This is a genomic window from Candidatus Enterococcus wittei, assembly GCF_002140175.1.
GTDB classification, from domain to species: Bacteria; Bacillota; Bacilli; order Lactobacillales; family Enterococcaceae; genus Enterococcus_B; species Enterococcus_B wittei.
In genome coordinates, this window is record NZ_NGMO01000003.1 from 589,641 (window position 1) to 633,369 (window position 43,729).

A 43,729-nucleotide genomic window follows, 5' to 3' on the forward strand; every position below is an offset into this window, starting at 1 on the left:
ACTACTTAAAAGAATAAAAGAGTCCTTTTAATCCAAGAACCCTTTTATTAAATAGTCTATTATTTATATCGAATATTTTAAGATGTTCCGTTATTTACTCTTTCTAATAGCTATATATTCCATAAATATTCTATTTTTTACCTTTTAGGAATATTCAAATACCAACGTCTATCATGAAAATCTTGTGCTCCGCCTTTTATGTTACCAGTTGGATCGTTTGTGGCACGCATCATGACATATACTTTTTTATTAGAGAAATTACGCATGTTGAATGATATGTGATAGCCAACATTTCCATAAGTTTTATAAATTTGGTTCACATCATCACGAGAAATACCATTTGCTTTTACTCGTGCTAATTCTTTACCAGTATTGTAATCCATAATAAACAGATATTCATATTTGTAATTAGCGATATGCCAACCTGCAACATGTAAGTTAGCATTTTCAATTTCTCCAAACTGATCAATATGAGCGTAATTTGTACCATCTTTAAGAGTAGGATTTACAGAGCCTGCTCTAGTTGGATCAATAACTGGTTGATTGTCTGATATTGTTGGATTATCATCAGTAAAGCCATGTGCTAAATCATAAGCTAGTTTTTCTTTACTTACCCCCATTTCAGAAAGATAACCATACGGATCTGTGTGGTTCCCCCAAATATTTTGTGTTACCCATAAATGTGACTTGATTCCTGATTGATTGTAAGGAGAATCCAATGTTAGTGGAATACTAAATTTTGTTGCAGAATCACGTGCTAATTCAACGTAGGCTTTATAGTTCTTCTCAAAAATTGCTTTATCATGAGTATGTTGTAACTCAATTTGTACAGGACTATTTGCATTAGCATAGGAACCAGCGCCGTATTGCACATACCCTGGTTGTCCGACTTGATAAACAATTCCACCATCTCCCACGATATAAGCAGTATATGCACTATTCCATGAACGTTGCATATATTGCGCTTCATTTCGCCCTGTTGCCGTTTCATTTGCTGTTTCATGTAATAAAATATATTTCCTGTTTGCTATTAGAGAGCTACCTTCATTTCTCTCTAAGTTAAACTCATGATTAATCGTATAAGCAGACGCATTCACAGGCAACAAAAAAAGAGCCGCAACGGCTCCTACTAAAATTTTCTTTTTCATGTTTTTCCTCCTATTTTTTTAAATTAGTTTGCGTATAGATACCGCTAGCAATCGCACCTGCAACAATTCCAGACATAGCTAGTTGTTGCCAAGATCCTAAGTCTGGATAAGTTAAAGAAAGTACGATAGCAAACAAAATCCCCACAAAACAAGCTGATGGTGCTAGCCATTTTGAAGGGATTAGTTTAGGCTTTTTCATTACTTCAACCAGTATAATAACGATTGGACTAATGATGATACCCGTTCCTAAAATTTCGTTCATTGCTTTTTCCAAATCATTACCTCCTTCCTAAATTTTAAATAGAACCTTTACAATATAAGCGATAAAAAGACCAGCTACCGATCGCCATAGCCACATTTGATTATCTTGCATTTTTTTAATGTCTTGCTGGTTAGTTTCAGAAATATTTAGAGCTTTCGTAGCTGTATCTTTGACAGTATTTAACCCCTCGGTATTTCCTTCAATTCTCGCTAACCGTTGAAGAATTTCACGTATTAACTGTTCATCTTTATCCATAATTCACCATCTTTTCGTCGTGCTTAAAAAACAGGAGTGATTGTCAATACAACAACGCCGAAACCTGTAAAACTTACAGATGCATTTGTTTCAGTAACCACGCTTATCGTTGCGTTTTCTGGGACAGTAGCAATAACTCTTCCAAAAAAGTCATTTCTGTTTTTCACCGTGTTCGCTCCTAAACCGCCAATCCGAGGATTGACCGGACGACTCCCGTTGATTTTTAAGTTTAGGTAAAAGTAACCGTTAAATTCGACTGATGGCTGTACAAAATTCGCACTCTCAAAGAGATATGTTCCAGCTTTCAAGCACAATAGATTGCCATCTCCGCCTACTGTAAAAAAAGGTGGAATTGAAGGGTGAGTGCTTTTTTCACTCCCTTCCTTGAACGGGAGAACTGTTTCAGATGTACCTGCGCCTGTCAAAGGTCGCCCTTCCACAATGGTGGTTTGCAAAGCTAACCCAGTTTCAATCTCTTTAAAATTCGCGTTTAGATCATCCTGTGCATTTAACTGACCACGTTCAAAATTCGTTTTCATTTTATCTATTCTCCTTTATTTTGATTTGTAAACTTTTATTTCCTTCTACTAGTAAGAACATATCTGGCTTAATTTCTGTAACTTTAGGAAGTGACATTTTCCAATTATTCGGAACTTTTACAGTCACTGCATTTTTAGAAGGATAACCAATTTTTGTTGGTATTGTTTCTGGAACATCTCCTAGCCAATTTTCTTCGCCTAAAGCAGTTATACCAAATCCATTTGTTAAAGCTAAAACTTCAATTTTTGGATATTCAAAAGGCAGATCATTCTTGGAAAAAACTAACTGATCTGCTCTTAAATTCATGATTTGATTTTGAAGGTTTAAAGTTATATCTTCATTCATTGCAGTAGAAATAGTTTCAAGAAATGTTTGCCAATCTATTTGCGCCTGATTGATATAATCATTGCCTAACGCAATAACATTTTTCATATCTGATTCAAACCTTACTTTTTCATCTGATACATATTGATTTACATTAGCAAACGTAGCTTCTAACATTGACGTATACTGTTCTTCTAACCCTGATACATTTATTTTTTCGTAAGGACTTGTATAACCACACGCATTATCATCTGCCCTAAAATCTTTAATGTTTGCATTTGTAACTCCAGAAGCGTTACGTACTACTAAGATTTCAGCTAGTTTTAATTCATAAACTTGTTCCGTTCGTTCTAAATCCGTTGTGCCTTGTTTATACACAGCACTCATTACACGATTATTTAGATCTAAACGAACAACTACACAATCTTTTCTATCTTGTGTAGTAGAAGCAACTGGTACATCTATCGCTAAATCTTCCGTATTAAAATATTGGCGCCCTTCAACCACAGCCACACCGCTAGAAACAATAATTCGCATACCTTTATTAGGTGCTTCTTTAACCTTCAAGGCGTTGGCAATGGTTATTGCTACCCCATTTCTAAAAATATTTTTATAAAATAGCGAAAAATCAGAATCACTATAAGTTCTATCATTATTTACTGATAGAAAAGGAAAAGCCCATTGTGCCATTTTTTACCTCCTTCCTAAATAATCAAGTATGGTTTTACTTTCTTTCCCTAATTGAGGTGTAATATGATAACCTTTTTTGTCCCACGTTTCGGTGATCCCTAAAAGTCTTGTGGTATATGATAAATGGTAAATAGCACTTCTCACTTTCACAATGTCGCCTATTTGATAATCTTTCTCTAAAATAAATAGCACTGAATGGCTATTTATATCGCCTTTCAGTACTAATATCTTTTCATCTTCATTAAGCTTTTGTTTCCCTCGTGTAGTCAGTGCTTCTTTGTATTGTGCATCTGTCAAAGTTTTATCATCTGTCGTTTGCTGTAGGTCACGAGCATCAACATAGACTTCTTTTCTAGCAAAATCAGTTAAATTGTCATTGATTACTACATTCTTCCTAGATGTGCCCTCACCTTCACCAAATACATAGGCTACACTTGATTCTGAATAGTTGTTCATCTCGTATTGTTCATTCATTATATTTTCCATACTTGTAGAAAATTCAATATTTTTAGATTTATCAATACCTGAATAAATAACTAGGTTTACTTTAGGCTCTTTTTTACTTGCTATAATTTCTTTTATACCTAGTTCATATTCATCCAACAAACTGGAAATCTCTTCTAAAACGTTCCCGTAACTATTTTGATAAGCGATCTTACTACTTTTAGTGTCTTGATTGATTATTGAATTAAACACACTTATTTTTCTTTTCGCATCTGTATCAATGGCATTATTATTAATTAAATCAAAAATAATCTTACTAACCATTGTTGCTTGGGTATCATAAATCTTTTGGTTAATCCTATATTTAACTAATCCTAACAAACTCTTACCTTCAATTGATAATTTTTTCCCATCATCACTCTTAACACTATCCACAAATAACCAATATTTATTATTGATTAATAAAAAGGTATCATTGTCTGCTGTATACGTTTTGAGGTTATTCTCATTTACAGAAAGAATAAGCGTAAAAGTATCTTCTTTTGAATAGTTTCTTTCTAAACTAAAGTTTTTAAAGGTATCAAGTACTTCTACACTTTTATATCCGTTATCTAATCTTTTAAATACTTCAATTACTATTTCATTAGCCATAAAAAAATTAAACCCCCATCACTAAAGGAGTAAAAGTTAAATCGACTATAACACCATCTACACCTGAATCAGCTTGTACTTGTAAATAGTTGCTACCTTTTTCTAAAGAAAGGAAGGTTGAATTTTCAAGACGTTCACTCATTGCATTTTCTTCTGTGCCGTTCACCATTTTTATTACTTTTTTCTTTCCTCTACGTGTATCAATAAGAAATTCTGTTCCAGCTTCATAGGTTCCTTCAAAACCAAAAAATGCTTGAGTAAGAACGTTATAAATTCTTGGATTTTCGCAAATGGTAAAAGTTTTAATTGAAAACACACCCCCTGTTGCAACATCTCCATCATTATTAACTTGGATAATATCACCTGATTTTACCGTAGCAAATATAAAATCTTTAGTAATACCTAATGGAAATTGGAACATATTGACTACTTTTGATAGTGGAATTAACGAATCATAAAAGCTTACATCTCGCCAGTATGGGTCTAATGCTTTAAATTGAAAACTAAAGTCTAATAAATCTGGGTGAGATTCTACAGGCTTAAATGATGGTGAAACCACCGCTAGCACATCAATTTCATATTTCTTTGTATTGGTTTCCACTATAAATGTAACAGATTTTTTAGGGTTACCAACCTCGATTAATCCCCTACGTAACTCTTCCACATCGCTTTCATGATTCCCAATAATGCGCCCTTCTACTCGTAAATCTCTTACACCTAATTTCTGGCTAACAAAAACTGCGCCATCTAGATTATATTGTTCATCTGTTTCTATAGTATTTTCTACGGTTTCTATTCCTTCAATTGAACTTAAAATAAAAGGGTAGCTGTTGCCAACAGTAACAGCTACCCCATCGTTATTTTTTATTGTAATTATCATGCTGGCTTGAACCCCCTCACTAAGTCTGTTAGTTGTCGTTTTGCTTCTTGCTGTAGCTCTCGTTCAGTCATTTGTGGCGCTTGTTCTAAATACTGATTAACAGTTATTGGTTCAGATTTAGTTACTAACATCACCATTAATTGTATTAATTTATCCAATTTATCTTCAATGCTAGTGTTACTTCCAGTTGTACTTATACCTAAATAATTTGCTGTTTTATTTAATAGCTGAACGGCTCTACTTCGTTTTGCTTGTGCCAATGGAATAATTGCTTCTGCTCCATTTTCGGCAATAGAAGCAAATTGAGGGAATGATACAATACCGCCGTTTTCGTAGCCATGACCATGTCCGATCACTTGAAGCATGCCTTCTTTACCATATCTGCTTATGGCGTAACGCATACCAGCTAAAAGGTTATCTAATCCATTCATACGATTATTATGACCGGGCATTTTAAACGCTTCAAAAGTTGCACCAATTACCTGAACTAACCCTTTCGCTAAATCACCAGTGATAGTATTAATATCGGTATAACCCCCTTGGACTGCTTTTTCATTCCCGCCTGATTCTGTTTGAATCTGACTTAACCAAGCATTGGTATAAGCATCATTTGCTGGCAATCCAACCATCCCTAAAGCTTTCTTAACGGTTCCTCTCCAACGCTCTACACCTGTACCAGCTGGGGTAGAACTGTTCTTTTCATCTTCGGCAAAGAGATTTTTAACCCACCCAAACATTGTATTTTTAGCCGTACTTACTAAACCTTTTCCCATATCTAAGAAAATTCCACTTAATCCGCCAAAATTTACAAACTTATCTACTACAGTACTAACTAATTTTGCCGGATTTTTAGCATAATCAAAAATATCTAATGCAAAATCTTTAACATTACTGGCTGTTTGTTTCACTCCATTCCAAATTCCGCCAAAGAAGTCACCGATACCATTTTTATAAGCAAAAGTTGGTGCTGTATATCCCATAACTTGTGCTGTTTGTTCCGCTGGTAAAACTTTCATTCCTTTAGGAGCATTAGGAATGAATACATTTTTCCCTTGAGGTAAATACATGCGACCATCTGGCATTTGGATTAACTCAGCCCCTGCGCCATCATTTACAAGCGCATGTCCGCCTTTGTGTTCGTCTGTTCCTTTTGCATATGGGTGCCATTCTTCAATTTTATTCTTACTACCAAATTTCCCTAAGATCCAGTTGGCTCCGCCAATGACCATGTTTACAGAGACTGAAATAGCTTTAACTGCACCTTCCCACATGCCAACTAATGCTTTTTTCAAAGCATCGCCACCATTTCTAATACCATCACCCATCATTTTAGGTAATCCTTTTACTTTATCAACAATACCAGTAACACCATCGCTAAAGAAATTTTTAATACCTGACCACATACCTTTTACAACATTTTTAGCACTTGTACCCATGTTTCCCAAATGTGAACCGATATTTTTAATAAAGTTTAGTGTGCTACTTACCGCACTGCCAATACCACCAGTGAAAAAACCTTTAATTCCTAACCACATATTTTTTATGATAGCTTTAATACCTGTACCAAACCCACCAATACCTTTGGTTATTCGACCAATGAAAGAAATATTAATCCAATTCCAAAGTGTCTCAATTGCACCAAAGAACATCTGTTTAATGCCTTCCCACATTTTTTTAAAGTCACCAGTAAACATCCCTGTAAAAACTTTAATTGCTCCTTGAATAATATTTAAAACACCGTGGATAAACCCAATTACCGAATCAACAAAGGAACTAAGAATATCAACTACTATTTTTAAAACTGGTTGAATAAAGACAAGGAAGTTTTTAAATGCTTCTATGAATTGTTTTCCATTCTCGTTCCAAAAGCTCTTGATTTCACCAAATATTTCTGAAATAGCCGAACCTATTTTTTTAATGATTGGCATCAACATAGGAATAAGTGTTTTTACTAGGCTATTAAAAATAGGCGATAAACTTTTAAAAGTTGCTGAAATGGCATTCTTAACTACGTCCATTCCTTGTTTCACTTTTCCTATAGCACTTTCAACTTTTTTTACGCTTGTTTCTGGCATTAATTTAGCTAAGATATCATGTCCTTGTTTTTTTCGATCATCATTACCAGCAATTTCAAAAATAATTCCTTTAATCCCATCCATGGTTGGTTTTAGCTTTGTCTTTAGGCTTTGAGCACCTTTTAAAATATTTTCTCCTAGTTTGTTCCCAAGCGGTGCAATAGCAACACCAATATCCGTAAATGCAGTTGTTGTATTACGTTTCAATATTTCCCATGGTGAAATATCTTTAACATTGTCTGCCACATTTTTTGCAGTATCATTTACATTATCATATTGTTTATTTACATCATTTAAACTTTCAACAACTTGTAAGGCGTTATCTTCTCCTAGTGCACTCCAAATATTAGAAGCAAGCGTTGCTTCATCTTGTTTATTTTTCATATTCTCAAGATCGCCAATTAACGACATCATGACATCTTTTGAAGTAGCTTTCCCCTTTCTATATTGAACAAAAAGTTCCTGTGTGCCTTTAGAGAAAGACCCTAAATTTTCTTCAATGCGCCCATCATTTAGACTAATACCAAATTCTTTTACAAAATCATTTACTTTATCAAGGTTAAAAGCGCCATTTTGTAACCCATTATTTAATACGCTCATTGTATCTTTAGCTGTAAACCCCATTTGTCCCAAGACTTGAGAATATTCTGTCATATTGTCAGCTAATTCACCTGATACATTTAACCCTGTTTGGGCACCTTTATTTAAATAGTTAAATGCTTCTGTCCCTGAAATTTTGAAGTTTTTAACCATATTAATAGCGCCACGAAGACTTTCATTTAAATCTGAACCTGTAGCTTTAGAAAATGCTAGTGCATCTGTAGCCATTTGTTTTAAACTACCGTCATCAATATCTGGTAATAACTGCTTAACAGTCACTAATGATTCTTGAACATCGTCTAATGATTCACCAAATCCTTCTGAATAAATAGTTGTTGCGATATTTACTAAATCCCCTGTCGCCTTATCTGCTAAACCTAATTGTGCTTTTAAATCTCTGAAACTTTGGCTTGCATCACTGATACCTTTAACAATATCTACAATTTCATTTTTTACCGCTTGGATCCCTGCTAAATAGAAACCGCCTTTCAGTATGCCTTTCAGTCCACCAAATCCTTCTGATAAGGCACCTAGCCCTTTTTCAGTTGGCTTCATACTTTCACTCATATCTAATTTCTTAGAATTATCACCTGCATCTTCAACGCTATTACCCAGTGCCTTAAATTCTTGTTTAGAACTATCTGCTTGGCGTTCTAATTTAGCAAGAGCATTTTTGGCATCTAATGTTTCAGCTGAACTTTCCCCAAACTCTTTACTTAATCGTTCAACTACTTTTCTTTGTTCTTCTACCGCTTGTTTAGATAAAGAAACTTGACGGGATAAACCTTTTTGCTTCACTTCCATAGCGCCTGCTTCATCACCAGCACGTTTTAAAGCTGATACTTGGCTATTTGTTTCTTTTTCGTTATCTTTCATTTCTTGAGATAACTTATTAACTTCTGTCGAAGCATACGCCATTTCTTTTTTTGTATTATTTAATTGACGTTCATATAAAGTATATTTTTCTGTCGCTTTATTTACTTGGACAGCTAAATTTTGTGCTTGTTTAGAATTTTCACCATATTTTTCAGAAGCTTCTTTATGTCGTTTAGTCAGCTCCTCGACTTTCTTGCGCTGTCCTTCCATTACTACTTCTAAATCTTTCGCATGCTGAGAAAGACCATCATAGCTTTTACCAGCATCTCCCAATATTTTCATATTGGTTTTCATTGCTGATTCTGCTAGCTTAATTCCTCTTGTGATTTCGTCTAGTGTATTACCAAATTGAGTGCCATCAAGCGTTAGAACACCACCAATACTCCCTATTGGTTTACCTTTCTTTGCCATACATTGCACCTCCTTTTAATCCTTAATAGCAAAAAAAGATAGCTAAATAGCTATCTTTTTAGATCATATTAAAGAAGTCTTCTGCATTCATAACCTCTTGATTTGTTTTTTCTTCGTAGAGACTTAACAATAAATTTATATCGCATTCTTCTATATCATTTAACGTCCAGCCATTTTCTAATAGCTGACGGTATAAGTCATCTAAACTTTCTAAAGCTTTTTCAATAGTTACTGTTCCGCTACTGGCTTTTTTTCTTCTTTACCCATTGCCTGATTTAGCACATCACGTAATGTTTCAGCCATTTTTGAAGCTTCAATTCCATCCCAAATAGTATCGAAAGTAACCAAGTCATTATCAAATAAATTAGCAACAGTATTCACTAGTTCATCTAACATTTCTAGCTCGTCTACATTTTCTTTTTCTACTTTTTTGAAGAAAACTAGCATGTTACGCAGTTTTCGACCACTAACAAATTCTTGAGTAAATATTTTTGTTTCTCCATCTTGTTGTTTCAATGCTAATTTAATCATTTAGATTCTCCTTCTGGTACTGTAATTATTGTTGGTTCACTCCATGCTGAACCCAGTTTATTATTATTTAAGTAGGAAGCTTTTTCTATGTCATTTGCGCCTTCACCTAATTCGTTAAAGGTTTGTACATAGAAATAAAGTTTATCTCCTGTAGTATTCGCTGGTAAGTCTTCTTTGGATAATATCCATGTGTTAGTTTCCGTATATCCCATAAAAATTGCTTTTTTCGGATCAGATTCATTAGCATTACCATAATGGATCACATATGATTTAGCCCCTGCCACTGCATCAAATAAAATAGTTACTGAACCGTCTTCATTCAATGTACTTTGTGGATTTTGGGGCGCATTAGGGTGTATTCTGTTCTTCTGCATTATTAAATACAAAAGCTTTAAATTCTTCTAACGCTTGATCATTCTTCCCTGCTTCTCCTTTTGCTTTAACATAAGCATATCCATCTAATCCACGATTTACAAAGTTCCCTTCTATGCTGTCTGTTTGCAATTCTGCCCCTTTATCTTCCGACGTTTTCAACTCTTCATCTGGCGCACCAAATTTTCCTTTCGTTAATGCAATATATAGTTCATTTCCATCTTTATCATGAGAAATAAAAATAATTGATACATATGGTGGACGTGTATTCTTACCTAACGCTGTATATCCTTGTGGCGTTTTTTCTGCTCCCGTAATTGCGTCATATAATTCTGGATATAAATCCGCAACTTGTAAAGCACATTTTGGAGAACCAGAACCAACTGCCGACACATGGAAAGCACCATCAGAAGCAAACGTTGTATTACTAGCAGCTGCTAAACCTGTAATCTTTGCATCAATGGTACCGCCCTGTTGTGAGTTGATTTCAAATTCTTGTGTTACTTTTTCTGAATCGGTATTTTTTTCATGCACACCGACAATTGCACGTTCAAACCCTACTGTTGCCATATTCTAATCTCTCCTAACTAATTAATTTTAATTCTTTGTATTGTGTAATATCGTTTGATAATCCTAGGACATTTTTCTAAATCTACATCTGTCGTTAATTCTGAATAAGCGCATTGCCAGTTGTTTTTTCTCATTAATTTATCTATTAAAAAATAGTATTTATTCGCTTCTTGTAAAGAAGAAAACCATAAATCCACTTGAATGCAAAACTCTAAAGAAAGTGGGTCATTAGAAGCATAGTCTATATAAGTTGTATCTATTTCTACTAAGCGACCTAATGGTAATTTTTCTAATAGCTGTTCTGCTTCTGGAATGTAATTCAAGTGAAAATTGATTGTTTTCAATTCTTCTTGTTCACTTAGAATATCAAATACTTGTTTAATAGGAATGTTCAACTTAAGCCTAGCTCCTTTCTTATCACTTCCGCCATCAAGTCAATAACAGTTTCTTCCATCTCCCGCATGGTTCTTTGGACAATTGCTTTAGGTACCTGCTTTATCGTTCCAAATTCTAAAAAGTGCATACGCCAAGCAACTTCTTTGTCATAGCCTATAAAACTTTCTCCATTTTTTGGTTGAGAATATACGACATTATTTCTTGCGTGTTGGTGTCCGTTTTTACTTTTAGGCGTTCTTTCTGCCAATTCATCCGCTATCAATTCCGCAGCTTTTCCCACTGCCAAATTTTCTATTTTTTCTCTTTTGACACCAAGTATTTGTAAACTTTCTGCCAAATCACTTTTAACAGTAAAGGACATTACTCTATCGCCTTCGCAATGATTGTTGTAAATCGGCGCTTACGTGGATCGGGATTAATTTTTTCAATTTCATATTCTTGTTCACGCCATTTGATACGCATCGTACGAGTAATTTTTTCTCTCTGTTGATAACGAATAATAAAGGTTGTTGTATCTTCTAACACGGTTCCAATTGTACTTTTAACATCGCTTAAAAACTGCTCTTGTACACACGCATAACATTCATGAATAGTTTCTTCTAATACGATATTCTCACCAAAATCATCTTTGCTATTTTCTTTTTTGATAAAAACTATACGTTCGTTTAAATCACCTGTATTAACAAATCTACCCATGGGACAACCCCCTTAATTGCTGGATTAAACTTTCAACTCCAAATGGAATTGCATTTAAATTTAAATCTGTGGTTGATTCTCTGTTAGCTAGCCAATGACCAACTAACAGAGCTACAGCATGTTTAAAGCGAACATCTTCCGTTTCTTTTACTTCAATAGCACCTAAAACATAACTTTCCGCTACGCTTTTTAAATGTACTAAAATAGTATCTTCGGTATCATAATCAATTCTAAGAAACGTCTTTAATTCACTTAGTTCCATTTAAGCTACCACCTTATTTAGTTTGTGGTGTCTCTTCACCTTCAACAACTGGTTTCAAATTAACAACAAATCCTGCTTCTGGGTCTACTTGTTTGTAATCCGAACGAACACCAACGGCTAAACCTTTACTGTAAGAATCGAATTTTTCCCATTCCGCAGTAATTTCTTTTCGTTTAAATAAAATACAAGCTTCTTCTAAATCACCAATAAAGATAAATCCAACGGTATCTTTTGGTGTAGGTGCTACTTTGTTGCTTACTACAATCACATCATGTCCTGCAAATTGTTTGCCACTTGGCGCACTTAAGCTTGGTTGCAATAAATAGCGACCTTCAATATCCTTTAAAGTATCTAAATAATTATAGGCATCTTGATTAACCAACAATTTAATATCTAATTCTGGATCTAATTGCACATTAATAACATTTTTCAATCCATCGGTATCAGTTGCAACAGTCGCTGTAAATTTTGATAAAATAGCTAAAATATTTTTATTATTGGTATTTTTAACCATACGTTTCATTTGTTTTTTAGAATAATCAACAACATTTACTGCTGCATCTTCGATTAATTCATTAGAAAACATGATTTTACCAATACGGGTTTCTACTTTATAATCAACTTCAATAAATAGTGGCTCATCGACATCAGCAATTTCAGCTAATTCTTCTTTGGTTGCTAATACAGAAGTAGCTCGTTTTGCCACTGGGAACTTACCAGAACCCGTACCAACTTCTTGCACAGTAATGTATTGTGATAAGTCATCTAAGTTATCTTTTAGTTCTAATACATCTGTAGAAATATCTGTTGGCACTACTACAGATGTGTTGCTTGTATTTAAGCCACGTTTTTCAACACCTTCTGTACGAATGAAATTTTCAAAGGCTTGTAATTGATTATCTTCCAAATTCTCAACTTCTCGTAAGGTACGCTTTTCTACTTTACGGCTTCGGCTCCGCTTTTCTACTGGTTTAATGGCATCAAGTTCTGCTTGCATTTTTTCTTTATCTTCTGTAGTACGTGTTTCTTCTTCTGCCTTGCTTGCTTCTGTCGTTAATTCTTTGATTTTATCCATTAATTCACGGGCTTTTTCTAATTCTCCACTGTCAATTGCTTCTTGTGCTTGTTTTTTTAATTCTTCAATATCCATAATATTCCTCCTAAATTTTAGATATAAAAAAAGCCTTTAACGTAACGTTAAAAGCTCTAATTCCAAACTGATTTTTTCTTTTTCATATTTTTCTTTTGCTTCATCTAGCGAACGTTTCGCCACCTCTACCGAAGTATCATTATAAGCTGGCTCTGGTACAATACTGATTTCAGTAAGTTCTGCAATCTCATAAATGTATCGTGTAAATGTTCCATCAGAATTTCTAACAATTTTTTGCGCATTGGTATTTTTCTTGTCCACTAAAAAACCGAAAGAACATTCATTAACATCCCCCCTTTTTATTGATTCGTAAAGGTCTTTTGCATATGTTGTATTAGGTAACATACACTTAAACATTAATCCTTTATTATCAATAATTAATTCTAAAGTTTTAGCTTTTGTTCTACCTAAAACGGCGCTAGAATCATGATTGAAGTAACATTTTACATCACTTAAATCTGTTTTACTTAACGCCTTTGAATCAATAACTTCATAATAATTACCAAGCAATTTACTTTTTTCATCAAATTTAATGGCATAACCTGAAATAGTCATATCATCTAAAGGCTTAACATCTTCTACACTACGTGTTTCAATTGATTTTTGTTCCATTCTTGTTCTTCCTTTCTTAACTCAATAATTTTTCAATGGGAATTGAAGCGGAATTTTTGTATATTTCATCTCCACCTTGCACTGGTTCTTTTCCGTAAAATTCCCGCACTTCGTTAATAGTTAAAACGCCTTCACCATTATTTTTTTCAATCATTTTTGTAAACATGGTGTTTCTATCTCTGCCTTTCAGTGTGGAAAAATCCATATCAAATAAAATAAATTGTTCACCTTCAAAAATGCCTAGTTTCCAATCTAACTCTTGGCACATCATTTTTTTATAGCCATTTAGTGTGGAAGAAATATAAGCATCATTTGCTTCTGTCTCCGAGGTGTTCACCATTTCCATACCAAAACGGCTTAAGGGAATACCAAACGTTTTAGCAATTTGTTTTGTACTATAAACGTTATTTTGAATCATCTCTAAAACTTTAGTGTCAATTTCAATTCGTTTAAATTCCTGTGTTTCATCTAAAACAATTACACCGCCAGCATTTTGAGCACCTGCGTTGACTTCTTCAAAATCCTTTCTAATTTGCTTCTTGGTTTCATTATTTAGAGTAGATTTTTTTAAAGTTAAAATACCGCCTGCTTGTACTCCTTTCTTGAAGAAAGAAGCAAGTAAATGATTACCGTTTTTAAGCATGTTTAATTCTGGCTTTAAGGAATATAAAGGACTAATTCCTTTCTTCCCGTTGGTGGTCATTGCTTTAAAATGGATAATCTCATTTTCATTGCATAAGATTGTTTTAGTATTTTGTAGCATCACACTATAAAAAATTTCTTCTGTCTCTTCATCTTCTTGTACTGTAACCTGCGATGGTTTTAAAAACGTTAATTGATCACCATTCACTAACGCATAAGCATTACCTGTTAATAATAAATTAGCAATCATTGCATATTTAAAGCTAAAAGCAGTCATATGGTCATTAGGCTTATTGTTTAACATTCGCAAAACTTCATCATCTTTACCCTTTGATAAAACTATTTCAGAACTTGCAATATCTGAAGCAATAATTCTAACTGCTGTGAAAATGTCACTCTGTAATAACGCCGTTTCACCTTGAACACTAGCCAACGCACTAACATCAGACATAGAAATATAATCAACGGCTTGTGCTATGTTTGAAATACTACGTTGTTCGGTTCGCATAAAAATGCCCATCTACTCACCTACTTTCTTTTTATTGGTACATTTTGATATTCTCGGCTTAAAACAAAACAGGATACCAAAAAAGCTACACCCGCAATTACAAAACCGAAAATAAAGTTAAATAAAAATGCTCCCACAATGAAGGAGAGCATACCTAAAATATAAAGAATAGTTGTTATTATATAAATTTTCTCCATTTTTTCCCTCCTAGTACCCAAAACCGTATTCCCCATTTTCTACCAATTCATCTACAGTAATCGCATTAAAATCAAAGTACATAATTCTTGTATAGGCGTTTAATAACGCAGCCAATGGGTCTATTTTATTGCGGTTCATTTTTTTATCAATCATCCACGCATCATTTTGTTCTACAACTATTGCATTATTTATTGCTCGTGTAAGAAGTGGATTTTCTCCATGGATCGCCACTTTATTTAAAATATCTTCCTTAAAACGTTTAATTGCTGGTGATAAGGTAATATAACCTTGTCGCACTTCTATTAACTTATTTCCCCAACGCTCTTCTAATAAAGGAATCAATTGATTAAAGTTATACGGGTCATAGCAAATAGCTTCTACAATCAATTCATTAGATTCAATAAAATCTTCTAACCATATCAGCATGTCTTTATGGTCTACTAATCCAGATTCGAGTGTAGTTATTTCACAATATCCAGCTTTTGCATATTGTCGGTAAGGTGTTTTATCTTCTTTTTCTTTGGCTTCAATCCCAGCTTTATTACCAATGAAAGAATGGCTATCAATATAAATTTTCTCTAACTCTTCAATTGGAATTGCCCAGCTTATAGAAGTAATATCCCCAACCCTAGACAAATCCAGTCCAATAAATATTTTTCGTCCTTTTAAACTTGAATTTTCAATAACTTTCTTGGCTTTGTTCCATTCATCAGCAGACATAAAACTTTCTTTTGAAGCTTGAACCCATAAATTAAAATGCTTGGTCAAAACATTCGATACAGTACCTTTAGCAAGACCTTCTTTATACAGTTTTCTAATACGTTTTATTGTACGTGTGACAACTTTTTCATTCTTAGATTCAAGTAAAGGATTGGATTTAATCCATAGTTTTTCATCAGTAATTTCTTTTACATTATCTTGTTCCCAACAAAGTGCCAAATACTCATCATCTTCCACTTCTCCGCTTAATATTTTTTTGACATACTTATATTCAATATCGTACATTGGATAATTTAGTTTGTTGCTGGCAGTACTGATAATAATTACTAATGGTTCATCTTGCTGGCTCATAGAAGTTTCGATTACGTCCATCATTTCAGTAGTTTTAGAATAAGAATATTCATCAAAAATGCCTAATAACGTATCTAAACCATCTAATGTATCAGCATCACTAGATAAAGGTTGCATAAAGCTTTCATCTTTGGTAATAATTTCTTTTTGAAGTATTTTCGTACGTTTCTTCACTTCTTCACTGCTACCTCTTAAGGCTTTCAGTTGTGACTTAACCATATTAAAAACAATTCTTGCTTGATCTTTTTTATTAGCTGTAGCGTAAATTTGCCTTGCACTTTTTGGGTTACGTTCATACAACAAACAATATAAAGCAATCCCTGAAACCAATAATGATTTACCATTTTTGCGGGCTAATGATATATAAGCTTTTGTAAATCTTCGGCAATTTGTCTTTTTATGTCGCCACCCCCAAAGCAAGCAAAGGATAAAATTTTGAAATTTCGCAATTTCATTTGGTTCTCTTGTTTTAGGGTCTGGAAGCATTCCAATAAAAGCTATAATCATTTCTGCTTGCTCTGGTTTATAAACATATTCAAAATTCGTATCGTTTTCCATTCGCCATAAATCTCTTCTATGCCTATCAATAGCCTTTTGTATCTTTTTACCTACTATGATTTCGCCAGATTCTACGGCATCAATATAAATTTGAACATAATCTTTAACCACCATTTTCTTCAACCCTTCGGAACATTTCAGCGAAAGGGTCTACTTTTTGGGGTTCGATTTCAGAAGGATTTGCTATTTTCATACGTGCATTAATGGTTAATCCTAGTGAATTAGTTAATGTTTTCAATTCTTTACTAGCTCCGTTAATCGTATCTATTAAAGGATTACGCTTATCAAAAACTATAATAGGTTCTTCGTTCAATTGATTACCAGCCTCTTCAATTAAGGCAACATAGTAACAATATAGCTCTACTGATTTTCTATCTAATTCTGAAATTGGTAGTTCAGTCAGATATATACCAATTCTTTTCCATTCCTTTTTAGCTGTCTTATTTAACCACTTGGGAATCTTTGAAAAATCGAGGGGGGTATAGTTATATAATACTTCCTCCTCTTTCATCTTTTTTTCTTTTTCTTCTTTCGTCAAATGCTTCTTCGTTACATCCAATAATTTTTTATCTCGCCCCAAAATTTCCCCTCCTTTTTGCCAAAAAATTGATAAAAAAATGATTTTAGAAAGTAATTTCGATTTATTTTTTTAAAAGTCACTTTCCTTATAAGTAGTGTGTTTATTGATTTTTGTTTCATTTTTTCACCTACTATTTTTTGAAAACTTCAAAAAGGGAATTTTTTTCCTTCGAAAGGGGGACTTCGATTTACAGAAATTTAAAAGGGTACGGGGGTAAAAAACACCCCCTCTAAAATAGATTTATTTTGTTTTTTTATTCTGTCTATTTTTCTTATCAATTTTATTGTGACAAATCGTGTTTACCGATTCTAAATTTTCTTCATCAAGTCTTTTTTCCCAATTGTCTTTTAGTTCATCTTTGTGGTGCACCATATTCGCTTCATGAATCAAACCTTTTTCTTCTAAGCATGGTTGGCAAATGTAGTTATCTCTAATTAGTATCTGCTTCCGTTTATTCTTCCACTCTCTTGAGTTATAGAAGTCTGCATACTGCTTATTTTTCTCTGAATATCTAACTGTATTGTTATAATGCTTGTTTCGTACATAAGCTTGTTCTTGTTTTATTTGTTTATGTTTCATGCAATACATTTCGCTGTAATCAATCAGTACATTACATGATGCTACAGCACATTTCCGTTTAGGTTTACTCATTGCTTCATCTTCTTTCTGTTATTGTATTCAATGGTCAACTGGCTTTTTCTCTTCATTTGGCATTGGCTCGTTTGTTTACTTGAATGAAAGAAGCGTTGCTTTTCTATTGTGTAACGTTTGTAATTTGGTTCATAACAAAAGCTAATACCATTCATACGATCACAAGCAAGTAATGGTTTCCCACAAACTTTGCATAGTTTGAACCGCTTCTTATTTAACTTTTTAAAGTCAGAAATATCTAAAGCTAAATCTGTATAGCATTTTTCACAAAAGTATTGAAGAACTGGTTCATATAAGTTAGATTCTTTAAATCGTTGAAAATCATTCTGTAGTTGTTCTTGATGGTTATAAATATCTTTGGCAAACACTTTTAGTAAATAGCGCTGTAAATTCAAATAAAAATTAATTTGCTCTGCTTTCTCTAACTGATTTACTTTATTGATAAATCCAACCATAAAACCACCTCTAAATTTCTCTTGTTGAATAAACAACATTGTTTTGTTTATCTTGATTATAAAAATAGTCATTGCCAGCATTTTTCTTACCACTTGATTCTTTATGAAATGGGTATTGTTCTTCTAGCGGTCTACTGTCCTCTTCTCTATCAAAACCATTTACCAGTTGTAAAAGCCCGTCACAGGCTACAATATCGCCAAATCTTTCGGCAAGTAACATTAACAAATCACGTTGTACCGCTAAATTAATATCAAAAATGTTTATTTTTCCGTCTACTAATTCACTGAAATATTGCCAAAGAGTTCTAGCTTCTGATTTTTTTATTTTTAACATAGGTTGCTTACAGCCATTCATAACAGCTTCAATTGCTTCACTGGCTTCTTCTAATTCTTTCTGCAACTCCATAAATCCGAAATTGAATAAAGTTACTACTTGTTCAATATTTAGACGTAGCCCGAATAGACAGCCAATAATTAAACGTTGCTTGCCAGTTAAAACAACGCTATTTATTGCTCGTTCAAAATCTATTCTTTCCTCAACAAAACAATTCGTATTTAGTTCAATTGTTTCTTCTAACATGCTTTGAATAAATAATGGTGTATATAATTCTTCTTCCAAATACTCTCCCTCCAAAATAAAAAACAGAAAGCACACAAACAAAATTGTTTGCATACCCTCCGTTTTTCGGTCAGATATATTTTATATAATTTACTTTTGCCATTTTTCCCGCTCATTATTCACAATATAAATAATTTCGCCATTTCGTATTTCTAGAGTGATTTCACCATACATTGGTAAAACTATTTCTTTTTCTTTATCCTCGCATCTAATCGTTATTTTCTTTTCCACCAAAACACTTCCAGTCAAAGTTTCATGTTTAAATTAAATGAATGATTACAAAGCCTAATAGTAAAAATAATAAAGCTTTTGCTATTGTTGATACAAACACTTCATAATTTGAACGTTTGTCTTCGCCTTTATTCCCTCCATATGTTAGATAACTAACAAAAATATCCAATCCCAGTGCTTGCCAAAAATTCAATATATTCAATCCAAAAGTTTTACTTATAATTCCATTCCATAAATACATTGTTATGCAACCACTCAAAATCAACGCAAACGGAATAATTATCCATGTAACAAAACATCTAGTTAGCTCTTCCTTAATTTCTTTATTTTTCATTTTAATCCCTCCTACCTTTAATTCCTAAAACGACATAACCATCTTTCTGAGCATAATCAGTGATATAAGTAATCTCTGCTTTGTATGAATTTCCTGTATAATTAAGCATCGATTGCTTTCGTCCGCTAAAAAGTTCTTGTCGAATATATTCTTTATATTCACGTAAAACAAGTTGATCACCAACTTTAAAACCACGATCATTCTTTCTAACCTCAAACTGCTTCCGTCCACTTGTAACGGCTTCAAAATATTCGTGTAAAATTTTTAACTCATGAATCATTTTTTCCTCCTTTTTGTCCGATTTTCGGGACAATTTTTTGTTTTTTATTCTTTAGTGTAAAAAATGCTTGATTTGTCATTTATTACATCGGATTCATTTATCTCTGTTTTCATTCCGTTGCGTAACTCTCTATTAAAAACCATTTCCCCTTTAATGATTGGCACCATAATTTCCCATCATTTCCCATTTTCATCAAAAAATTTCCTTTCTTTCCAAATACACGAATAATCATTTTTCTTTCACCATTTTCCTTAATTGGGTATGCACCTTCAAAAATAAGGTGATTTCTTTCAAAATACTTTTCTAAAATGATTTTTAACCTTTCCTCATTTAACAAGCTTCTACCTCCTCTTTTTCCTCCACATTCTTAAATAAAAATGCCATCCTGTATCCTCATAATAAATTGGTTGAACTTCGGTAATATCATAATTTTTATAAATACGTGTTAGGCGTTCTTCTCCGTAATCATTTGATAAAGCCATTTTTTCTATTTGCTTTGGTGTATATTTATAGTCATTTGTAATAAGTGTTGGTCTTTTTAGGTTACGTGAACTTGACCACTTCTTTTTACCTCGTTTGCCAAATCGTGGCTTCATCACGTAATTAGCAATACCTGCAATACCGTTATTATCAAATTGTAAACGGCGACAATTTGCCCGCCCGATCATTTCTTTATTTTTGCCACGACCTTTTGACCAGCAACCTTCTATCTCTTCACGATCTAAAACACCATTAACTATTAAATGATGATGGAAGTTTTTTACTTGGTTCCCTTCTTCATCTACTTCATATTCCGTCACTAAAATATATTTCAATTCTTTCTTTATTTTTCTACAACGGTAACTTAAACGTTCTAAATATCTTTTTATTTCTTTTTCTGCTTCTTCTAGTGTTTTAGGTAAAAACTTAGGTTGATAAGTTAATGTTAACCAATAATCTTCATAATTTTTAAAATTCCCATTTGCTAATTGTGTAATACTTCTTGCTGAATTTTTATGATTTACTTTTTCTTGTGCTGGTCGTGATAACTTTTTCTTTTTTGCTCGAACACCTCTTACTGCTCTTTCTGCATGTGCAGTTCTAGGAATCAAATCCACTTCTACATAATCTCCACAAGCCAATACTTTTTCTCTTATAAACATATTTTGCTTACCCCTTATCACCTTTGATATTTTTCACTTTATAGTTTCCCGTGAATGTTAATACCCTATACAAGGACGTTAAACGCCTTGAAGTCTGGCGTTAACTCTTGTTGCAAAAGCAAAATTATGTTATAGTTTTCTTGTCGAGAGAACTATAGACTTGGATTTGCTTTTGTAAATCTCGGTCTTTTTATTTTCAGCAAAACCAAAGCCCGAACACTTTTTCGGGCAATGGTTTTGCTATTTTTATTTGTCAATTTATGCAATTATTTTTATGAATCCATCTTCAATTTCTTCTTTTAACGCTGTTGCTAAATATTCTTTAATATTGTTCATAGCTTCGTACTTCCATAAACCACCATCCGCATCAAATAAAGCACAATCTGCACGATCATTAACCCTAAAAATAAACGGACTTTCTGGTTGTTCTACTTCTAAAAATGTTCTGTATGGTCTTAAAATTGCTGGGCTTGGTACTTTCGCTTGCTGGACTGTAGCCCCTTGTTTAACTGCTACTACTTGAGAAGTCCCATCATCTTTAATATCTGCTCCCCCTTCAATTCTTAAAGAACTTGCACAAGCTCTAATTGCTTCTGCATCATCTGTTCTATCAAACAATGACATGATATTAATAATGAAGCTTTCGGAATCCATGAAACGACTGAATGGAAATTTATCTAAAATTGCTTTGGCATAAACTAAACATTCCCGCTTTCGATCTTCGTTAAGTGGACTTAAAACTTTAACTAATATTGGGGATTCTACATGTAAAATAAGTGGTGAAAATAAACAATCTGGGCGTGATTTTAAGTAATCAACTAACCCTGTTAGCGAATTAACTTCTAATGAATTAGCATATGGAATTGGGTATAGTTCTTTTAAGCTAGCTTTATTTGCATCATAAAATGTTTTTCCATTCGGCTGTTCATGAATAACCTTTTGTCCTTCTGCTAAATTTACTGCATACTGTAAAGCTGATTTAATATTTTCTTCTGACATGTTCATTCTCCTTTATATAATTAATTTGTTTTTCTAAAATCAATAACGGTTGGTTCTACTTGTTCTTTGATAGTTTCCTGTTTTTCTACCTCACTAACTGGTTGCCCAGTATCTATTGCTGGCTCTCCTTTTTGGAAATCCATGTAAGTTTGTCCTTTTACATTGCTTAAAAGTTCGTTTGCTTCTGGATATCCCGTTTCAAAACTTCTGTTAACAATCATTCGGGCGGATACTTGTGTACGTGGTACTAGTTTTTCTTTAGTTTGCATTTCAATATTTGTAACTTCCCGATATTCATCTGGCATAAAATCTAGCTGAATAGTTATAGAACGTTTCTTTGTTGCTTCTGTATTCAGATCAAGAATGTTTTCAATTACTTTTTCCATTGAAGCAATAAAACGCTCTTGTAATGCGCCTTCTCCAATCGTTGATAAATCTAAATTGATATTTTCCACTTGCGTTACAGTCCTTTCATGCTATAATTTAAACAACTTAACTTTTTGTTTGCTGTGTAGTTTTCCCTGCACAGTTTTTTCTTTGTTCTTTTTTCCATAAGAATCAACTAACTTTCTAAATAAGCATGTACTACTTTGTCATGCTCAAAATTTGGTGCGATATAATATTTAACATCGCCAACTTCAACTAAACGCCCTTCTACTAATCTAAGCAATTTGGAAACGACACCTTCACATATATTAAAGAAAAACTCTGTAGCACTAATTGTTGAAATACCATTTTCGGGATCTTCAACAATAATATTTTCAATTGTGTTTAATGTATTTACTTTAGCCATTCTTTCTACCTCTTTTTTTCATTTCTTCAAGTAATGACTTATATATTCTATTTACTTTCTTTACTTCAACTTCATTCAATACTTGGGTAGGCTTTTTGAAATAGCCTTTTTGTTTTTTCTTTACCATGCGTTACAACTCCATTTCTCAATTGGCATTTTCTGCCCAAACATCTCCATTACTGCTTCATCAATTCCACATAGTGAACAAATAAAAATATCTTTCACATATCTTGATTTAGCATTCCCTCTTGGATCTTTTGTTAAGTAATTAATCCCACAACGTGGACACAAACATTTTTCATCACTTTCTAAAACTATTTCATTGTATATTTTTACGTCCATTTCCTTCTCCTTCTGATAATAGTGCGATAGCAAATAAAGCAATCACCATTATAATTCCTGCAATTGTATTGATCGTTGTTAAATAAATGATTACCAGCAATAAAATAAGATCTGGTAACGCTCGTTTTATTTTTTGTTTCATATATTTATCTCTCCATCCTTTTTTCTTTCCATACGCTGGCGAGCGTTTTTATATTTTTCTACTATTTAAAAACATTTTTAATTCTTCTTTATCAATTCGATAATCATTGGATGAAAATTTTACTAAGCGTAAGCCTTCTTTAAACCATTGATTTAACTTATCTTCCCCTATATGAAGGATTTTTTTCACTTCTGCTTTCTTTGCATATGGTGGTAAATCTTCTAATCCCTGTGCTGTTTGGCTAAATACATTTAAAGCTAAATTTTTAATATCTTCTTTTAGTTCATCTTTAAATGAATCTGGTAATTGTATAGGTAACATTACTTCCATATTGTCACTTCCCTTCTTTCATTAATTTGTATTGTATTTTCCATCTCATTTATTGCTATAATTAATACGAAAGTGAGGTGAATGTTATGGGACAGCAATTTCAAAAAGTTTGTATTAATGGACATCAAATTAGCGTTGTGTCCACCGATCCAAAAGCCCCCGAAGAATTTTGCCAAAAATGTGGAAAAAAAGTTATTTCCACCTGCCAAGAATGTCATTATCCAATTGAGGGTTACTATAAAGTAGAAGGTATAGTTGACTTACGTGCACGTACAGCTGAATTACCTTATTACTGTAAAAAATGTGCTAATCCGTATCCTTGGACACAGTTAATAATGGAAAGTGCAACTGAATTACTCGCTCTTGATGATGAAATTTCTGACACTGACAAAGAGCTAATCAAAACAGCAATTCCAGATTTACTAGTTGATACACCTAAAACAAAGCTTGCTGAAGCTAAATTTAAAAAAGGTTTTTCTAAAGCTTCTGCTTTGGTTAAAGATTCCCTATATAATTTGCTGGTAGATGTTCTTTCTGAATCAGTTAAAAAAACTATTTTCCCAAATTAGATTTTCCACACCACTGGCAATAATTGGAATTTTTCTTAATTGCACGATTGCACCAATAACAGTTGGTATAATCGTGTTTTCTTTTTAGATATTTAAAATATAGATTTTTATAGAGCATCTTCTTTGCTTTTTTCTTTACCTTTCTTTGCATCTTCATATACCTTTCTATCTGATACCTTATTTAAACTAAAAGGGTCTTCTATTAAATCGTTTATTTTCTCTTCTAACTCATTAAACATCTTTACTTGTTCTTGTCTTAATTCACGGTTAACCTTAGTGTCTTCCGCAATGATATTAAGGCTTTTTGCAATACTTTCTAAAGCTCTCGCTATACGTTTTGTATCAAGTTTATTCATCTTCTCACCGCCTTTCTGTATATTTATTTTTTACTTCCATAGATGTATAATCTTTATGAAAGTGAGGTGATACTATGAATATAGAAATTCCTAAAGAATCAGAATACGTTTTAACAGCCATGTATAAAGAGTTCTTAATTCGTTTCAATAACGGTGTCCCTAGAGATAAAGCTAAAATTTTCGGACATCAATCAAACATAGCTGAACTAGTACCAGAAATTTGGGAAGAAGATGTAAAGGGTTTACTTGACGAATTAAAGCAGCTCGACTTAATTACTGGAACTGTCGGTTCCGATATCTATCAATATGTTTCTTTAACAACAAAAGGTATTAACTATATGGAACACAGAACTGGAAATAAAATTGAAGATGTTCTTAAATCTCTAGCTTCTTTAAAATCCTTACTACCTTCTAAAAATTAATAGGTACCCCAATCATCTGCTTGTAAATCCTCCGCTGTAGGTTGCCATCCTAAAAGAAGTTTTTGTTCTATAGGTTCTGCATTACTAAGCAAAATCATACAAGCAGATGTATTTGTAGGAATCACCCATAACATTCTTTCTTCTTTCTGCCATTTTTTTCTACTGATTGCTGTTCCTTTAGGTAAAGCAATATCAATAGCTTCTTTAATATTCATCTTCCCACCACCTTTCTCAATTATTTTCAAAAAAAATATTTTTACAGTGATATACTTGATTTATAGAATGGAGGTGAATTACATGTTAAATATTTATTTAAAAAGTGGATCTTCAATTACTGTAAATGATTTTACAGAAGTATCTTTTTATTCATCTGGTAACCTAGTAACTGTTACGAAAGATACTATTGATAAATTTTTTATTTCTCCTAGTATTACTTACAAATTTAAAGGTACAAACACTATTGTATTGAATGGCGATGAAATTCGTTTCTTAGAACTTAACTAGCACTTTCAATAGCTCTGAAATGGCTACAACCATTTTAGGGCTTTTCGTTTGTGTTTCATCTTTAAAGTAACTATCAATGTATCCATAAATAGTTTTGATTACTTTTTTTCTTTCTTCCATCTATCTTCCCACCACCTTTCCAATCTTAAAGTTAAAATATTTGAACTTTTTCTTTAAAAAAATATTTATGAATATCCGTCATATCTAAATCTAATAGTTTACTAGCCTTCATAATTTCATTGTCTTTCCATGGAACTTTATCATTTAATTTCAAAGAAATACTTCTTTCAGATAAACCCATAGCAATCGCAAAATTAAATTGAGTCCCGTATTTCTCTACAATTTTTCCAAGAAGTGATGAGTAATCATAACACATAAGTTTTCCTCCTCTCCTAAAGTTAAAATATTTGAACTCCATGAATACATGATACAATAATAGAAAATCTCCGTCAAGATAAAAAGTTCAATCTTTTTAACTTTTTATCTTGAACTTAAGTTCATGGTTCTGTATACTTAGCGATAGAAAGGGGGATATTCAATGGAACGAGTTAGTCCCGCAAATCGTCTTAAACAACTAATGTCGGAAAGAAACTTAAAACAAGTAGATATATTAAATATGTCTATCCCTTATCAAAAATCACTCGGTATAAAAATGTCTAAAAGTCATCTATCCCAATATGTTAATGGAAAATCTAACCCAGATCAGAATAAGTTATATTTATTAGGTAAAACTTTAAATGTTAATGAAGCTTGGTTGATGGGCTTTGATGTTCCAAAAGATAGAGTACCTGATGAAAAGAGAAATGATGAAAACGACACACAAGAAATTAATATTACTCCCATTTTTAACCAACTAAATAAAGAAAACCAACAAGACATATATAACTACGCTGAACAAAAACTTGCTTCTCAAGATAGCAAGATAACTCATATTCCTAAAAAGGATAAAGAAGAAGTAATTGATTTAGCCGCCCATTCTGAAATTGATGGACGTGTTTATTCTAAAGAAGAAATAAAAGGGATTATGAATTATTTAGATCAATTTATTGATAAATGATGAAGTAAGTGTAGGTGTTGTTGTATGAATGATTATGAACTGTTGGTGGATAAGTTTAACAAAGAACTACCGATAAAAGAAGTTAGCCTTATCGAAAATACAAAAGATACAGGCTACTTCTATAGAGGTACTATTTTTATTGAAAAGTCTTTGAATACTATTGATAAAAAAGAACGACTTTATGAAGAGTATGCCCATTATAAAACAAGCGCTGGAATTATTCTTTCACAAAATATTATTGAAAATAGAAAACAAGAAACCTTAGCAAGAAATTATGGTACTGAACTTGCAATAAGCTTTGATGATTTAATTGATTCTTGGAAACTTGGACACACTTATTATTGGGAATGCGCTGAATTTTTAGGGTTCACTCCTGAATATGTTTATAAAGCGATTAAGCATATTAGAGAAAGATATGGCACTACTTTTATTTATAAAAATTTTTCATTTACATTTATAACTGATTCTTGTATTAACATTCAAGAATTTTAATTTCACAAAAAAAGAACATACATTCCCTACACATTTCTTTCTATACGCTGGCGAGCATTGAAAGTAAAGAAAGTAGGTTAAATGAAATGGTTCAAAAGTACAGTAAATCAATAAAAGAGTATACAAAAAAAGATGGTACAAAAAATTATATGTTTCGAGTATATTTAGGTACCGATCCATTAACGGGAAAACAAAAATTTACTACAAGACGAGGATTTAAAACAAAGAAAGAAGCTGATCTTGCTCTTTCACGTTTGAAAATTGAAGTGGCTGAAAAAGGAATATCAAATAGGGATTTAAAAATTAAATATACTTTTGAAGATGTGTATAAACTGTGGAAAGAATCGTACGAAAGAACAGTAACACCAAATACTTTTATACGAGTAAAAAGCTTGTTCAAAAAGCAGATACTTCCCGTTTTCGGCGCTCTCCGCATCGAACATATTAAACCCGCATATTGCCAAAAAGTTGTAAATGATTGGTACGAAAAGTACGCAACTTTTGGTGCATTAAAAGCATATACTACTAAAGTATTTAATTATGCACAGAAATTAGAGATAGTCTCCGATAATCCTATGAAAATTATTGATACACCTAGAAAAAAGGTTGCTGAGGATCGTATTAAATTCTATGAAAAAGATACATTAATAAAATTTCTTGAAACTGTAGAAAAAATACAACCTTATCATGTATTCACATTTTTTAGGCTAGTTGCTTTTTCAGGATTAAGAAAAGGTGAAATGTTAGCATTAACTTGGAATGAAATCGACTTTTCAAAATCTGAAATAACTGTAAAAAGAACTATAACTAAAAATTCCAAAGGTGAATTAGTGTTAGGAAAAACGACTAAAACAAAATCATCTAAACGAACGTTAAGCATAGATAATAAAACGATGATGGTGTTAAAAAAATGGTTTATGCTACAAAAAGAAGAATTTTTTAAACGTGGGATTTCTTTAAATAAAGAACAATTATTGTTTACTACTGAAAAAAATGGTATTGTAGCGCCCACCACTCCCAATCGTTGGTTAGAAAAAATATGTAATGAATACGGTTTTGAGAATATAAAAATCCATGGGTTTAGACATACTCATTGTAGCTTGCTTTTTGAAAGTGCTATGGAACAATCACAAGATGGTGACATTAGTCAATGGCTAAAAGTGATCCAAGAACGAATGGGACACTCCAATATTCAAACAACACTAAATATCTATAATCATGTGACGAAAAAAGCAAAACAGAATTTTGAAAAACAATTTGCTAATTTTGCTACATTTTAAAACATAGTCAATTACATGGTCAAAAAATAAGTAAAAATAGAGAACCCTTGTCGCCCAAGGGTTCTCCAATACTCAACGAATGAGTCAATTATTTAACTGTTACAGAAGCGCCAACTTCTTCAAGTTTAGCTTTTAATTCTTCAGCTTCTTCTTTAGAAACGCCTTCTTTAACTGGTGCAGGAGCGCCATCAACTACAGCTTTAGCTTCTTTCAAGCCTAGGCCAGTTGCTTCACGAACTGCTTTGATAACTTTCACTTTTTGGTCGCCAGTTGCAGTTAATTCTACAGTGAATTCTGTTTGTTCTTCAGCAGCAGCAGCGCCACCAGCAGCAACTGCAGCTACAGGAGCAGCAGCAGATACGCCAAATTCTTCTTCAATAGCTTTAACTAGGTCGTTAAGTTCTAGGATAGTTGCTTCTTTTAACTCAGCAACGATGTTTTCAATGTTCAATGCCATTATAATTTCCTCCGTTTAAATGTTCTATTTTTTTATTTATACTATGCGGCAATTAAGCTGCATCTCCATCTTCTTTTTCTGCCACTGCTTTGACAGCGTAAGCCACGTTGCGGACTGGCGCTTGTAGTACAGATAAAAGCATAGATAGAAGTCCTTCGCGGTTTGGCAATTTTGCCAACGCTGTGATTTCTTCCAATGAAGATACTTTACCTTCGATGATACCGCCTTTGATTTCTAATGCTTTTGCTTCTTTAGCAAATTCGTCCATGATTTTCGCTGGTGCTACTACGTCTTCATTACTGAAGGCAATAGCTGTAGGTCCAGTGAATACTTCGTCCATGCCTTCTAGGCCAGCTTTTTTAGCGGCACGAGAAAGGATTGAATTTTTGATAACTTTCATTTCTACGTTAGCATCACGAAGTTGTTTACGTAAACGTGTGATTTCATCAACAGTTAGACCACGGTAGTCAACAACGACTACAGATGCTGCTGCTGTGAATTTTTCGCTTACTTCATCAACGATTGCTGCTTTTTTTGCGATAATTGCTTCACTCATTTTTGAGTTTCACCTCCTGAATTTTGATGGAAGAGTTTATTTACAACTGGATCAGTTGTATCTGTTCATCAGCTACTCACTTCGTGCCTAGTGATTCACAATAAAAAAACTCTATGCCACCGCAGACATAGAGGGACTATTGAATATATTCAATAAACGTCCTCGGTAGGAGATTAAGGCATAAAGCCACCTACTGTCTTCGGTACAAGTTAATTATTAACCTCAACTAGCTTAGCATGCTAAACTAGTTGAGTCAAGAATTATTTTTCAGTTGGATCAATCAACGTTCTAATTATGAATTAGAAAGAAGCTTGGTCTACATGGATACCAGGTCCAAATGTTGTTGTTACAGTAATATTTTTCATGTATTGACCTTTAGCTGCTGATGGTTTAGCTTTCACTAATACATCATGGATTGTTGTAAAGTTTTCAACCAGTTTTTCATTGTCGAAAGATACTTTACCGATTGGTACATGGATGTTTCCAGCTTTGTCCACACGGTAAGTTACTTTACCTGCTTTTACTTCATTCACAGCTTTTGTTACGTCCATTGTTACAGTACCAGTTTTAGGATTTGGCATTAAGCCTTTAGGTCCTAATACACGTCCTAGACGACCAACAGTAGCCATCATATCAGGTGTTGCAACAACTACGTCAAAGTCAAACCATCCGTTTTGGATTTTTTGGACCATGTCGTCGTCACCAACGAAGTCCGCACCAGCTGCTTCAGCTTCTTTTGCTTTATCGCCTTTAGCAAATACTAAAACAGTTTGTGTTTTACCAGTTCCGTTTGGTAATACTACAGCTCCACGGATTTGTTGGTCTGCTTTTTTAGGGTCTACGTTTAAACGGTATGCAACTTCAACTGTTGCATCAAATTTTGCAATGTTTGTTTCTTTTGCTAAAGCTACTGCTTCGGCAACAGGATAAACTTTACTTGAATCAACTTTTTTCAATGCTTCTTGCATTTTTTTGCTCTTTTTAGCCATTTTGGTTCCTCCTTGATTGTGGTTATAGCGGTTGTACCTCCCACGTGTTCTATATCTTTCAATATAGAGCCAACCGAGAAGCTACTTTCTTAGGGTGTAGAAAATTATTCTACAGTGATCCCCATGCTTCGTGCAGTTCCTTCAACCATGCGCATTGCTGCTTCAATGTCAGCTGCGTTTAGGTCTTCCATTTTTAATTCAGCGATTTCTTTTACTTGATCGCTAGAAACTTTAGCAACTTTATTTTTGTTTGGTTCGCCTGAACCTTTTTCGATATTCGCTGCTTTTTTCAATAATACTGCAGCTGGTGGTGTTTTTGTAACGAATGTGAATGAACGATCTTCGTATACAGAAATCACAACTGGAATGATCAAACCTGCTTGATCAGCTGTACGAGCATTGAATTCTTTTGTGAATCCCATGATATTGATACCCGCTTGACCTAGTGCAGGACCTACTGGTGGAGCTGGAGTTGCTTTCCCTGCAGGAATTTGCAATTTAACGATTTTTTCTACTTTCTTTGCCACGAGACATACCTCCTTAAGTCCGTGATGTGGTTAATTGGAGATGCATATTTCTCCTCCCACGTACTATCTTCTAATCCTAAAATTATCCGACATGTTGTGCGCACGACAAATGCACACTGATATAGTATAGCAAAATTCTATTTTTTTTCAACCTATTTTTTCTGAAAATAGTTCTATTTTAAAGGAAATCTCTAAATATATCGTTAAAAATACCGGAAATCCCTTTTTAAATGCTTGATTTATGCTAAACTTACGGCTGGATAGAACATTTACATAATGATTCAATAAATACTAATGGGGTGAAAAAATGAAAGAGTTAAGATACAGAAGTGTCTTTGATATTATCGGTCCTGTTATGATCGGCCCAAGTAGTTCTCATACAGCTGGTGCTGCGAGAATCGGAAAAATCGTCCGCAGTATTTTTGGTGAACAACCAGATTCAGTCGATATCTACCTTTACGAATCTTTTGCAAAAACTTATCGTGGACACGGAACGGATATCGCATTAGTCGGTGGTTTGTTAGGGATGGAACCAGATGATCCACGATTAGCTGATTCATTGAAAATAGCCTATGATACTGGAATGGAAGTCTTATTCGTTCCTAAAGGAGAAAAAGCAGAACATCCTAACTCAGTGAAGATGGTACTAGCAAAGGGAAAACGTAAACTTTCCGTGACAGGCATCTCTATTGGTGGCGGAAATATTCAAATTTCTGAATTAAACGGTTTTAAAATCTCTCTCAGCATGGGAACACCGACCTTGATCATCGTTCATCAAGACGTTCCTGGAATGATTGCAAAAGTAACCAATATTCTTTCTGATGCGAGTGCAAACATTGGTACAATGACCGTTACACGCGAATCAAAAGGCGAAAATGCCATCATGATCATCGAAGTAGATGATCCGCCAACAAGGCCGACGATTGACAAGCTGAAACAAGTATCCAATGTGGACAGCGTGAATTATTTTGATTAAAGGAGACGGCAAAACATGTTTTTATCAATTGAAGAATTAGTCCAACAAGCAAAAAACTATCCAAGTATTGCAGAACTGATGATTGCTGTTGAAATGGAAATGAGTGGTCGTTCACGCCAACAGATCCTTGAGATCATGGAAAAAAACCTTGCTGTTATGGAGCAATCCGTTACTGAAGGTAGCGAAGGGGTTACCTCAGTGACAGGTATTACTGGTGGAGATGCTAAAAAATTAACTGATTACCTTGAGCAAGGAGATTTTTTAAGTGGTGAAACGATTCTATCAGCTGTCCGTAATGCTATTGCTGTCAATGAAGTCAATGCTAAAATGGGGTTGATTTGTGCCACCCCGACTGCTGGTAGTGCAGGTGTCGTTTCTGGTGTCTTGATGGCTGTTCGCGAGCGACTCCAGTTAACACATGAACAGCAACTTGATTTCTTGTTTACAGCGGGTGCTTTTGGTTTAGTCATTGCGAACAATGCTTCGATTAGCGGTGCAGAAGGCGGTTGCCAAGCAGAAGTCGGATCGGCAAGTGCTATGGCTTCAGCTGCCTTAGTTTGCGCTAAGAATGGCACACCTCATCAAGCTGCTCAAGCAGTGGCTATCACTTTAAAAAATATGATGGGACTGATTTGCGATCCCGTAGCAGGTCTTGTCGAAGTTCCATGTGTAAAAAGAAATGCACTAGGCTCTTCTCAAGCTTTCATCTCTGCAGACATGGCTTTAGCTGGAATTGAAAGTGTCATCCCACCTGATGAAGTCGTTGCTGCCATGTACCAAGTAGGTAAACAAATGCCCTCTATCTTCAAAGAAACAGCAGAAGGCGGTTTAGCAGTCACACCAACAGCGAAAAGATTAACAAAAGAAATCTTAGAAAAAAGAACTTAAATTTCTGGATTTAACATTTTCTTCACTCTATTAAGAACAGACTCGTTTTGAAAAATAAGATAAAAAAATAGCTTCTCCTATTTTCGATTTACTGACCGATAATCGAAAGTTCGCTTCTTGAACCACTATTTTAGCTAAGGTCATGAAAAAGTCGAATCATTTGGATGACAGAGGATTTCTCATGCTCCCCTTCGTCCAGATGATTCGACTTTTTGCATATTATACATTCAATTTCCAAAGATCCAACTATATGTCTGTCCCTCACTGAAGCCTACTCTATTATATTTCTCCATACTCTTCACAGTGGCATTTTCATAGAGCTTACATACGCTTTTTCGCTTCTGAAACAAACCGATTCATTTGCTCATAGAGTGCCGCCTTGATATGCCCTAAATCATGATGAACCAATTGATGATTTTTCACAAGCTGTCTTCCGTCTACCCATACATGCGCCACATTAGATGGATTCGCAGAGTATACCAGTGCAGAGTAGGGATCAAAAATAGGAAACATATTGACTGAGTTTGTTTCAACCATCACCAAATCAGCTTTGTTCCCTACCACCAGTTTTCCAACCTCTTTAAACTTCAAAGCTTCTGCTCCACTTCTAGTCGCTAGAGTGACTATTTCCTTTGCAGGAAAAATAGCACGATCTTTTTCGAATGTTTTATGGAAATTCGCAAATAATTTCATTTGTGTAAAAAGATCCAATGTATTGCCACTGCTTGGTCCATCTGTTCCTAGCCCCACTGTCAAACCAGCAGCAAGCATTTCTTTCACAGGAGCGACACCTTTCGCAGATTTTGTGTTGGCACCAATACAATGAGTAATCGCTACTTGATCGGCATATTTAGCTGTCAAATCAATATCATCATTCGTCATATGGATGCAGTGAGCCATAATTAATGGTCGCTCCATAAAACCTAATTCTTTTAGTAATTCAAAAGGCGTTTTCTGATAACTCTCTGCCAGTTCCTTCATCTCATAGTCCATTTCCGCTACATGAAGGGTGATTGGGACATCAAAACGTTCACTTAGTTCCACCGTTCTTTGTAATCCTTCATAAGAATTCGTATTAGGTGCATGTGGCGCAAGTGCTGGAGTAATCAATGGATGTTTTTTCCATTTAGGTAGAAAAGTTTCACAATAATCTAATCCACCAGAAGGCTTCGGGTTGTCACAAACCGGCATATCAATGATCGTCTCACCCACTATTGCCCGAATATTGAATTGATCACAAACTGTTGCTACCTGATCTTCGAAGTAATACATATCGCAAAAACCAGTCACGCCACTAAGCAACATCTCACTAATTGCATAAGCCGCACTAGCAGCTACGAGTTCTTTTGTCATAAAGCCTTCTAGCGGAAATAAAAACCGACGTAGACGATCGGGAACATCATCTCCCAAGGAACGAAAGGGAATCATCCCAACGTGGGTATGAGTATTGATGAAACCCGGCAATAGTAATCCTCCTTCTCCATCAATCACTTCTTCCGAGGAATGTAGCCCTTCTTGCCATTCACCGATAGCAGCAATCCGATTACCTTCAATCAGAACATAGCCATTTTTATATTCAGTCATCTGGTCATCCATTGTCAGAACATGGACGTTTTTGATTAGAGTACTCATAAGGCAGCCCCATCTTCTGGAAAAATCAAAGGATAGAATTTCTGAGTCTTTGTCTCCATCATTCCTTTGTCCGTCATTTTGATTGCTGGGGAAACTGGTAAGGACAAGGTTGAAAAAGACATGATTTCATTTCTATTTTTATAGCCTAATCTTTGCATTGCTTGACGTACTGCTTTTAGATCCTGACCTAGTTTTTCAATAGGCGCTTGCGAAATGATACCACCAATCGGTAAAGGACAATGGGCGACTATTTGTCCATCATTTACTACTACATATCCGCCTTGCATTTCCAGCAATTTTTGCTGCGCCAGTAAGATATCCCTCTTATTGTCCCCCATTACCATCATATTATGGTGATCATGTGCCCAAGTCGTTGCAATACTCCCCGGTGTGACAATCGGTTTTTCCATCAATGCATAGGCAATATTACCATTTTTACCATAACGCTCCATAACGACTAACAAAGAACAGTCGGAATTCTCCCAGTCCAGATACCCATTTGTCACTGGGATTATTTTCGTCACTCTTTCAGTAAATGTCCCAACTTCATGTTTGCGAATCACATTACAGCGAACACTTGACAAATCCGTTCGTACTGCCACTTGCAAATCTTCTGTTGTCAGTGACTTACAATGGACAGTTCGTCTATAAGAAATTGGGAATGGTTCAACTGTTTCAGGAAAAGCGATAGTTTCACCTTTTTGATAGACTTGCTTACCAGATTTATACACAGCTGCAATGGAAAATGCATTTAAATCGTCTAAGAGAATGAAGTCTGCCAGTCGTCCGGGAGCAATCATGCCTCGATCATTTAAACCCATTCTTCTAGCTGGTGTATAGGTCGTCATATAGATTGCTTTTTCGATAGTCAGGCCGGCAGCAACAGCTTTCTTCAGATTTTCATTTAGGTGGCCTTCCAATAGGTCATCCGCCATCACATCATCCGTAACGATACAAGTATATTCATAATACTCATTCTCTATAATAACAGCTATATTCTCTGGGGTGATCGATTTATTTTGAAATTGGATAAACATGCCATTTTCAATTTTTTCTGCAAGTGATTCAGGAAACTGATGCGTGTGGTCGGAAGAGATCCCGCTATACATAAATGCAGCCAATTCTTCCCCATAGATTTTTGGGCAATGACCTTCCAATGGCATCGTTGGACGTTTTTCTTTGCATAAATCAATGAGCTGTCGGATCAACGAATCTGGCTCATAGGCAATCCCATGAAAATTCATTGCTTCACCGAAGCAAATCACTTTGGGGTGTGTCAACAGCGTATTTACTTCAGCTAAACCGATCACTCCTCCCGTCGTTTCTAACTCAGGTGTTGTTGAAGGGACTGAGGAGGGAATGGCATGAAAAATATCCAGTTCCGTTTTAGCTTCCATAAATTCCGTCAAGCCCTCGATCCCAAAAACATTTGCCATCTCATGAGCATCCGCAATCACTGTTGTTACACCAAATGGTAAAACTGCTTTTGAGAAAATAGTTGGTGTTGTCATCGAGCTTTCAATGTGCATATGACTGTCGATCAGTCCCGGAACCACGTACTTCCCTTGTCCATCAATCACTTGAGCAGCTTGCAAATGGCTAACGTCTGTCGGTGTAATATAGTAAAACTTTTCACCGATTACAGTGACATTTTTTGTCTCAAAGCACTGTTTCACTGTATTAAACACTTGGGCATTTTTAATTAATAGATCAATTTCCACTTCCGTCCACCCTTTCTTTTTCTAATGATCAGATAATAATAGGGCTGGAACAAACAACGTCCTCAGCCCCATTAATTATTTATCAATAAGTTTTCATACAGCGTAAGAGCTTATTGGTTGATCAAACGATTCCACTGATCGATCCAGTCGGTCATCTGTCCATTGACAAAATCAAAGTCTACTGTTTTCGCTCGATCTGCAATAGCTCCATAGGTCATGTTACCAGCTTCTTCTTCACTTAATTCCACTTCATTATTGATTGGTGCTTCATTTAATGAAAGTGCCTTTGTTTTTTGCGATTCTTCGCTGATACGGTAGTTAATGAACTCATAAGCTAATTCTTTATTTGCCGTTTCTTTGGGGATATTGATGGTATTGTAGTTGGCATACGTGCCACTTTCAGGAACAACATACTCGATTGTATCAGAATCACCTTTGACGATATCATAAGCAAAATCCATCACAACAGCAGCTTCAATTTCTCCAGCTTGGAACATATTTGCTAAGTCAGAAGATTTCGCATAGGTCTTAACAATATTAGGCTTCAACTTTTCTAGAGATTCAAATGCTGCCTCACCATTATCCTTTTCAATAGCCACTCCTGCGTGTTCACTTGCAATATACATCATCAATGGACCAGCAGTGGTAGTGATTTCAGGAATAGAGAGTTTTCCTTTCAAAGCGGTATCCCATAGATCCGACCAGTCAGTGATTTCTTTACCGACTTTTTCTTTGTCATAAACAATACCAACACTATTGACTGCAATTGGAACACCAGCTCCACTTTCAAAGACTTCTCTTGCTCCTTCAGTCAATTCACCTAAATGAGGAATCTTCGTTTCATCTAATTTTTCAAATGCTTTTTGAGATGCTCCATCCGCTGAGTTGGCCTGGGCTAACTCAATGACATCGATCCCTTTAGGATTACTGATCAGTTTATTAAAACGATCCCCACTATTTCCAAGATCCAACGTGATCTTGGCATCAAATTCCTTTTCAAAAGGCTTCATGACATCACTTTTAACAATATCTTCGCTTAGACCAAATGTTGATACAACTAAATCTTTTGATTCTTTTGTTTCTGCTGAATTTGCTTCCTCTCCGCTTTTACAAGCTGTCAATGCAAACATACTGGCTAAAACTAACGAACCTACTAGAAATCTTTTTTTCACTTTTATTCCCCTTTTCTCTTCTTACTTTATTCCTCTTCCAAAAGAACGATTTTATCTTTTGGAAAATGCAGGCTGATTTGGTCACCTGCTTGATAGATTTGCTTATCAGTACCGTTCACTAAAAATGTACCTAAGTTAGTGGCTACTTCATATTGATAACTTTTTCCAAGAAATGTTCTGACTTTTACTACACCTAAGACTTGATTTCCTTTCTCTTCTGAAGCAATTTCAATATCTTCTGGGCGAATCGTTGCTACAATATCCATTGCTGGTGGTTGCGGATAAGATGTTTCAAATACATCTCCTTTTGCCTGATAGCGATTTTCTTCCACTTGCTTCACAGAAAAGAAATTTTCAAAACCGATAAAATGAGCGACAAATCGCGTTTTAGGATGACGGTAGATCATTTCAGGTGTGTCATATTGCTCGATCACTCCGTTATTCATCACTGCTACTTTGTCAGAAATCGAGAAGCATTCTTCCTGATCATGTGTAACAAATACTGTCGTAATCCCAAGCTGCTGTTGAAGACGTTTGATCTCGATCCGCATTTGGACACGTAATTTCGCATCTAAGTTGCTCAAAGGTTCATCTAACAACAAAAGTTTCGGTTCAATCACCAATGCACGAGCTAGAGCCACTCTTTGACGCTGGCCTCCGGACAGTTGTTTCGGGTATCGATCACCTAGTTTTTCCAAGCCACAAATTACCAACATATCCGCTACTTTTTTGGCAATTTCCTCTTTGCTTTCTTTTCTCAGCTTTAATCCAAAAGCAACATTTTCAGCAATCGTCAAATGAGGAAATAAGGCATAGCTTTGGAACACCATCCCAAAATTACGCTTGTGAACAGGCACATTCACTAATTCTTGCTGGTCTAAAAGAAAGGAGCCTTCATTAGGCGAAATTAATCCGGCAATGACACGTAAGGTCGTCGTTTTACCACAGCCACTAGGCCCTAATAAAGAAACCAACTCTCCTTTTTCCATCGAAATAGATAAATCTTCTAATATATTTTGTTTTCCGTCATAAGTCACACGGATGTTGTTCAAATTTACAAAACTCACGGTTATCCTCCTCTTGATTTCCCAAACATTCTCATGTGTTCACAGTTTTCTTCAAAAAAACTTCAGGCAATCGAAGCTAACCCTAGTGTTTTTTCAATCATAAACATTAAGAAAACCGTTAATACCATAATCATTACTGAAATTGCCGACACAGTAGGATCATAGGTATACTCAATATAGCTTAATAACGAAGTAGGTAACATGGACACACCAGGTCCAGACAAAAACATAGAAACTGGTACATTATTGAATGAATTGACGAATGCTAACATGAATGCTGCGAAAATCCCCGAGGAAACATTAGGCAAGACAACCTGCATAAATGCTCGAATTTTTGTGCATCCTAATGTCCAGGCGACCTCTTCAATTGAAAAATCCAATTGCTCCATACTTGAGCCTACTACTCGAATGATGTATGGCAAGCTGATTAAAAAATGCCCAATCAATAATGCTTGGATTACCGGTAAACTCAATTTAATAACAATATATTGGAATAGAGAATACCCGACTACAATTCCTGGGATCATGGTTGGCGATAAGAAAAAACTTTTAAATAGCTGTTTGCTTTTCACGTGGTAACGAGACAACGCATAGGAAGTTGGAATGCCAACCAGCAAAGCAAGAACAGTGGCTCCGAAGCCTATTGATAAACTTAATTTAAAACTATCCATAAATGTTTCAGAGTTTAATGCTTTTTGATACCAATCCAATGTAAATCCTTCGATTGGAAATTGGATTGTAGATGATTTTCCAAAAGAGGTGGCGATCACGATCACCAATGGCAGGAATAGAAAAGCAAAAACGAATAATGCGATGAGTGTCATTCCTTTATGCTTGCGCATGGTCCATTTCCCTCCGATCTAAACGAGTAGCAATCATATTCAAACCTTTATTCACAATTAGGGTGGTGACGATCATAATCAGTGCAATGACACTAGCTGAAGTCCAATCACCTAAAGTCGAAGCTTTTTGATAAAGAAATGTGGCCATCATCATATTTTTATTTCCACCTAGAAGCTGTGGTGTGGTATAAGCAGTTAATGTACCTGTAAACACCAAGATACTTCCGACAATCACTCCTGGTATACAAAGAGGCAAGACGATTTGATAGAACGTTTTAAACGGGCTAGCTCCTAAGGTTTCTGCTGCCTCAATCGTTTCTTTTTCAATATTTTCCATGACCCCCACAAGAGTCATAATCATAGTTGGCAAGAATAGATAAACAGAGCCAATAACAATTGAAAATTCTGTATACAATAAGGTCAAAGGTTGCTCGATAATCCCCATTCGCATCAACAGATTGTTAACGACACCAGTTTTACCTAGAATGTTGATCCAAGCAAAACTTCGAATAACAGAGTTCGTCAGTAACGGGAACATCGTCATTGCCATTAGCAAGCTTTTCCATTTTTTACCAATACCGGCAATAAAATAGGCTGTTGGAATCCCAAAAATGGCAGAAATCAACGTCACAATCACAGAAACGCGAATCGTCCGAAGAAAAATTTTCAAATTGTAATCATCCGTTAAAAAATGAACGTAGGCACTCAACCCTGCCCCCGTTTCAGTGAAAATCGTTGGCCAAATAATATTGACCAATGGCAAAATCATAAAAAATAGTAATAAGATCGTCCCTGGTGCAATGATCAAATACGGAACATTCTTCTTCATTTCCTTCCTCCTCATTCGTGTTCCGTATCATTATAAGAAAAAGAACGAACATTTTCAACCTTTTTTATATTTATGTTCATAAATAACGTGTTTAACCTTAAAAAAAATGCTCTTTTTTTAAAATGGTTCGTGTTTGTTGGAAATTTATATATATATGCTCATTTATATATAAAGAATTAGCCCTATTTTAATGATCTTTCTCACTATTTCCCAAATATAAACTAGCGAATATTGGGTCTTACAATAAATTAGGTTTTAGAATAAAATTAAAAAAACGAACAAAAAAGGATTTACCAAACATTCAAAAAAGAATGTAAAGTAAACCCTTTTTGCAATCAAACAAAATACCAGTTCATTTAGACGACTTCTCCCATCAGCAAAACAATCCTTCGATATTTACAGCTCGTATAATTTCAAATTCAGGACAGGTAACTAAAGAAATCCCTTGACCTATTTTTCTTCGTAAAAAACAAAAAATTCACTTATCAGCTCACTCCATTATCCATCGGTTTTCCAAAGAAACTGATTAACTGCTTGATCTACTTCTTTATTTTCATGTAACATACTATGCGATGCATTTGTTCCTTGAATGATTTGCTCTGTGATTTCGTTTCCATGTTGTTTTATTAACGCATAGACAGCTAGTGCGCTGTTTACAGGTACTGTACCATCACTAACATCCGTTTCACTGATTTGACCTGCAATTAATAAAACCTGTGTCGTGGTTGGAAGGTTCCCAACTAGTGTCTGATAATCTTGATAACGGGAAGAAACTACGGCTGGACCGTTGGTTAATTCATCGGTTACGGACTGACCACTATCATCTACAAAATCATTGAAAGGAGCACCTAGTGCAACAAACTTATCGACTTTTGGTAACGAAGTGTCTTGTCCATAAGTCACTAAGTAACGCAAGCCACTCACACCACCCATGGAATGCCCGACAATATTGACTTGATCCACTTGATAAGTTATTTGTAGGTAAAGTAGACAAGCCCTAATCCAATCCGTTTGATTCCACTCATTGTTTTCATTATCTTCAAATATGACTTGTACCATCGGATTCGTTGCTTGTTTCGATAACTCACCTTCAGCTCGGACATTGCCATTGGCATCTACATACAGAGTCAATTCTTTTTTTCCATTATCCTGCTCTTCCAAACGTTGAAGCATCCCCTTGAATGAGTTAACCGTGCCTTTGTAGCCATGAATAAACAAAGTCGGTGTCACTGTCTTTTCAATCGCTTCTTCTTTACTCAAACTCGTCATAGTAGTTTCACTTGTAGTACTCTTTTTTTGAACGGTGTCTTTTCCTGTCTGACACCCTACTAGAAAAATCAAACCGATCAGTAATAAAATACTAAACCCCTTTTTCAACTTCCATTTGTTGCCAAGTATCATCCTTGTCCCTCCGCTCTCACGTATAATGTCACAAAAAAAGAGTTGAGATACTCAAGCTATCTCAACTCCCCCTTTATCTTAAAAATCTAAAAGCATATTGATCTAGCCTATTAGTCGATTTTATCTACTTGATCAAAATCAAGTTCAGTACTTGTTTCACGACCAAACATATCAATGTTCACTTTTAGTTTTTCTTTTTCTTCATCTACTTCAGTTACTTGTCCTTCTAAACCAGCAAATGCACCTTCGATGATTTTCACTACTTCGCCAACCTCTATCTCCAGTTCGCTTTGACGTAGACTCATACCGATTGATCGTAAGATGTGATTCACTTCTTCTGGTAATAATGGCGCTGGTTTGCTTCCTGCACCATGAGAACCAACAAAACCTGTAACCCCTGGGGTATTCCGTACAACGTACCATGATGCATCAGACATGATCATTTCGACTAAGACATATCCAGGAAATGTTTTATGAACGATTTCTTTTTCTTTTCCATTTTTTACTTCTGTTTCTGTTTCTTCAGGAACAACCACACGAAAAATAAAATCAGCCATTTTCATACTTTGCGCACGTGACTCGATGTTTGCTTTTACTTTATTTTCATAACCAGAGTATGTGTGAAGCACATACCAATTTTTTTCAAAAGATTCCATTAAAGGCGCCTCATTTCATTGTAAAATAAAAAAACCCCAGTTTCCCGAAGTTTTTCCTCAATTGGATTATAGCACCGTTTTTGTTTTTTTACCAGCTGCTTATTTTAAAATCAAGTCAAATACAGTTTGAATCGCTGTATCCATCACGAAGAACATCAAGCCAAAAATAATGGATGTCTCAATAACGACCAACGTATCTTTACGTAATTGCTTTTTGCTAGGCCAAGTAACTTGTTTCATTTCAGCTTTAACACTTTTTAGAAATTTCATGCTGCCCCTCCTACTTATTATTTTGTTTCTTTATGTAATGTGTATTGATTACAATATTTACAAAATTTGTTGATTTCCAAACGCTCGCCGCTTTTTCCTTCGCTAACCGACTTAGTGTAGTTACGAGAACCGCAAACGGAACATGCCAATGCTGCTTTTTTCTTTGCCATCCGTTCCAACCTCCTCACTGAAAATCAAATTTATACCATATAACAGTATCACGTAAACTATTTTCTGTCAATTAGCCCTCGTACGCTCTATTGTTTTTATTTTACTTATGATATGATTGATGAGAAATGAATTAAATACAAGACATCTGGGGGTATGGATATGCTATTAAAAACACTTGTCTATAAAAAGAAAGATTTAACGACAGTCACTGAAACCAACACATTAGAAGAAGCCTTGGAAATCTTAGAATCTTCTGGCTATCGTTGTGTACCTATTTTAGATACTTCCGGTAATATCTTCCGTGGAAATATTTATAAAATGCACATTTATCGTCATAAAGCTAACGGTGGTGATATGACGTTGCCTGTCACTCATCTATTAAAAAATGCAACAAAGTTCATTTATTTGGATACTTCTTTTTTCAAAATCTTCTTTACTATCAAAGAACTTCCTTATATTGCAGTACTTGACGGGAACAATCATTTCTATGGTATTTTAACTCACAGTACATTGCTTGAGATGCTTTCCCAATCATGGAGTGTCGAACAAGGGAGTTATGTATTAACGATTGCTTCAACTGGTCAACAAGGAGACTTAGCTACAATTTCTAAAATTATCGCTAAATATAGTAGCATCGCCAGTTGTATCACTTTAGATATTGAAAAAGATGAATTCATTCGTCGTACCTTGATTACATTACCTGCTAACACAGATCAAAAAGTATGCGATACCATCGTGAAACACTTGGAAAAGAAAAATTACAAAGTGATCGAAATCGAAAACTTACAAAGCGAAAGATAAACAAACTTTCGCGTATCAACAAAAAAGTCATTAAAAATGAATACGGACAGTTTTAAGTGTAAAAGAAACCACTCTTCAAAAAAAGATATTGAGCCTGTGTGTCTAGCTCAGAGTAATAAGCCGGAAAATCCGAAAATAGATTTTTTTATTTTCGTGATTTCCCGTCTTATTTTTTGAAAAAACGACTTCTTTCTTCCTATTGATTTGGGATATCAGCTTTTGTTTTCGCCTCTTCTTTATCATCTGAAAAGAAAAAGAGTCAGGACAGAAGCGCTTATTTCCGTTTAAATTGCTTTTTCTCCCGCCCTTTATATGTATTGAAAGCGTAGAACAAAAGGGCTCTATACTTTTTGATGTTGGTGGATTCCACTGACATCTTTTTTATTGAGAAAAAAAGATAGAAAAGACACCTTGAAATCCTTTAGAATTGATTTGGCGAAACCATTCATAAGGAGGATTCAAGATGTCTTATAC

The 43,729-nt window shown here is 34.7% G+C and carries 63 protein-coding genes and 1 other annotated feature; of the genes, 9 read left to right on the forward strand and 54 right to left on the reverse strand.

All coding sequences use genetic code 11. From position 1 onward, the window contains the following. Window positions 1-137: 137 nt before the first annotated feature. The 36 genes from A5844_RS10425 to A5844_RS10580 all read right to left on the reverse strand — a co-directional run bounded on the left by A5844_RS10425 (window position 138) and on the right by A5844_RS10580 (window position 23,620). Complete coding sequence (locus A5844_RS10425; RefSeq protein ID WP_086285113.1) at window positions 138-1,148, reverse strand: peptidoglycan recognition protein family protein; 1,011 nt, start codon at window positions 1,146-1,148, stop codon at window positions 138-140. Between the two features lie 10 nt (window positions 1,149-1,158). Continuing rightward, entirely contained in the window at window positions 1,159-1,422 is a 264-nt protein-coding gene (locus A5844_RS10430; RefSeq protein ID WP_086285114.1) for a holin, read from the reverse strand. A gap of 15 nt (window positions 1,423-1,437) precedes the next feature. Next, complete coding sequence (locus A5844_RS10435) at window positions 1,438-1,665, reverse strand: hemolysin XhlA family protein (RefSeq protein ID WP_086285115.1); 228 nt, start codon at window positions 1,663-1,665, stop codon at window positions 1,438-1,440. Between the two features lie 23 nt (window positions 1,666-1,688). After that, window positions 1,689-2,204 carry a hypothetical protein gene (locus tag A5844_RS10440; protein ID WP_086285116.1) on the reverse strand — a complete coding sequence of 172 codons (516 nt, stop codon included), beginning with the start codon at window positions 2,202-2,204 and terminating at the stop codon, window positions 1,689-1,691. A gap of 1 nt (window position 2,205) precedes the next feature. After that, window positions 2,206-3,219, reverse strand: coding sequence for a structural protein (locus A5844_RS10445; protein WP_086285117.1), 1,014 nt, complete (start codon window positions 3,217-3,219; stop codon window positions 2,206-2,208). 3 nt (window positions 3,220-3,222) lie between these two features. Further along, window positions 3,223-4,314 carry a siphovirus ReqiPepy6 Gp37-like family protein gene (locus A5844_RS10450; protein WP_086285118.1) on the reverse strand — a complete coding sequence of 364 codons (1,092 nt, stop codon included), beginning with the start codon at window positions 4,312-4,314 and terminating at the stop codon, window positions 3,223-3,225. Between the two features lie 7 nt (window positions 4,315-4,321). Beyond that, the gene (locus A5844_RS10455) at window positions 4,322-5,194 is read right to left on the reverse strand and encodes a phage tail family protein (protein WP_086285119.1); all 873 of its coding nucleotides are present in this window, start codon (window positions 5,192-5,194) and stop codon (window positions 4,322-4,324) included. Further along, window positions 5,191-9,156: a phage tail tape measure protein gene (locus A5844_RS10460; protein WP_086285120.1), complete on the reverse strand. Its 3,966-nt coding sequence runs from the start codon at window positions 9,154-9,156 to the stop codon at window positions 5,191-5,193. The genes A5844_RS10455 and A5844_RS10460 overlap by 4 nt, the downstream gene beginning before the upstream one ends. A gap of 228 nt (window positions 9,157-9,384) precedes the next feature. Continuing rightward, window positions 9,385-9,687 carry a phage tail assembly chaperone G gene (gpG, locus tag A5844_RS10465; RefSeq protein WP_086285121.1) on the reverse strand — a complete coding sequence of 101 codons (303 nt, stop codon included), beginning with the start codon at window positions 9,685-9,687 and terminating at the stop codon, window positions 9,385-9,387. Beyond that, complete coding sequence (locus A5844_RS10470; RefSeq protein ID WP_086285122.1) at window positions 9,684-10,061, reverse strand: fibronectin type III domain-containing protein; 378 nt, start codon at window positions 10,059-10,061, stop codon at window positions 9,684-9,686. The genes gpG and A5844_RS10470 overlap by 4 nt, the downstream gene beginning before the upstream one ends. Then, window positions 10,036-10,629 (reverse strand): major tail protein, encoded by a 594-nt coding sequence (locus A5844_RS10475; protein ID WP_086285123.1) that lies wholly within the window; start codon window positions 10,627-10,629, stop codon window positions 10,036-10,038. The genes A5844_RS10470 and A5844_RS10475 overlap by 26 nt, the downstream gene beginning before the upstream one ends. A 17-nt stretch (window positions 10,630-10,646) precedes the next feature. After that, the gene (locus A5844_RS10480) at window positions 10,647-11,024 is read right to left on the reverse strand and encodes a hypothetical protein (protein WP_086285124.1); all 378 of its coding nucleotides are present in this window, start codon (window positions 11,022-11,024) and stop codon (window positions 10,647-10,649) included. After that, window positions 11,021-11,386, reverse strand: a complete 366-nt coding sequence (locus A5844_RS10485; RefSeq protein ID WP_086285125.1) for an HK97-gp10 family putative phage morphogenesis protein — start codon at window positions 11,384-11,386, stop codon at window positions 11,021-11,023. Before A5844_RS10485 ends, A5844_RS10480 begins: the two co-directional genes overlap by 4 nt. Next, the gene (locus tag A5844_RS10490; protein WP_086285126.1) at window positions 11,386-11,721 is read right to left on the reverse strand and encodes a phage head closure protein; all 336 of its coding nucleotides are present in this window, start codon (window positions 11,719-11,721) and stop codon (window positions 11,386-11,388) included. The genes A5844_RS10485 and A5844_RS10490 overlap by 1 nt, the downstream gene beginning before the upstream one ends. Further along, window positions 11,714-11,983, reverse strand: a complete 270-nt coding sequence (locus A5844_RS10495) for a head-tail connector protein (protein WP_086285127.1) — start codon at window positions 11,981-11,983, stop codon at window positions 11,714-11,716. Before A5844_RS10495 ends, A5844_RS10490 begins: the two co-directional genes overlap by 8 nt. A 13-nt stretch (window positions 11,984-11,996) precedes the next feature. Further along, window positions 11,997-13,133: a phage major capsid protein gene (locus A5844_RS10500; RefSeq protein WP_086285128.1), complete on the reverse strand. Its 1,137-nt coding sequence runs from the start codon at window positions 13,131-13,133 to the stop codon at window positions 11,997-11,999. Window positions 13,134-13,169: 36 nt separating this feature from the next. Then, window positions 13,170-13,745, reverse strand: a complete 576-nt coding sequence (locus A5844_RS10505; RefSeq protein ID WP_086285129.1) for an HK97 family phage prohead protease — start codon at window positions 13,743-13,745, stop codon at window positions 13,170-13,172. 16 nt (window positions 13,746-13,761) lie between these two features. After that, entirely contained in the window at window positions 13,762-14,895 is a 1,134-nt protein-coding gene (locus A5844_RS10510) for a phage portal protein (protein WP_218776175.1), read from the reverse strand. Window positions 14,896-14,915: 20 nt separating this feature from the next. Then, a complete protein-coding gene (locus A5844_RS14320; protein WP_165380863.1) occupies window positions 14,916-15,092 on the reverse strand; it encodes a hypothetical protein in 177 nt (58 codons plus the stop codon). 10 nt (window positions 15,093-15,102) lie between these two features. Beyond that, window positions 15,103-16,836 carry a terminase large subunit gene (locus tag A5844_RS10515; protein WP_086285131.1) on the reverse strand — a complete coding sequence of 578 codons (1,734 nt, stop codon included), beginning with the start codon at window positions 16,834-16,836 and terminating at the stop codon, window positions 15,103-15,105. Continuing rightward, the gene (locus A5844_RS10520) at window positions 16,826-17,302 is read right to left on the reverse strand and encodes a phage terminase small subunit P27 family (RefSeq protein WP_256924550.1); all 477 of its coding nucleotides are present in this window, start codon (window positions 17,300-17,302) and stop codon (window positions 16,826-16,828) included. Before A5844_RS10520 ends, A5844_RS10515 begins: the two co-directional genes overlap by 11 nt. A 240-nt stretch (window positions 17,303-17,542) precedes the next feature. Then, window positions 17,543-17,953, reverse strand: coding sequence for an HNH endonuclease (locus A5844_RS10525; protein ID WP_086285132.1), 411 nt, complete (start codon window positions 17,951-17,953; stop codon window positions 17,543-17,545). Next, complete coding sequence (locus A5844_RS10530; protein WP_086285133.1) at window positions 17,950-18,408, reverse strand: hypothetical protein; 459 nt, start codon at window positions 18,406-18,408, stop codon at window positions 17,950-17,952. The genes A5844_RS10525 and A5844_RS10530 overlap by 4 nt, the downstream gene beginning before the upstream one ends. Window positions 18,409-18,418: 10 nt before the next feature. Beyond that, window positions 18,419-19,027, reverse strand: a complete 609-nt coding sequence (locus A5844_RS10535) for a hypothetical protein (RefSeq protein ID WP_086285134.1) — start codon at window positions 19,025-19,027, stop codon at window positions 18,419-18,421. A 90-nt stretch (window positions 19,028-19,117) separates the two neighbouring features. Next, window positions 19,118-19,258 carry a hypothetical protein gene (locus tag A5844_RS14325; protein ID WP_165380862.1) on the reverse strand — a complete coding sequence of 47 codons (141 nt, stop codon included), beginning with the start codon at window positions 19,256-19,258 and terminating at the stop codon, window positions 19,118-19,120. 28 nt (window positions 19,259-19,286) lie between these two features. Further along, window positions 19,287-19,592 carry a hypothetical protein gene (locus A5844_RS10540; protein ID WP_086285135.1) on the reverse strand — a complete coding sequence of 102 codons (306 nt, stop codon included), beginning with the start codon at window positions 19,590-19,592 and terminating at the stop codon, window positions 19,287-19,289. Between the two features lies 1 nt (window position 19,593). After that, a complete protein-coding gene (locus tag A5844_RS10545) occupies window positions 19,594-19,872 on the reverse strand; it encodes a DUF3850 domain-containing protein (protein WP_086285136.1) in 279 nt (92 codons plus the stop codon). A 109-nt stretch (window positions 19,873-19,981) separates the two neighbouring features. Then, window positions 19,982-20,209 (reverse strand): hypothetical protein, encoded by a 228-nt coding sequence (locus A5844_RS10550; RefSeq protein ID WP_086285137.1) that lies wholly within the window; start codon window positions 20,207-20,209, stop codon window positions 19,982-19,984. A gap of 4 nt (window positions 20,210-20,213) precedes the next feature. Continuing rightward, a complete protein-coding gene (locus tag A5844_RS10555) occupies window positions 20,214-21,014 on the reverse strand; it encodes a rolling circle replication-associated protein (RefSeq protein ID WP_086285138.1) in 801 nt (266 codons plus the stop codon). A 258-nt stretch (window positions 21,015-21,272) separates the two neighbouring features. Next, window positions 21,273-22,013, reverse strand: coding sequence for a hypothetical protein (locus tag A5844_RS10560; protein ID WP_086285139.1), 741 nt, complete (start codon window positions 22,011-22,013; stop codon window positions 21,273-21,275). A gap of 20 nt (window positions 22,014-22,033) precedes the next feature. Beyond that, entirely contained in the window at window positions 22,034-22,468 is a 435-nt protein-coding gene (locus A5844_RS10565) for a hypothetical protein (protein WP_086285140.1), read from the reverse strand. A gap of 107 nt (window positions 22,469-22,575) precedes the next feature. Further along, window positions 22,576-22,806: a hypothetical protein gene (locus tag A5844_RS10570; protein ID WP_086285141.1), complete on the reverse strand. Its 231-nt coding sequence runs from the start codon at window positions 22,804-22,806 to the stop codon at window positions 22,576-22,578. Continuing rightward, the gene (locus tag A5844_RS14670; RefSeq protein WP_256924551.1) at window positions 22,799-22,933 is read right to left on the reverse strand and encodes a hypothetical protein; all 135 of its coding nucleotides are present in this window, start codon (window positions 22,931-22,933) and stop codon (window positions 22,799-22,801) included. Before A5844_RS14670 ends, A5844_RS10570 begins: the two co-directional genes overlap by 8 nt. Continuing rightward, complete coding sequence (locus tag A5844_RS10575; protein ID WP_086285142.1) at window positions 22,927-23,148, reverse strand: hypothetical protein; 222 nt, start codon at window positions 23,146-23,148, stop codon at window positions 22,927-22,929. The genes A5844_RS14670 and A5844_RS10575 overlap by 7 nt, the downstream gene beginning before the upstream one ends. After that, window positions 23,126-23,290: a hypothetical protein gene (locus A5844_RS14330; RefSeq protein ID WP_179190589.1), complete on the reverse strand. Its 165-nt coding sequence runs from the start codon at window positions 23,288-23,290 to the stop codon at window positions 23,126-23,128. Before A5844_RS14330 ends, A5844_RS10575 begins: the two co-directional genes overlap by 23 nt. Window positions 23,291-23,338: 48 nt before the next feature. Further along, window positions 23,339-23,620: a hypothetical protein gene (locus tag A5844_RS10580; protein ID WP_034866115.1), complete on the reverse strand. Its 282-nt coding sequence runs from the start codon at window positions 23,618-23,620 to the stop codon at window positions 23,339-23,341. Window positions 23,621-23,706: 86 nt separating this feature from the next. On the opposite strand from A5844_RS10580, the gene A5844_RS10585 reads away from it, so the two are divergent. Then, complete coding sequence (locus A5844_RS10585) at window positions 23,707-24,189, forward strand: DUF2321 domain-containing protein (protein WP_086285143.1); 483 nt, start codon at window positions 23,707-23,709, stop codon at window positions 24,187-24,189. 107 nt (window positions 24,190-24,296) lie between these two features. On the opposite strand, the gene A5844_RS10590 is transcribed toward A5844_RS10585, so the two are convergent. Beyond that, complete coding sequence (locus A5844_RS10590) at window positions 24,297-24,545, reverse strand: hypothetical protein (RefSeq protein WP_179190590.1); 249 nt, start codon at window positions 24,543-24,545, stop codon at window positions 24,297-24,299. A 74-nt stretch (window positions 24,546-24,619) separates the two neighbouring features. Between A5844_RS10590 and A5844_RS10595 the strand changes: the two genes are divergently transcribed. After that, window positions 24,620-24,967, forward strand: a complete 348-nt coding sequence (locus A5844_RS10595; RefSeq protein ID WP_086285144.1) for a hypothetical protein — start codon at window positions 24,620-24,622, stop codon at window positions 24,965-24,967. Here the strand turns inward: A5844_RS10595 and A5844_RS10600 are convergent. Then, window positions 24,964-25,182 carry a Thoeris anti-defense Tad2 family protein gene (locus A5844_RS10600; RefSeq protein ID WP_086285145.1) on the reverse strand — a complete coding sequence of 73 codons (219 nt, stop codon included), beginning with the start codon at window positions 25,180-25,182 and terminating at the stop codon, window positions 24,964-24,966. The genes A5844_RS10595 and A5844_RS10600 overlap by 4 nt on opposite strands. Window positions 25,183-25,264: 82 nt before the next feature. On the opposite strand from A5844_RS10600, the gene A5844_RS10605 reads away from it, so the two are divergent. Then, window positions 25,265-25,471, forward strand: coding sequence for a hypothetical protein (locus A5844_RS10605; protein WP_086285146.1), 207 nt, complete (start codon window positions 25,265-25,267; stop codon window positions 25,469-25,471). Here the strand turns inward: A5844_RS10605 and A5844_RS14675 are convergent. Both A5844_RS14675 and A5844_RS10610 read right to left on the reverse strand, forming a co-directional pair. Then, window positions 25,457-25,591 (reverse strand): hypothetical protein, encoded by a 135-nt coding sequence (locus tag A5844_RS14675; RefSeq protein ID WP_256924552.1) that lies wholly within the window; start codon window positions 25,589-25,591, stop codon window positions 25,457-25,459. The two genes, A5844_RS10605 and A5844_RS14675, sit on opposite strands and share 15 nt — an antisense overlap. A 31-nt stretch (window positions 25,592-25,622) precedes the next feature. Beyond that, the gene (locus tag A5844_RS10610; protein WP_086285147.1) at window positions 25,623-25,847 is read right to left on the reverse strand and encodes a DUF739 family protein; all 225 of its coding nucleotides are present in this window, start codon (window positions 25,845-25,847) and stop codon (window positions 25,623-25,625) included. 162 nt (window positions 25,848-26,009) lie between these two features. On the opposite strand from A5844_RS10610, the gene A5844_RS10615 reads away from it, so the two are divergent. The 3 genes from A5844_RS10615 to A5844_RS10625 all read left to right on the forward strand — a co-directional run bounded on the left by A5844_RS10615 (window position 26,010) and on the right by A5844_RS10625 (window position 28,300). Beyond that, entirely contained in the window at window positions 26,010-26,528 is a 519-nt protein-coding gene (locus A5844_RS10615; protein ID WP_086285148.1) for a helix-turn-helix domain-containing protein, read from the forward strand. 24 nt (window positions 26,529-26,552) lie between these two features. Then, window positions 26,553-27,020 carry a toxin gene (locus A5844_RS10620; protein ID WP_086285149.1) on the forward strand — a complete coding sequence of 156 codons (468 nt, stop codon included), beginning with the start codon at window positions 26,553-26,555 and terminating at the stop codon, window positions 27,018-27,020. Window positions 27,021-27,106: 86 nt separating this feature from the next. Then, window positions 27,107-28,300 carry a site-specific integrase gene (locus A5844_RS10625; RefSeq protein ID WP_086285150.1) on the forward strand — a complete coding sequence of 398 codons (1,194 nt, stop codon included), beginning with the start codon at window positions 27,107-27,109 and terminating at the stop codon, window positions 28,298-28,300. Between the two features lie 88 nt (window positions 28,301-28,388). Here A5844_RS10625 and rplL read toward each other — a convergent pair whose 3' ends face one another. The 4 genes from rplL to rplK all read right to left on the reverse strand — a co-directional run bounded on the left by rplL (window position 28,389) and on the right by rplK (window position 30,829). Then, a complete protein-coding gene (rplL, locus tag A5844_RS10630; protein ID WP_086285151.1) occupies window positions 28,389-28,757 on the reverse strand; it encodes a 50S ribosomal protein L7/L12 in 369 nt (122 codons plus the stop codon). A 52-nt stretch (window positions 28,758-28,809) separates the two neighbouring features. Beyond that, a complete protein-coding gene (rplJ, locus tag A5844_RS10635) occupies window positions 28,810-29,313 on the reverse strand; it encodes a 50S ribosomal protein L10 (RefSeq protein WP_086285152.1) in 504 nt (167 codons plus the stop codon). 93 nt (window positions 29,314-29,406) lie between these two features. Further along, window positions 29,407-29,534, reverse strand: a sequence feature (ribosomal protein L10 leader region). A gap of 78 nt (window positions 29,535-29,612) precedes the next feature. Next, window positions 29,613-30,302, reverse strand: a complete 690-nt coding sequence (gene rplA / locus A5844_RS10640) for a 50S ribosomal protein L1 (protein ID WP_086285153.1) — start codon at window positions 30,300-30,302, stop codon at window positions 29,613-29,615. Window positions 30,303-30,406: 104 nt separating this feature from the next. Further along, a complete protein-coding gene (gene rplK, locus A5844_RS10645) occupies window positions 30,407-30,829 on the reverse strand; it encodes a 50S ribosomal protein L11 (protein WP_086285154.1) in 423 nt (140 codons plus the stop codon). Window positions 30,830-31,136: 307 nt separating this feature from the next. Between rplK and sdaAB the strand changes: the two genes are divergently transcribed. Further along, window positions 31,137-31,805, forward strand: a complete 669-nt coding sequence (gene sdaAB, locus A5844_RS10650) for an L-serine ammonia-lyase, iron-sulfur-dependent subunit beta (RefSeq protein ID WP_086285155.1) — start codon at window positions 31,137-31,139, stop codon at window positions 31,803-31,805. A gap of 15 nt (window positions 31,806-31,820) precedes the next feature. Beyond that, complete coding sequence (gene sdaAA / locus A5844_RS10655) at window positions 31,821-32,693, forward strand: L-serine ammonia-lyase, iron-sulfur-dependent, subunit alpha (RefSeq protein WP_086285156.1); 873 nt, start codon at window positions 31,821-31,823, stop codon at window positions 32,691-32,693. 321 nt (window positions 32,694-33,014) lie between these two features. On the opposite strand, the gene A5844_RS10660 is transcribed toward sdaAA, so the two are convergent. From A5844_RS10660 to rpmG, 10 genes are all read right to left on the reverse strand, one after another. Further along, window positions 33,015-34,325 (reverse strand): amidohydrolase, encoded by a 1,311-nt coding sequence (locus tag A5844_RS10660; protein ID WP_086285157.1) that lies wholly within the window; start codon window positions 34,323-34,325, stop codon window positions 33,015-33,017. Further along, complete coding sequence (locus A5844_RS10665; protein ID WP_086285158.1) at window positions 34,322-36,046, reverse strand: adenine deaminase C-terminal domain-containing protein; 1,725 nt, start codon at window positions 36,044-36,046, stop codon at window positions 34,322-34,324. Before A5844_RS10665 ends, A5844_RS10660 begins: the two co-directional genes overlap by 4 nt. 110 nt (window positions 36,047-36,156) lie before the next feature. After that, complete coding sequence (locus A5844_RS10670; RefSeq protein ID WP_086285159.1) at window positions 36,157-37,218, reverse strand: ABC transporter substrate-binding protein; 1,062 nt, start codon at window positions 37,216-37,218, stop codon at window positions 36,157-36,159. Window positions 37,219-37,244: 26 nt separating this feature from the next. After that, window positions 37,245-38,285: an ABC transporter ATP-binding protein gene (locus A5844_RS10675; RefSeq protein WP_086285160.1), complete on the reverse strand. Its 1,041-nt coding sequence runs from the start codon at window positions 38,283-38,285 to the stop codon at window positions 37,245-37,247. Window positions 38,286-38,347: 62 nt separating this feature from the next. Further along, on the reverse strand, window positions 38,348-39,127 hold the full coding sequence (locus A5844_RS10680; RefSeq protein WP_086285161.1) for an ABC transporter permease: 780 nt from the start codon (window positions 39,125-39,127) through the stop codon (window positions 38,348-38,350). Continuing rightward, window positions 39,114-39,956, reverse strand: a complete 843-nt coding sequence (locus tag A5844_RS10685; protein ID WP_086285162.1) for an ABC transporter permease — start codon at window positions 39,954-39,956, stop codon at window positions 39,114-39,116. The genes A5844_RS10680 and A5844_RS10685 overlap by 14 nt, the downstream gene beginning before the upstream one ends. A 498-nt stretch (window positions 39,957-40,454) precedes the next feature. Further along, the gene (locus A5844_RS10690) at window positions 40,455-41,357 is read right to left on the reverse strand and encodes an alpha/beta fold hydrolase (RefSeq protein WP_086285163.1); all 903 of its coding nucleotides are present in this window, start codon (window positions 41,355-41,357) and stop codon (window positions 40,455-40,457) included. 110 nt (window positions 41,358-41,467) lie between these two features. Further along, the gene (gene nusG, locus A5844_RS10695; RefSeq protein WP_086285164.1) at window positions 41,468-42,013 is read right to left on the reverse strand and encodes a transcription termination/antitermination protein NusG; all 546 of its coding nucleotides are present in this window, start codon (window positions 42,011-42,013) and stop codon (window positions 41,468-41,470) included. A gap of 99 nt (window positions 42,014-42,112) precedes the next feature. Then, a complete protein-coding gene (gene secE, locus A5844_RS10700; RefSeq protein ID WP_086285165.1) occupies window positions 42,113-42,283 on the reverse strand; it encodes a preprotein translocase subunit SecE in 171 nt (56 codons plus the stop codon). A gap of 17 nt (window positions 42,284-42,300) precedes the next feature. Then, window positions 42,301-42,453 (reverse strand): 50S ribosomal protein L33, encoded by a 153-nt coding sequence (gene rpmG, locus A5844_RS10705; protein WP_002294578.1) that lies wholly within the window; start codon window positions 42,451-42,453, stop codon window positions 42,301-42,303. Window positions 42,454-42,613: 160 nt separating this feature from the next. Here rpmG and cbpA point away from each other — a divergent pair, with 160 nt between their 5' ends. Next, window positions 42,614-43,255, forward strand: coding sequence for a cyclic di-AMP binding protein CbpA (cbpA, locus tag A5844_RS10710; protein WP_086285166.1), 642 nt, complete (start codon window positions 42,614-42,616; stop codon window positions 43,253-43,255). Window positions 43,256-43,729 lie beyond the last annotated feature (474 nt).

What these genes read in the sequence shown, in the direction of transcription:
- A5844_RS10425 (WP_086285113.1), bottom strand. Translation starts at nt 1,148, where the DNA reads ATGAAAAAGAAAATTTTAGTAGGAGCCGTTGCGGCTCTTTTTTTGTTG.
- A5844_RS10460 (WP_086285120.1), bottom strand. Translation starts at nt 9,156, where the DNA reads ATGGCAAAGAAAGGTAAACCAATAGGGAGTATTGGTGGTGTTCTAACG.
- A5844_RS10555 (WP_086285138.1), bottom strand. Translation starts at nt 21,014, where the DNA reads ATGTTTATAAGAGAAAAAGTATTGGCTTGTGGAGATTATGTAGAAGTG.
- A5844_RS10570 (WP_086285141.1), bottom strand. Translation starts at nt 22,806, where the DNA reads ATGGCTAAAGTAAATACATTAAACACAATTGAAAATATTATTGTTGAA.
- A5844_RS10500 (WP_086285128.1), bottom strand. Translation starts at nt 13,133, where the DNA reads ATGGATATTGAAGAATTAAAAAAACAAGCACAAGAAGCAATTGACAGT.
- A5844_RS10495 (WP_086285127.1), bottom strand. Translation starts at nt 11,983, where the DNA reads ATGGAACTAAGTGAATTAAAGACGTTTCTTAGAATTGATTATGATACC.
- A5844_RS10505 (WP_086285129.1), bottom strand. Translation starts at nt 13,745, where the DNA reads ATGGAACAAAAATCAATTGAAACACGTAGTGTAGAAGATGTTAAGCCT.
- A5844_RS10485 (WP_086285125.1), bottom strand. Translation starts at nt 11,386, where the DNA reads ATGTCCTTTACTGTTAAAAGTGATTTGGCAGAAAGTTTACAAATACTT.
- A5844_RS10540 (WP_086285135.1), bottom strand. Translation starts at nt 19,592, where the DNA reads ATGAAAAATAAAGAAATTAAGGAAGAGCTAACTAGATGTTTTGTTACA.
- A5844_RS10475 (WP_086285123.1), bottom strand. Translation starts at nt 10,629, where the DNA reads ATGGCAACAGTAGGGTTTGAACGTGCAATTGTCGGTGTGCATGAAAAA.
- A5844_RS10525 (WP_086285132.1), bottom strand. Translation starts at nt 17,953, where the DNA reads ATGAGTAAACCTAAACGGAAATGTGCTGTAGCATCATGTAATGTACTG.
- A5844_RS10600 (WP_086285145.1), bottom strand. Translation starts at nt 25,182, where the DNA reads ATGAATATTAAAGAAGCTATTGATATTGCTTTACCTAAAGGAACAGCA.
- A5844_RS10530 (WP_086285133.1), bottom strand. Translation starts at nt 18,408, where the DNA reads ATGGTTGGATTTATCAATAAAGTAAATCAGTTAGAGAAAGCAGAGCAA.
- A5844_RS10545 (WP_086285136.1), bottom strand. Translation starts at nt 19,872, where the DNA reads ATGATTCATGAGTTAAAAATTTTACACGAATATTTTGAAGCCGTTACA.
- cbpA (WP_086285166.1), top strand. Translation starts at nt 42,614, where the DNA reads ATGCTATTAAAAACACTTGTCTATAAAAAGAAAGATTTAACGACAGTC.
- sdaAA (WP_086285156.1), top strand. Translation starts at nt 31,821, where the DNA reads ATGTTTTTATCAATTGAAGAATTAGTCCAACAAGCAAAAAACTATCCA.
- A5844_RS10660 (WP_086285157.1), bottom strand. Translation starts at nt 34,325, where the DNA reads ATGAGTACTCTAATCAAAAACGTCCATGTTCTGACAATGGATGACCAG.
- A5844_RS10445 (WP_086285117.1), bottom strand. Translation starts at nt 3,219, where the DNA reads ATGGCACAATGGGCTTTTCCTTTTCTATCAGTAAATAATGATAGAACT.
- A5844_RS14675 (WP_256924552.1), bottom strand. Translation starts at nt 25,591, where the DNA reads ATGGAAGAAAGAAAAAAAGTAATCAAAACTATTTATGGATACATTGAT.
- A5844_RS10575 (WP_086285142.1), bottom strand. Translation starts at nt 23,148, where the DNA reads ATGGACGTAAAAATATACAATGAAATAGTTTTAGAAAGTGATGAAAAA.
- sdaAB (WP_086285155.1), top strand. Translation starts at nt 31,137, where the DNA reads ATGAAAGAGTTAAGATACAGAAGTGTCTTTGATATTATCGGTCCTGTT.
- A5844_RS10435 (WP_086285115.1), bottom strand. Translation starts at nt 1,665, where the DNA reads ATGGATAAAGATGAACAGTTAATACGTGAAATTCTTCAACGGTTAGCG.
- A5844_RS10440 (WP_086285116.1), bottom strand. Translation starts at nt 2,204, where the DNA reads ATGAAAACGAATTTTGAACGTGGTCAGTTAAATGCACAGGATGATCTA.
- A5844_RS10590 (WP_179190590.1), bottom strand. Translation starts at nt 24,545, where the DNA reads ATGAATAAACTTGATACAAAACGTATAGCGAGAGCTTTAGAAAGTATT.
- A5844_RS10515 (WP_086285131.1), bottom strand. Translation starts at nt 16,836, where the DNA reads ATGGTGGTTAAAGATTATGTTCAAATTTATATTGATGCCGTAGAATCT.
- nusG (WP_086285164.1), bottom strand. Translation starts at nt 42,013, where the DNA reads ATGGAATCTTTTGAAAAAAATTGGTATGTGCTTCACACATACTCTGGT.
- secE (WP_086285165.1), bottom strand. Translation starts at nt 42,283, where the DNA reads ATGAAATTTCTAAAAAGTGTTAAAGCTGAAATGAAACAAGTTACTTGG.
- rplA (WP_086285153.1), bottom strand. Translation starts at nt 30,302, where the DNA reads ATGGCTAAAAAGAGCAAAAAAATGCAAGAAGCATTGAAAAAAGTTGAT.
- A5844_RS10685 (WP_086285162.1), bottom strand. Translation starts at nt 39,956, where the DNA reads ATGAAGAAGAATGTTCCGTATTTGATCATTGCACCAGGGACGATCTTA.
- A5844_RS10605 (WP_086285146.1), top strand. Translation starts at nt 25,265, where the DNA reads ATGTTAAATATTTATTTAAAAAGTGGATCTTCAATTACTGTAAATGAT.
- A5844_RS10510 (WP_218776175.1), bottom strand. Translation starts at nt 14,895, where the DNA reads ATGCGAACCGAACAACGTAGTATTTCAAACATAGCACAAGCCGTTGAT.
- A5844_RS10615 (WP_086285148.1), top strand. Translation starts at nt 26,010, where the DNA reads ATGGAACGAGTTAGTCCCGCAAATCGTCTTAAACAACTAATGTCGGAA.
- rpmG (WP_002294578.1), bottom strand. Translation starts at nt 42,453, where the DNA reads ATGGCAAAGAAAAAAGCAGCATTGGCATGTTCCGTTTGCGGTTCTCGT.
- A5844_RS10470 (WP_086285122.1), bottom strand. Translation starts at nt 10,061, where the DNA reads ATGCAGAAGAACAGAATACACCCTAATGCGCCCCAAAATCCACAAAGT.
- A5844_RS14320 (WP_165380863.1), bottom strand. Translation starts at nt 15,092, where the DNA reads ATGGAGAAAATTTATATAATAACAACTATTCTTTATATTTTAGGTATG.
- rplL (WP_086285151.1), bottom strand. Translation starts at nt 28,757, where the DNA reads ATGGCATTGAACATTGAAAACATCGTTGCTGAGTTAAAAGAAGCAACT.
- A5844_RS10560 (WP_086285139.1), bottom strand. Translation starts at nt 22,013, where the DNA reads ATGTCAGAAGAAAATATTAAATCAGCTTTACAGTATGCAGTAAATTTA.
- A5844_RS10620 (WP_086285149.1), top strand. Translation starts at nt 26,553, where the DNA reads ATGAATGATTATGAACTGTTGGTGGATAAGTTTAACAAAGAACTACCG.
- A5844_RS10580 (WP_034866115.1), bottom strand. Translation starts at nt 23,620, where the DNA reads ATGGAAGTAATGTTACCTATACAATTACCAGATTCATTTAAAGATGAA.
- A5844_RS10490 (WP_086285126.1), bottom strand. Translation starts at nt 11,721, where the DNA reads ATGGGTAGATTTGTTAATACAGGTGATTTAAACGAACGTATAGTTTTT.
- A5844_RS10690 (WP_086285163.1), bottom strand. Translation starts at nt 41,357, where the DNA reads ATGATACTTGGCAACAAATGGAAGTTGAAAAAGGGGTTTAGTATTTTA.
- A5844_RS14330 (WP_179190589.1), bottom strand. Translation starts at nt 23,290, where the DNA reads ATGAAACAAAAAATAAAACGAGCGTTACCAGATCTTATTTTATTGCTG.
- rplJ (WP_086285152.1), bottom strand. Translation starts at nt 29,313, where the DNA reads ATGAGTGAAGCAATTATCGCAAAAAAAGCAGCAATCGTTGATGAAGTA.
- A5844_RS10595 (WP_086285144.1), top strand. Translation starts at nt 24,620, where the DNA reads ATGAATATAGAAATTCCTAAAGAATCAGAATACGTTTTAACAGCCATG.
- A5844_RS14670 (WP_256924551.1), bottom strand. Translation starts at nt 22,933, where the DNA reads ATGGTAAAGAAAAAACAAAAAGGCTATTTCAAAAAGCCTACCCAAGTA.
- gpG (WP_086285121.1), bottom strand. Translation starts at nt 9,687, where the DNA reads ATGATTAAATTAGCATTGAAACAACAAGATGGAGAAACAAAAATATTT.
- A5844_RS10610 (WP_086285147.1), bottom strand. Translation starts at nt 25,847, where the DNA reads ATGTGTTATGATTACTCATCACTTCTTGGAAAAATTGTAGAGAAATAC.
- A5844_RS10585 (WP_086285143.1), top strand. Translation starts at nt 23,707, where the DNA reads ATGGGACAGCAATTTCAAAAAGTTTGTATTAATGGACATCAAATTAGC.
- A5844_RS10455 (WP_086285119.1), bottom strand. Translation starts at nt 5,194, where the DNA reads ATGATAATTACAATAAAAAATAACGATGGGGTAGCTGTTACTGTTGGC.
- A5844_RS10625 (WP_086285150.1), top strand. Translation starts at nt 27,107, where the DNA reads ATGGTTCAAAAGTACAGTAAATCAATAAAAGAGTATACAAAAAAAGAT.
- A5844_RS10450 (WP_086285118.1), bottom strand. Translation starts at nt 4,314, where the DNA reads ATGGCTAATGAAATAGTAATTGAAGTATTTAAAAGATTAGATAACGGA.
- A5844_RS10680 (WP_086285161.1), bottom strand. Translation starts at nt 39,127, where the DNA reads ATGCGCAAGCATAAAGGAATGACACTCATCGCATTATTCGTTTTTGCT.